At 67.6% G+C, this 52121-nt stretch carries 50 protein-coding genes (1 of these 50 running past the window's edge); 21 read left to right on the forward strand and 29 right to left on the reverse strand.

Going from position 1 to position 52121, the window contains the following annotated elements; all coding sequences use genetic code 11:
* Positions 1-170, forward strand: the 3' end of a protein-coding gene (pgi, locus tag CXY91_RS18510) for a glucose-6-phosphate isomerase (RefSeq protein WP_100962685.1). 1459 nt of this gene lie to the left of the window's left edge; the window shows 170 of its 1629 coding nt (coding positions 1460-1629); the start codon falls outside the window, past its left edge; the stop codon is at positions 168-170.
* Between the two features lie 6 nt (positions 171-176).
* Here pgi and CXY91_RS18515 read toward each other — a convergent pair whose 3' ends face one another.
* From CXY91_RS18515 to CXY91_RS18525, 3 genes are all read right to left on the reverse strand, one after another.
* Positions 177-1448 carry an NAD(P)/FAD-dependent oxidoreductase gene (locus tag CXY91_RS18515; protein WP_100962686.1) on the reverse strand — a complete coding sequence of 424 codons (1272 nt, stop codon included), beginning with the start codon at positions 1446-1448 and terminating at the stop codon, positions 177-179.
* A gap of 86 nt (positions 1449-1534) precedes the next feature.
* Complete coding sequence (locus CXY91_RS18520) at positions 1535-1915, reverse strand: cupin domain-containing protein (RefSeq protein ID WP_100962687.1); 381 nt, start codon at positions 1913-1915, stop codon at positions 1535-1537.
* Positions 1912-2949 carry a LacI family DNA-binding transcriptional regulator gene (locus tag CXY91_RS18525; protein WP_100962688.1) on the reverse strand — a complete coding sequence of 346 codons (1038 nt, stop codon included), beginning with the start codon at positions 2947-2949 and terminating at the stop codon, positions 1912-1914. Before CXY91_RS18525 ends, CXY91_RS18520 begins: the two co-directional genes overlap by 4 nt.
* 257 nt (positions 2950-3206) lie before the next feature.
* Here CXY91_RS18525 and CXY91_RS18530 point away from each other — a divergent pair, with 257 nt between their 5' ends.
* From CXY91_RS18530 to CXY91_RS18550, 5 genes are all read left to right on the forward strand, one after another.
* Entirely contained in the window at positions 3207-4484 is a 1278-nt protein-coding gene (locus CXY91_RS18530) for an ABC transporter substrate-binding protein (RefSeq protein ID WP_100962689.1), read from the forward strand.
* Between the two features lie 5 nt (positions 4485-4489).
* Positions 4490-5518, forward strand: coding sequence for a carbohydrate ABC transporter permease (locus CXY91_RS18535; RefSeq protein WP_100962690.1), 1029 nt, complete (start codon positions 4490-4492; stop codon positions 5516-5518).
* Positions 5515-6567 (forward strand): carbohydrate ABC transporter permease, encoded by a 1053-nt coding sequence (locus CXY91_RS18540; RefSeq protein ID WP_091837885.1) that lies wholly within the window; start codon positions 5515-5517, stop codon positions 6565-6567. The genes CXY91_RS18535 and CXY91_RS18540 overlap by 4 nt, the downstream gene beginning before the upstream one ends.
* A complete protein-coding gene (locus CXY91_RS18545) occupies positions 6567-7634 on the forward strand; it encodes an ABC transporter ATP-binding protein (protein ID WP_100962691.1) in 1068 nt (355 codons plus the stop codon). The genes CXY91_RS18540 and CXY91_RS18545 overlap by 1 nt, the downstream gene beginning before the upstream one ends.
* A 152-nt stretch (positions 7635-7786) precedes the next feature.
* Positions 7787-10063: a glycoside hydrolase family 31 protein gene (locus CXY91_RS18550; RefSeq protein WP_100962692.1), complete on the forward strand. Its 2277-nt coding sequence runs from the start codon at positions 7787-7789 to the stop codon at positions 10061-10063.
* Between the two features lie 60 nt (positions 10064-10123).
* On the opposite strand, the gene CXY91_RS18555 is transcribed toward CXY91_RS18550, so the two are convergent.
* The 5 genes from CXY91_RS18555 to CXY91_RS18575 are packed head-to-tail and all read right to left on the reverse strand — an operon-like array spanning position 10124 to position 15191.
* Entirely contained in the window at positions 10124-11446 is a 1323-nt protein-coding gene (locus CXY91_RS18555; RefSeq protein ID WP_100962693.1) for an MFS transporter, read from the reverse strand.
* A gap of 53 nt (positions 11447-11499) precedes the next feature.
* Positions 11500-12576 carry an Ldh family oxidoreductase gene (locus tag CXY91_RS18560; RefSeq protein WP_100962694.1) on the reverse strand — a complete coding sequence of 359 codons (1077 nt, stop codon included), beginning with the start codon at positions 12574-12576 and terminating at the stop codon, positions 11500-11502.
* Positions 12577-12619: 43 nt separating this feature from the next.
* The gene (locus tag CXY91_RS18565) at positions 12620-13351 is read right to left on the reverse strand and encodes an SDR family oxidoreductase (RefSeq protein ID WP_100962695.1); all 732 of its coding nucleotides are present in this window, start codon (positions 13349-13351) and stop codon (positions 12620-12622) included.
* A gap of 1 nt (position 13352) precedes the next feature.
* Positions 13353-14483 (reverse strand): mandelate racemase/muconate lactonizing enzyme family protein, encoded by a 1131-nt coding sequence (locus CXY91_RS18570; protein ID WP_100962696.1) that lies wholly within the window; start codon positions 14481-14483, stop codon positions 13353-13355.
* Between the two features lie 24 nt (positions 14484-14507).
* Positions 14508-15191 (reverse strand): GntR family transcriptional regulator, encoded by a 684-nt coding sequence (locus tag CXY91_RS18575; protein WP_100962697.1) that lies wholly within the window; start codon positions 15189-15191, stop codon positions 14508-14510.
* Between the two features lie 146 nt (positions 15192-15337).
* Here CXY91_RS18575 and CXY91_RS18580 point away from each other — a divergent pair, with 146 nt between their 5' ends.
* Positions 15338-16042: a GntR family transcriptional regulator gene (locus CXY91_RS18580; protein WP_100962698.1), complete on the forward strand. Its 705-nt coding sequence runs from the start codon at positions 15338-15340 to the stop codon at positions 16040-16042.
* A 176-nt stretch (positions 16043-16218) separates the two neighbouring features.
* Complete coding sequence (locus tag CXY91_RS18585; RefSeq protein WP_100962699.1) at positions 16219-17178, forward strand: dihydrodipicolinate synthase family protein; 960 nt, start codon at positions 16219-16221, stop codon at positions 17176-17178.
* A 97-nt stretch (positions 17179-17275) separates the two neighbouring features.
* Here the strand turns inward: CXY91_RS18585 and CXY91_RS18590 are convergent, their stop codons facing one another.
* Positions 17276-17737: a hypothetical protein gene (locus CXY91_RS18590; protein ID WP_100962700.1), complete on the reverse strand. Its 462-nt coding sequence runs from the start codon at positions 17735-17737 to the stop codon at positions 17276-17278.
* Positions 17738-17842: 105 nt separating this feature from the next.
* Complete coding sequence (locus tag CXY91_RS18595; protein ID WP_100962701.1) at positions 17843-18877, reverse strand: Ldh family oxidoreductase; 1035 nt, start codon at positions 18875-18877, stop codon at positions 17843-17845.
* Between the two features lie 99 nt (positions 18878-18976).
* Here CXY91_RS18595 and CXY91_RS18600 point away from each other — a divergent pair, with 99 nt between their 5' ends.
* Positions 18977-19978: a 4-hydroxyproline epimerase gene (locus CXY91_RS18600; protein WP_100962702.1), complete on the forward strand. Its 1002-nt coding sequence runs from the start codon at positions 18977-18979 to the stop codon at positions 19976-19978.
* Positions 19979-20039: 61 nt separating this feature from the next.
* Here CXY91_RS18600 and CXY91_RS18605 read toward each other — a convergent pair whose 3' ends face one another.
* The 8 genes from CXY91_RS18605 to CXY91_RS18640 all read right to left on the reverse strand — a co-directional run bounded on the left by CXY91_RS18605 (position 20040) and on the right by CXY91_RS18640 (position 30733).
* Positions 20040-20879 carry a sugar phosphate isomerase/epimerase family protein gene (locus CXY91_RS18605; protein WP_100962703.1) on the reverse strand — a complete coding sequence of 280 codons (840 nt, stop codon included), beginning with the start codon at positions 20877-20879 and terminating at the stop codon, positions 20040-20042.
* A gap of 116 nt (positions 20880-20995) precedes the next feature.
* A complete protein-coding gene (locus tag CXY91_RS18610) occupies positions 20996-21610 on the reverse strand; it encodes an NIPSNAP family protein (protein WP_100962704.1) in 615 nt (204 codons plus the stop codon).
* Positions 21611-21631: 21 nt separating this feature from the next.
* A complete protein-coding gene (locus CXY91_RS18615) occupies positions 21632-23350 on the reverse strand; it encodes an FAD-dependent oxidoreductase (RefSeq protein WP_100962705.1) in 1719 nt (572 codons plus the stop codon).
* Positions 23347-25083: an FAD-dependent oxidoreductase gene (locus tag CXY91_RS18620; protein ID WP_100962706.1), complete on the reverse strand. Its 1737-nt coding sequence runs from the start codon at positions 25081-25083 to the stop codon at positions 23347-23349. The genes CXY91_RS18615 and CXY91_RS18620 overlap by 4 nt, the downstream gene beginning before the upstream one ends.
* Before the next feature lie 9 nt (positions 25084-25092).
* Positions 25093-25899, reverse strand: a complete 807-nt coding sequence (locus CXY91_RS18625; RefSeq protein WP_100962707.1) for a shikimate dehydrogenase family protein — start codon at positions 25897-25899, stop codon at positions 25093-25095.
* An 81-nt stretch (positions 25900-25980) separates the two neighbouring features.
* Positions 25981-28503, reverse strand: a complete 2523-nt coding sequence (locus tag CXY91_RS18630) for a branched-chain amino acid ABC transporter ATP-binding protein/permease (protein ID WP_100962708.1) — start codon at positions 28501-28503, stop codon at positions 25981-25983.
* Complete coding sequence (locus CXY91_RS18635) at positions 28500-29369, reverse strand: branched-chain amino acid ABC transporter permease (protein ID WP_100962709.1); 870 nt, start codon at positions 29367-29369, stop codon at positions 28500-28502. Before CXY91_RS18635 ends, CXY91_RS18630 begins: the two co-directional genes overlap by 4 nt.
* Positions 29370-29461: 92 nt before the next feature.
* Positions 29462-30733 carry an ABC transporter substrate-binding protein gene (locus tag CXY91_RS18640; protein ID WP_100962710.1) on the reverse strand — a complete coding sequence of 424 codons (1272 nt, stop codon included), beginning with the start codon at positions 30731-30733 and terminating at the stop codon, positions 29462-29464.
* A 201-nt stretch (positions 30734-30934) separates the two neighbouring features.
* On the opposite strand from CXY91_RS18640, the gene CXY91_RS18645 reads away from it, so the two are divergent.
* The 4 genes from CXY91_RS18645 (at position 30935) to CXY91_RS30285 (ending at position 34067) form a co-directional block, all read left to right on the forward strand.
* Positions 30935-31981 carry a Gfo/Idh/MocA family protein gene (locus tag CXY91_RS18645; protein WP_100962711.1) on the forward strand — a complete coding sequence of 349 codons (1047 nt, stop codon included), beginning with the start codon at positions 30935-30937 and terminating at the stop codon, positions 31979-31981.
* A 4-nt stretch (positions 31982-31985) separates the two neighbouring features.
* Positions 31986-32843, forward strand: coding sequence for an IclR family transcriptional regulator (locus tag CXY91_RS18650; protein WP_100962712.1), 858 nt, complete (start codon positions 31986-31988; stop codon positions 32841-32843).
* A 42-nt stretch (positions 32844-32885) separates the two neighbouring features.
* The gene (locus CXY91_RS18655; protein ID WP_100962713.1) at positions 32886-33719 is read left to right on the forward strand and encodes a sugar phosphate isomerase/epimerase family protein; all 834 of its coding nucleotides are present in this window, start codon (positions 32886-32888) and stop codon (positions 33717-33719) included.
* A 174-nt stretch (positions 33720-33893) separates the two neighbouring features.
* Complete coding sequence (locus tag CXY91_RS30285; RefSeq protein WP_158673484.1) at positions 33894-34067, forward strand: hypothetical protein; 174 nt, start codon at positions 33894-33896, stop codon at positions 34065-34067.
* A 16-nt stretch (positions 34068-34083) separates the two neighbouring features.
* Here CXY91_RS30285 and CXY91_RS18660 read toward each other — a convergent pair whose 3' ends face one another.
* From CXY91_RS18660 to CXY91_RS18670, 3 genes are all read right to left on the reverse strand, one after another.
* On the reverse strand, positions 34084-34773 hold the full coding sequence (locus CXY91_RS18660) for a GntR family transcriptional regulator (protein ID WP_158673485.1): 690 nt from the start codon (positions 34771-34773) through the stop codon (positions 34084-34086).
* Between the two features lie 153 nt (positions 34774-34926).
* On the reverse strand, positions 34927-35745 hold the full coding sequence (locus tag CXY91_RS18665) for a sugar phosphate isomerase/epimerase family protein (RefSeq protein ID WP_158673486.1): 819 nt from the start codon (positions 35743-35745) through the stop codon (positions 34927-34929).
* A 10-nt stretch (positions 35746-35755) separates the two neighbouring features.
* Positions 35756-36496, reverse strand: coding sequence for an SDR family NAD(P)-dependent oxidoreductase (locus CXY91_RS18670; protein WP_100962716.1), 741 nt, complete (start codon positions 36494-36496; stop codon positions 35756-35758).
* 151 nt (positions 36497-36647) lie between these two features.
* Here CXY91_RS18670 and CXY91_RS18675 point away from each other — a divergent pair, with 151 nt between their 5' ends.
* The 8 genes from CXY91_RS18675 (at position 36648) to CXY91_RS18710 (ending at position 42709) form a co-directional block, all read left to right on the forward strand.
* Positions 36648-37376 (forward strand): hypothetical protein, encoded by a 729-nt coding sequence (locus CXY91_RS18675; RefSeq protein WP_100962717.1) that lies wholly within the window; start codon positions 36648-36650, stop codon positions 37374-37376.
* Positions 37373-38278: an NAD-dependent epimerase/dehydratase family protein gene (locus CXY91_RS18680; RefSeq protein WP_100962718.1), complete on the forward strand. Its 906-nt coding sequence runs from the start codon at positions 37373-37375 to the stop codon at positions 38276-38278. The genes CXY91_RS18675 and CXY91_RS18680 overlap by 4 nt, the downstream gene beginning before the upstream one ends.
* A gap of 126 nt (positions 38279-38404) precedes the next feature.
* Positions 38405-39235: a transporter substrate-binding domain-containing protein gene (locus CXY91_RS18685; RefSeq protein ID WP_091837806.1), complete on the forward strand. Its 831-nt coding sequence runs from the start codon at positions 38405-38407 to the stop codon at positions 39233-39235.
* Between the two features lie 89 nt (positions 39236-39324).
* Positions 39325-39759, forward strand: a complete 435-nt coding sequence (aroQ, locus tag CXY91_RS18690; protein WP_091837803.1) for a type II 3-dehydroquinate dehydratase — start codon at positions 39325-39327, stop codon at positions 39757-39759.
* Positions 39756-40586: an aldo/keto reductase gene (locus tag CXY91_RS18695; RefSeq protein ID WP_100962719.1), complete on the forward strand. Its 831-nt coding sequence runs from the start codon at positions 39756-39758 to the stop codon at positions 40584-40586. Before aroQ ends, CXY91_RS18695 begins: the two co-directional genes overlap by 4 nt.
* Positions 40587-40613: 27 nt before the next feature.
* Complete coding sequence (locus CXY91_RS18700) at positions 40614-41276, forward strand: amino acid ABC transporter permease (RefSeq protein ID WP_100962720.1); 663 nt, start codon at positions 40614-40616, stop codon at positions 41274-41276.
* A 10-nt stretch (positions 41277-41286) separates the two neighbouring features.
* The gene (locus tag CXY91_RS18705; RefSeq protein WP_100962721.1) at positions 41287-41931 is read left to right on the forward strand and encodes an amino acid ABC transporter permease; all 645 of its coding nucleotides are present in this window, start codon (positions 41287-41289) and stop codon (positions 41929-41931) included.
* 58 nt (positions 41932-41989) lie between these two features.
* Positions 41990-42709, forward strand: a complete 720-nt coding sequence (locus tag CXY91_RS18710; protein WP_282569386.1) for an amino acid ABC transporter ATP-binding protein — start codon at positions 41990-41992, stop codon at positions 42707-42709.
* 26 nt (positions 42710-42735) lie between these two features.
* On the opposite strand, the gene CXY91_RS18715 is transcribed toward CXY91_RS18710, so the two are convergent.
* From CXY91_RS18715 to CXY91_RS18750, 8 genes are all read right to left on the reverse strand, one after another.
* A complete protein-coding gene (locus CXY91_RS18715) occupies positions 42736-43005 on the reverse strand; it encodes a formate dehydrogenase subunit delta (RefSeq protein ID WP_248307546.1) in 270 nt (89 codons plus the stop codon).
* Positions 43002-43763, reverse strand: a complete 762-nt coding sequence (gene fdhD, locus CXY91_RS18720; RefSeq protein ID WP_349236600.1) for a formate dehydrogenase accessory sulfurtransferase FdhD — start codon at positions 43761-43763, stop codon at positions 43002-43004. Before fdhD ends, CXY91_RS18715 begins: the two co-directional genes overlap by 4 nt.
* Before the next feature lie 70 nt (positions 43764-43833).
* Positions 43834-46716 carry a formate dehydrogenase subunit alpha gene (gene fdhF, locus CXY91_RS18725; RefSeq protein WP_100962724.1) on the reverse strand — a complete coding sequence of 961 codons (2883 nt, stop codon included), beginning with the start codon at positions 46714-46716 and terminating at the stop codon, positions 43834-43836.
* A 10-nt stretch (positions 46717-46726) separates the two neighbouring features.
* A complete protein-coding gene (locus CXY91_RS18730) occupies positions 46727-48298 on the reverse strand; it encodes a formate dehydrogenase beta subunit (RefSeq protein ID WP_100962725.1) in 1572 nt (523 codons plus the stop codon).
* Complete coding sequence (locus CXY91_RS18735; protein WP_100962726.1) at positions 48295-48765, reverse strand: NAD(P)H-dependent oxidoreductase subunit E; 471 nt, start codon at positions 48763-48765, stop codon at positions 48295-48297. The genes CXY91_RS18730 and CXY91_RS18735 overlap by 4 nt, the downstream gene beginning before the upstream one ends.
* A gap of 226 nt (positions 48766-48991) precedes the next feature.
* Entirely contained in the window at positions 48992-49906 is a 915-nt protein-coding gene (locus tag CXY91_RS18740; protein ID WP_244543914.1) for a LysR family transcriptional regulator, read from the reverse strand.
* Positions 49907-50066: 160 nt separating this feature from the next.
* Complete coding sequence (locus CXY91_RS18745; protein ID WP_100962727.1) at positions 50067-50291, reverse strand: hypothetical protein; 225 nt, start codon at positions 50289-50291, stop codon at positions 50067-50069.
* Between the two features lie 255 nt (positions 50292-50546).
* Positions 50547-52121, reverse strand: a 1575-nt coding sequence (locus tag CXY91_RS18750; RefSeq protein ID WP_465246875.1) for an ATP-binding protein, incomplete at its 5' end; no start/stop codon positions are given.

A 52121-nucleotide genomic window follows, 5' to 3' on the forward strand; every position in this document is an offset into this window, starting at 1 on the left:
GCGTCTTCGTCGAGGCGGCGGTGTTCGACATCAACGCCTTCGACCAATGGGGCGTTGAGCTCGGCAAGGAGCTGGCGACGGCGCTGCTGCCTGTGATCGAAGGCAAGGCGCCGGCCGAGGCGCATGACGCCTCGACGGCGGGGCTGGCGCGCTATCTGACCAGGCGTTGAGCACCATCAGCCGCGTTCATCGCGCTTTACGTCGCGCTGGGTGATCAGCCTGGCGCTGCGCTGGTCTCGGGCGTGGATCCAGAGCCAGCTCAGCGCGACGCTGAGCCGGTTGCGCACGCCGATCAGGAAGTAGATGTGCGCCAGGCCCCAGAGCCACCAGGCGAGCCAGCCCTTCAGCTTGACCCGGCCGAAATCGATGATGGCGACGCGCTTGCCGACGGTCGCAAGGCTGCCGGCATGGCTGTAGGCGAAGGGTCGCGGCGCCTTGTCGCCGGCGAGCCGGCGCTTGATCGTCGCAGCGACATGGCGGCCCTGCTGCTTGGCAGCCGGCGCGATGCCGGGCACCGGCTTGCCGTCCTGGTCCATGACGCTGGCGGTGTCGCCGATCACGAAGATCTCGGGATGGCCCGGCACGCTGAGATCGGGCTCGACCTCGACGCGGCCGGCGCGGTCGGTGCGGGCACCCAGCCAGGCGCCGGCCGGCGAGGCGCGCACGCCGGCGGCCCAGATGACGGTCGCTGCCGGCAGGTGCTCCGCGCCGATCACGACGCCGTCTGGCGTGCAGGCGGTCACCCGCGCGCCGGGGCGGGCCTCGACGCCGGTGCGCTGCAATTCGCGATGCGCATAGTCTGCAAGATCGGCATCGAAGCTGGGCAGGATGCGCGGGCCGGCCTCGACCAGCACGACCCGGGTTGTGCGGGTGTCGATCCGGCGGAACTCCTCCGGCAGGGTGGCCCGCGCCAATTCGGCAATCGTGCCGGCGAGCTCGACGCCGGTCGGGCCGGCGCCGATGACGACGAAGGTCAGATGTGCCGCGCGACGTTCCGGATCGGCCTGCGCCTCGGCATGCTCGAAGGCGGTGAGGATGCGGCGGCGGATCGTCGTCGCGTCCTCGAGCGTCTTCAGGCCAGGTGCGTAGGGCTCCCAGTCGTCATGGCCGAAATAGGCATGGGTCGCGCCGGTGGCGACGACGAGCGTGTCGTAAGGCAGGATCTCGCCGGTCGAGAGCGCGACCTCGCGCCTCACGGTGTCGATGCCGGTGATCTCGGCTAGCAGCGTGGTGACGTCGTCACGGCGCCGGAACAGATGCCGGATCGGCCAGGCGATCTCGGAGGTGGCCAGCGAGGCGGTGGCGACCTGGTAGAGCAGGGGCTGGAAGAGGTGATGGTTGCGCCGGTCGACGATGGTGATGCGCACGTCGGCGCCGGCGAGACGATGCACGGTCTCCAATCCGGCGAAGCCGCCGCCGATCACCACGACATGATGCGGTCCGCTCATCGGCCATCCCTCGTTGCGGCAGGACAAGGGTTTTGTAGCATGACTGCAGGGCCGGGGCTGTAGTTGGCTCTTCGCACCTGTCCGTTTCAGGGAATCCAGCGTCGCGACTGCTCGGCGCGGTCGTCATAGCTCGCTTCGAAGATCGGGGCGGCGAGCGTGGCGCGGACCTTGAGGATGCCGCTCCCGATATTGCGGAAGCCGTGCCTGGCGCCGGCCGGGATCACGATGGACTGGTTGGCACGCAGGATCAGGCTCTCGCCGCGCAGCGTGACCTCGGCTTCGCCGTGCATCACTTCCAGCACCTCCTCGACGGCGTGGAGATGGAGGGGAGCGCCGAGACCGGGATCGCAGAACTGCTCGAAGATGCAAAGCTGGGCCGAGCGCACCAGCGCCGAGACCCGCATCAGCGTCATCACGCCCTCGCGCCATTGCTCGAGCGGCTGGGTCTCGTGGTCGAGCGGGGTCATGCCGTTGCCTTCTGTGCGAGCCCGACCATCGGCGGCTCATGCGGGATGCGGACCTCCGACGTCGGTTCACCGCTCCAGAGCGATTCCAGCTGGGCGACGACATGCCCGCCGAAGCTCTCATAGGGGATGCGGATCGAGGTCAGCCAGGGGGCGATCCAGTGGTTGAGCGCATTGCCGTCCACCCCTACCAGCATGCAGCGCTGCGGGATCTGCACATTGCTCTCGATCGCCAGCCGATAGGCGCCATAGGCGATCATGTCGCTGACGCAGAGCGCGCCTTCCGGCCAGCCGCCGTCCTCGACCAGCGCCTTCGCGGCGGCATAGCCGATCTCGATATGCGACAGGCCGGGGCCGCTGGCGCGGCGGATCGCGTTGTCCGGTATACCGTGTGCGACGAGCCGATCGATGAAGCCGGAGGCGCGCTCCTGCGTGCTCGAGACGTTCTGGGCCGCCATCAGCACGGCCGGGCGCTCGATGCCGCGCGCCAGCATGAAGTCGGCGGCATCGGCTCCTGCGGCTCGGTTGTCGATGCCGACATAGGCGCCGCCGCCGAGCGGGTTGTGGCGGGCGACGAAGACCATCGGGTCGCCGCGCCGCAGTGTCTCTTCCAGCCCGCGGCTGCGCACCGCGCTGACCATCACATAGCCGGCTACGAACTGCTCGCGCATCGCCTGGAGATAGTCGTCCTGCAATTCGGCGCGGTCATGCGTGTCGCAGAGGATCATGACGTAGCCGGCGGCGCGCAGCGCAGCCTCTGTCGAGACCGCGATCGCCGCCATGGCCGGGTTGTCGAGATTCGGCGAGAGCATCGCCACGACCCGGCTGGCGCGCTGGCGCAGCGCCCGGCCGACCGGGTTCGGCCGATAGCCCAGGCGCGCGATTGCCTCCTCGACGCGCGCCACCGTCTCGGGCGAGGCCCGCCCGCTCTCGCCGTTGACGATGCGCGACACCGTCGAGATCGAGACGCCGGTATCCTCCGCGACGGTGGTGAGGGATACCGAACCGTGATGTGCCCTGGCGGCCCTGGTCTTCATCGCGCTCCCATCCCCGCTGCTCGCCGGAGCACGCGCCAGCCAAATCGGTCGCCGATTTGGCTGGATCACGCGTTCTCCATCCCAAGTTGGGGACGGATTCACCGACCAGGCTGGAACAGCCTGGTCGGATCCGGCTCCAGCGAGTCGGCCTTCAACAGATGCCGGCTCACTTCGGGATTGACAAGCTAGGCAAACGTTTGCCTAAATGATTGTCAAGGTGCTCATCGAGGCGCCGGTTCAGCGGGGATGGAACGCTCATGCACAGCAAGCATTGGATTTCGGCACTCGCCTTGACGGCCGGCCTCGTCATCGGCGGTTTCGCGCAGGCCCAGACCACGGTGCGCATCGCCTGGTATTCCGACGGCAATGAGGGCGAGGTCATCACCGACCTGCTCAAGCGCTTCGAGGCCCAGAACAAGGACATCAAGGTCGTGCTCGACCAGGTGCCCTACAAGGCCATCACCGAGAACCTTCCCGTCCAGCTTGCCTCGGGCCAGGGCCCCGACATCGCCCGCGTCGTCGATCTCGGCGGCATCGCCCGCTATGCGCTCGACCTGCGCCCGCACCTCAAGGACGCGGCCTACTGGGAAAAGAATTTCGGGCCGTTCCTGCCCTGGATGCGCCCCGAGGGGGACACCAAGGCCATCACCGGCTTCATGACGCAGCTCACCGTCACCGGCCCCTTCGTCAACAAGACGCTGTTCGAGCAGGCCGGCATCGCCATGCCATCAGCCAAGGCGACCTGGGAGGAGTGGGGCAAGGCGGTCAAGGACGTAGCGGCCAAGGTCCAGGCGCCGTTCCCGCTGGCGATGGACCGCTCCGGCCACCGCTTCTTCTCGGTCGCGGTCTCCGAGGGCGCCAAGGTCTTCGACGCCAAGGGCGAGCCGGCTGTCATCGACGACGGTTTCAAGCGCGGCGCCAAGCTGGTCTATGACTGGCACAACAACGGCGTGATGAAGAAGGAGCTCTGGGGCTCGGTCTCCGGCACCGCCTATCGCGGCGCCAATGACGAGTTCAAGAACGCCCAGGTCGTGATGTACCAGTCGGGCTCCTGGCAGATCGCCCAGTTCGACAAGACGGTGGGCGACGCCTTCGACTGGATCGCGGTTCCCTCGCCCTGTGGCGCCGGCAATTGCTCGGGCATGCCGGGCGGGGCCGGTCTCGTCGCGATCAAGACGACCAAGAGCCCGGAAGCCGTCGCCAAGGTGATGGATTACCTCGCCAGCGAGCCGGTGCTGAGCGAGTTTTACGCCCGCTCGCTGTTCGTGCCCGGCCATCTCGGCATCGCCGCCAAGGGCCTCGACTATCAGGGCGCGAGCGCGCCGGCCAAGGCGGCGCTCAAGGTCTTCTCGGACCAGGTCGCGCAGCTTTCGCCGGTCGCCTATCAATTGCAGGGCTATACGAGCAACCGCGTCATCTTCAACGCGGTGATCAGCCGGCTCGGCCAGGCGATCTCGGGCGAGGGCAGCCTCGAAGAGGCCTATAAGCGGATGGAATCCGACATCGCCCAGCAGATCGCCGAGCGCAAGAAGTAAGGCGGATGGCCTCCGACGCTCGCATCCCCGCGGCGCAGCCGGAACGCGCCGGCGCAGCGAATCTCTTCGCCGCGCCGCTCGCGATGCTGATGCGCCTGATCGACTGGCCGATGCAGGGCCTGCAGCGGCTGATCGGCGAGCGGCGGATGGCCTATGTCTTCCTCCTGCCCAATCTCGTTTTCTTCTCCCTCTTCGTCTTCCTGCCGCTCATCATCAACTTCATCTTCTCGGTGACGGGCGGAGCGGGGCTTTTCCCCTCCGAGCGGCCTTATGTCGGGGCGCAGCAATACGCCTATCTCTTCGACTGCGGCTCGTTCCTGGATCCATCTTCCTGCCGCGAGGACCATTTCTGGCGCGGCGTCTCCAACACCGCCCGCTTCACTGTCTTCCAGGTCACGGCGATGGTGCTGTTCTCGCTGCTGACGGCGGTGGTGCTGAACATGAAGATCAAGGCGCGCGGCTTCTTCCGCGCGGTCTATTTCTTCCCGGTGCTGCTTTCGCCGGTGGTGGTGGCGCTGACCTGGAAATGGATCCTGCAGCGCGACGGCCTGCTCAACGCCGCGATCACCTCGCTCGGTGGCGAGCGCATCCTGTTCCTGGTCGATCCCAGCTGGGCGATGTTCTGGATCGTCTTCGTCTCGATCTGGGCCCATATGGGCTTCTATACGCTGATCCTGCTCGCCGGCCTGCAGGCGATCCCCGCCGATCTCTATGAGGCCGCGGAGATGGATGCGACGCCGCGCTGGCGCACGTTCTGGCGGATCACCCTGCCATTGCTCTGGCCAAACATGATCGTCGTGATCGTGCTGGCGCTGATCCGCGGCGTGCAGACCTTCGACGAGGTCTTCGTCCTGACCGGCGGCGGCCCGGGCACCGCGACGCTGATGGTGGTGCACTACATCTACGAGACCGCCTTCGCCAACCAGGTCCAGAATTTCGGCCTGGCAGCGGCGGCCTCGGTCGTGCTCGGCGTCGTGCTGTTCGCACTGACGCTGGCCCAGCTCGCGGCGAGCCGCCGCAAGGGGGCGGCATGAACAGGCTCGCCCGCATGGCGACGGCCCGGCGCAATCCCGGCCGCTGGCACTGGACCGATATCGCGGCCTACGCCTATCTCGGGCTCGGCGTCGTGCTGATGTTCGGGCCGGTGCTCTGGCTCGGGCTCTCTTCCTTCAAGACGCAGGCCGGCCTGCTCGAATTTCCGCCCTCGCTGCTGCCGATGTCGCAGAAGGAGGTCCGGGTCGAGGGCCATGCGCAGCCGCTGCCGCTCTTCGAGGTGACGATGGAGGACGGCAGCAAGCGCGTGCTGGCGCAGGTCCGCCGCATCGGCATCCAGGCGCAGATGATCGACCCGGCCAATCCCGGCCAGAGCATCCGCGTGCCGATCGACAAGCGCACGCCGGTGCGTGAGTTCAAGCTCGCGACCGAGAACTACACCGAGCCGCTGGAGCGCTTCGCCTTCACCCGCTTCTTGTGGAACTCGGTTTTCGTGACGGCAGTCGCGACGCTGATCACCCTGGTGATCAACTCGATGGCGGCCTATGCGCTCTCGATCTACGAGTTCCGCGGCAAGACGGCGGTGATGCTGATGGTGATCGGCACGCTGATGATCCCGATCACCATCATCCTGGTGCCGGTCTATCTCGTCATCACCAAGCTCGGCCTGGTCAACTCGCTCTGGGCGGTGATCCTGCCGGGCGCTGCAACGCCGACCGGCGTCTTCCTGCTGCGACAGTACATGCTGACCCTGCCGCGCGACCTGATCGAGGCAGCGCGCATGGACAAGGCTTCGGAGTGGCAGATCTACTGGCGCATCGTCATGCCGCTGGCCATGCCGGCGCTGGCCGTGCTCGCGATCTTCTCGATCATGTGGCGCTGGAACGAGTTCCTCTGGCCGCTCGCGGTGCTGACCAAGACCGAGGCCTATACGCTGCAGATCGGTCTCAACGCCTTCCAGGGCGAGTTGCAGACGCAGTGGCACTACCTGCTCGCGATGACGGTGGTGACGCTGCTGCCGGTCGCGCTGGTCTTCGTCTTCCTGCAGCGCTTCATCACCACCGGCATCGCCAATACGGGAATGAAATAATGGCGGGACTGAGCCTATCCGGCGTCCGCAAGGCCTATGGCGCGACCACGGTGCTGCACGGCATCGACCTCGACGTCACTGACGGCGAATTCGTCGTCTTCGTCGGCCCCTCCGGCTGCGGGAAGTCGACGCTGCTGCGCTCGATCGCCGGGCTGGAGACGATCACCGGCGGGTCGATCGCGATCGACGGCGCAGATGTCACCGGGCTGCCGGCCTCCGAGCGCGGGCTCGCCATGGTGTTCCAGTCCTATGCGCTCTACCCGCATATGAGCGTCTACGCGAACATGGCCTTCGCGCTGGAGAACATGGGCTTCAAGCGCGACGAGATCGACAGGCGGGTGAAGCGCGCCGCCGGCATGCTGCGCCTGACCGACTATCTCGAGCGCAAGCCCAAGGCGCTCTCCGGCGGCCAGCGCCAGCGCGTCGCCATCGGCCGCGCCATCGTGCGCGATCCAAAAATCTTCCTGTTCGACGAGCCGCTCTCGAACCTCGACGCCGAACTGCGCGTCGCCACCCGCAAGGAGCTCGCCGCGCTCCATGCCGAGATCGGCGGCACGATGATCTACGTCACCCACGACCAGGTCGAGGCGATGACGCTGGCGCACCGCATCGTCGTGCTCCATGGCGGCAAGATCGAGCAGGTCGGCACGCCGCTCGAACTCTACAACCGGCCCGACAACCTCTTCGTCGCCGGCTTCATCGGCTCGCCGCGCATGAACCTGCTGCCGGGCAAGGTGATCCGACCGGGCACCGTCGCGATCGGCGAGGCCGGGCATGAGGTCGCCTGTCAGACCGGCAGCCTTGCCGCCGGCGCTGCCGTCACGCTCGGCATTCGGCCGGAGCATCTTGCGCTGGCGGCGCAGGATGGCGGCGTGCCGCTCGCGATCGAGCTGGTCGAGCGCCTCGGAGGCGAAAGCTATCTCTACGGGGCCTCGCCCGGCCTTCCGCAGGTCACGCTCCGGCTCGACGGCCAGAGCGAGCATCAGCGCGGCGCCAGCGTCGCGCTCGCCTTCCCGCAGCAGCATCTGCACCTGTTCGATGACGCTGGCAAAGCGGTTCGGGTTTGATTGTTCGCACTGTCATCCCGGACGGAGCGAAGCGCAGATCCGGGATCCATTCCTGAGCCTCTATCGGAAAGGCTCCGGAATGGGTCCCGGGTCTCCCTTCGGTCGCCCGGGACGACGGCGTGGTTGAGATTGAGACGTTCGGAGATCAGTTGATGAAAGCCCTGACGCAAGGCCGCTATCTCGGCCGCGACGGCGAAGCCGCCTTGTTCGATGTCGGCCTCGGCGCGACGATCGCCATCCGCATCCTCGAAGGCGATATCGGCCGGGTGACGCTGAAGCCGCAGGATGGCTATCGCCTCGACCGCGGCTGGTCGATCGCGCCGGGCGGGCTCGAGCCGCCTTATGAGGGGCGCCGGCGCGATGACCTTTCCGGTTTCACCTGCCCGCAGGCGAGCGTCAGAGAAGGCGAGGGCAAGGTCACGCTCTCGGCCGGCGGCCTCTCCACCGAGGTCACGCTCTCGCCCTTCGGCATTGCCTGGCGCCGCGACGGCGAGGCCGAGCCCTTCCTGCAGGATCGCACGACACAGGCCTATCTGATCTCGCCGCGCACCGGTGCGGTGGCGCATTTCATGGCGCGCGACTATGCCGAGCGGCATTACGGGCTCGGCGACAAGGCCGGCCCGCTCGACCGCACCGGGCGGCGCTTTGCCATCGACGCGGTCGATCCCTGCGGCTTCGACGCCGAGCTCTCCGACCCGCTCTACAAGATGCTGCCCTTCTTCATCGTCGACGGGAAGGCAGGCGCCCATGGCGTGTTCTACGACAACCTTTCGACCGGCAGCGTCGATCTCGGCTGCACGCTCGACAACTATCACGGCCTGTTCCGCTCCTGGAAAGGCGATGACGGCGACCTCGACTATTACGTCATGGCCGGCCCGACCGTGCCGGATGTGGTCAAGCGCTTCTCCTGGCTGACCGGAGGCCAGGCCTTTGCGCCGCGCTGGTCCTTCGGCTTCGGCGTCACGTCGATGGCGATCGCCGATGCGCCCGACGCCGATGCAAGGATCAGCGACTTCATCGCCAAGTGCCGCAAGCACGCGATCCCTTGCGACAGCTTCCATTTCGGTTCGGGCTATACCCAGATCGGCCAGCGCCGCTACGCTTTCAACTGGAACCGCGACAAGTTCCCGGATCCGCTGGCGACGATGAAGCGGCTGAACAAAGCCGGCATGCACACGGTCGCGAATCTCAAGCCCTGCCTGCTCGACGACCATCCGCGCCTGAAGGAAGCGCTCGACCAGGGCTTCCTGGTCAAGGATGCCAAGACTGGTGAGCCGGCCGTGGCGCAGTTCTGGGACGGGCTCGGCTTCCATATCGACTACACCAACCCGAAGGGTCGGGCCTGGTGGCGCGCCGGCATCGAGAGCGCGCTGCTCGACCACGGCTTCACCACGGTCTGGAACGACAACAACGAATACGAGATCTGGGACGAGGACGCGGTCTGCGACGGCGACGGGCGTCCGTTCCGGCAGGCGCTGGCGCGCCCGGCGCAGCCGTTGCTGATGACCAAGCTCTCCTATGAGACGCAGGCTGCGCGCGAGCCGGGCAAGCGCCAGTATTCGATCACGCGCGGCGGCTGCGCCGGCATCTCGCGCTACGCGCAGACCTGGTCGGGCGACAACGAGACCGCCTGGAAGACGCTGCGCTACAACCTGACCCAGGGGCTCAATATGAGCCTGTCGGGCATGTTCTCGATCGGCCACGATGTCGGCGGCTTCCATGGGCCGACGCCCGGGCCGGAGCTGTTCGTCCGCTTCAACGAGTTCTGCGCACTCTGGCCGCGCATGGTGATGAACTCCTGGAACGATGACGGCGTGGTCAACCTGCCCTGGATGTATCCGGAGATGGTGCCGCAGGTGCGCGAGGCGATCGGCCTGCGCTACCGGCTGATGCCCTATCTCTACACCCAGATGTGGCGGGCGAGCCGCGACGGCATCCCGGCCGTGCGCCCGCTGCTCTACGATTTCCTGCAGGATGCGGCGGCGATCGCGGTCGACGACGTCTTCATGCTTGGGCCGGACGTGCTGGTCGCGCCGGTGCTGGAGGAAGGCGCGCGCGAGCGCGCTGTCTACCTGCCGCAGCACGAGGGCGGCTGGTACGACTGGCACAATGGCGAGCACTATCCCGGCGGCGTCACCGTGACGGTTCCGGCGCCGCTCGGCCGTTTGCCGCTGTTCGTGCGGGCCGGCGCGCTGATCCCGCTCGGCGATGCCAAGGGCATCAGCGATGAGCGCGAGGTGCTGGTCTGTGGCGTGGTCGAGGGCGCGTCCGGCGAGCTCTACGAGGACGATGGCGAGACCGCGGACTGGCGCGGCGCCGGCGCGACGCTGATCCGCTTCCATGTCCGCAATGGCGAGGTCGCGATCGAGCAGCGGGGCGACGCCAAGCCGCGCGTCAACAAGATCGCGATCCGGCAGATCGGGCAGTAGCTCAGCAAGGTTGGCTCTGGGCCTGCGGCATCTGCTGCAGGCCCAGTCGAGTCTCGGTCGTCATTCGCTGCCGCGCTCATAGGAGCGCGAGCGGACGGCGAGGATGGCGATCGCCGTCACGGCGCAGCACAGCATCAGATACGCGACGACATAGGTCGGCTTGCCGCCGCCGGCCGTGACCAGCGCCGCTGCGATGAAGGGCGTAGGCCCGGCGATCGCGACGCTGTTGAGTTCGCGGGTCATGGCGATGCCCGAGAAGCGGTAGCGGGTCGGGAACAGGTTTGCGAGGAAGGCGCCCTGCGCGCTGGCGAGGCCGCCGAAGCCGATGCCGTAGCCGATGCTGAGGGCGATCGTACAGAGCAGGAGGTTTCTGGTGTCGAGCAGGGCGAACATCGGGAAGGCGTAGCAGAACACGAAGATCGCGCCGAACAGGTAGACTTTTGCATGCCCGACGCGGTCGGCGATGGCGCCCATGATCGGCGTCGTGAGGATACCCGTCAGGGTCGCGATCATCACCGCGGTGAGCGAGTCGGTGCGGGTCATGCCGAGCGTGTTGGTCATGTAGCTCAGGCTGAAGGCGCTCAGGATATAGGCGTTGGCGTTGTGACCCGTCACCGACAGGAAGCCGAAGAGCAGTTCGCGCGGGCTCTTGGAGAGGAGCTCCCCGAGCGGGACCTTCGCCTCATGGCGCTGCTCGGCCGCCTTCTCCATCGCCGCGACATATTCCGGGGTCTCGTCGAGATGCTTGCGGATGTAGAGGGCGACGAGGAACAGCAGCGCCGAGACCAGGAAGGGCACGCGCCAGGCCCAGCCGAGCAGGGTCTCTTCCGGCAGATAGGATACGAGCAGGAAGCTCAGCGTCGCGAGCATGATGCCGACCACCGTCGCGGCCTGGAGATAAGCGGTGTAATAGGCCTTGCGCTCCGGCGGCACGTATTCCGCGACGAGGGTGACCGCGCCGGCATATTCGGCACCGGCGCCGAAGCCCTGCAGCAGGCGCAGGATCACGAGCAGGATCGGCGCCCAGATTCCGGCCTGGGCATAGGTCGGCAGAAGGCCCATCGCCACGGTCGAGGCACCCATCAGGGCGATGGTGAAGATCAGCGCCGGCTTGCGGCCGAAGCGGTCGCCGATATGCGAGATCACGACGCCGCCGAGCGGCCGGCTGAAGAAACCGACGGCGAAGGTCGCGAAGGCGGCGAGCACGCCGGCCGACTCCGAGAATTGCGGGAAGAACAGCTTGTTGATGATCAGGCCGGCAGCCGCGCCGTAGAGCGCGTAGTCGAACCATTCGATCACCGTGCCGATCGTCGCCGCCGTGACGGCGCGCCGGATGTTCGCTTGTTCGGCCGGTGTCGTTCCGGCCGCGATCGCCTGGGACATGGGGTTTCCTCGAAGCTTCGTTGTTTTTGGGATGACGGTCGGCGCCGTCGCGCTCAGGCGATGGCGGCCGGCAGGTGACGATCGAAGCGCGCCGCGCTCTCGGCGAGGCCGGCGACGATGCCGGCGGAGAGCTCGACGCCGTCGCGCAATTGGCGCTCGCGCCGGGCAAGCGCATGGGCGCCCGGCAGCTCGACGTGGTCGAAGCCGGGGCGGGGCTGCGCCGCATGGCAGCGTTCGGCCAGGACCGCGACCTGGCGGTCGAAATTCTCGGTGCCGCCGAAGGCGGCCGGATCCATCACCAGGATGAAGACCGCCGCGCTCCAGCCATCGCCGCCCTCGGCGCGGCCGCGCCCGGCGAGGCAGCCGGTGAGGAGCTCGACGATGAGCCCGATCGAGAAGCCCTTATGGCCGGCCTCCAGCCCGCCGAGCGGCAGGATCGTGCCGGGCGGGTCGGCGGCGATGACGTTCGGATCGGTCGAGGGCCGGCCCTGAGCGTCCATCAGGAAGGGATGCGGCAGGCTTTCGCCGCGCTGGCGGTAGGCGGCGACGCCGCCATTGGTCATCAGGGCCGTCGACATGTCGATCAGGATCGGCGCGTCCGGCGCGGGCGCGCCGAAGGCGATCGGGTTCGAGGTCAGCACCGGCGTGACGCCGCCGAAGGGCGCGACGCTGCTGTGGCCGGGATCGGTCAGCGTCAGCAGCATCAGGCAGCCGGCGTCGATCGCCGGCTGGAGATAGGCGCCGAGGCAGGCGGTGTGGTGACTTCGCTGGATGGCGACCGCCCCCAGGCCGAAGCGCCTGGCCCGGGCGATCGCCTCGGCGGTGGCGCGGCGCGCCAGCCAGGGGCCGGGCAGCTTGCGCCCGTCCCAGGTCTGGCAGGCGCCGATATCGTTGAGGATCTCGGGCTCGCCGGCGGCGGTCATGCCGCCGCTCTCGATCTCGCGCAGATAGAGCGGCAGCAAGGCAAGGCCGTGCGTCGACTTGCCGAAGAGGTCGCCCTCGACAAGGACCTCGGCCACGTCATTGGCCTTGTCCGGCGGCAGCCCGGCACGCTCCAGCAGGCTGCGCGCCAGTGTTGTGAGATCGTCGGCGCGATAGCGGGCCGTGCCGCGCGCGGAAGGCTGGCTCATGCGAAATCCTCCTGTCGCCCGCTGCCGTCAGGTCGTCGGGTCTTCAGATCGTCCAGCCACCGTCGATGATGTGGGCCTGGCCGGTGGTGTAGGTCGCGCCCGCCAGGTAGACGACGAGATCGGCGATCTCCTGCGGCGTGCCGATCCGCCCGATCGGCTGGCGGGCGACGAAGGCGGCGCGGGTCGCCTCATAGTCGCCCTGCGCACTCAGCCGCTGCTGCAGCGACGGGCTCTCGACCGTGCCGGGGCAGATCGCATTGCAGCGGATGCCCTCAGCGACATAGTCGGCGGCGATCGACTTGGTCAGGCCGAGGACAACCGCCTTGGTCACGCCATAGGCGAAGCGGTTCGGCACACCCTTCACGCTGGAGGCGACCGAGGCCATGTTGACGATGCAGCCCGTCTTGCGCTCCAGCATGCCGGGCAGCGTCGCCTTGATGGTGCGCACCATCGCCTTGACGTTGAGGTCGTAGGCGAAATCGAGATCGGCCTCGCTGGCGTCCAGCACCGTGCCGCTCTGGACGATGCCGGCGCAGTTGAAGAGCACATCGACCCGCCCGATCTCCGCGAAAACGGCGGCGACGGCGGCGGCATCGAGCACGTCGAGCCTGCGGCGCTGCAGGTTCGGCCCGGCTTCGATCGCGGCCAGCGCGTCCTCGCTGATGTCGGTTGCCCAGACGATGGCGCCGGCGCGGTCGAAGGCCTCGGCGGTGGCGCGGCCGATGCCCTGCCCGGCGGCGGTGATGACGACGATCTGTCCTGCGAGCGCGCTCATCTCAGGCTCCCGTCCTGAGGGCGGGGGCCGCGCCATGGCTCCTGCGGTGGACGATCGTTCGCTCCAGCGCCTGCCAGTCCCAGTCGATGCCGAGGCCGGGCTGGTCCGAGGGGATCGCCTTGCCGTTCTCGATGCGGATCGGCGAGGCGGTCACGAGGTCGAGCTGCGGAATGTATTCGAGCCAGCGGCTGTTGGGCACGGCGCAGCACAGGCCGAGATGGATCTCCATCAGGAAGTGCGGGCAGACCGGCACGTTGAAGGCTTCGGCCATGTGCGCGACCTTGAGCCAGGGCGTGATGCCGCCGATGCGGCCGACATCGACCTGGACGATCGAGCAGGCGCCGGCCTCGAGATAGTCCTTGAACTGCGAGAGCGAATACATGGACTCGCCGACCGCGATCGGCACCGTGGTCGATTGCGACAGGCGGCGATGGCCACCGACATCATCGGCATGGATCGGCTCCTCGAACCAGGCGACGTCGAGCTTTTCATAGTGGCGCGCGCGCCGGATCGCCTCGTCGAGCGAGAGGCCCTGATTGGCGTCGGTCATGATCTCCCAGCCGAAACCGACCTTGTCCCGCACGGCCGAGAGGCGCTTGACGTCCTCGGCGACATGCGGGCGCCCGACCTTGACCTTGGTGCCGCCGAAGCCGCGTTCCTTGGCCTTGACGGCTTCCTCGACGAGCTCGGCCTCGTCCATGTGGAGCCAGCCGCCCTCGGTGTAGTAGAGGTCGATGGCGTTCTTGGCGCCGCCGGCGAGACGGTGCAGCGGCAGGCCGGCCTTGCGGGCGCGCAGGTCCCAGAGCGCGGTATCGATCGCGGCGAGCGCGATCGAGGTGATGGCGCCGACCGTGGTGGCGTGGACGCGATAGAACAGCGTGCGCCAGAGCCCTTCGATCTCCTCGGCATCGCGGCCGATCAGCACGGGCGCGAGATGGTCGTCGATCAGCTTGCAGACCGAGGAGCCGCCGGTGCCGATGGTGTAGCTGTAGCCGGTGCCGGTGACGCCGTCGGCATCGGTGATGCGTACCAGCGGCGTCTCCTGCAGCTCGAAGCTCTGCACGGCGTCGGTGCGCTTGACCTTGGGCTTGAGGTCGGCCTGCAGCACGTCGACGGATACGATCTTGGCCATTCCGGAGGTCCTTGTCGGGGAGTGTCAGCGCGCGCCCGGCTGGTCGGCATGCCAGCTGCCGTAGCGGCGCCACGAGGTCGTCAGATGGGCGGCGACGGCAGCCTGCGCGCCGTCCTCGTCGCCGCGCTCGATCGCGTCGAGGATGGCGCGGTGCTCGTCCAGCATCGGGCCGATGTCGTGCGGGATGCGGCTGAACAGGCGGGCGTGATGCAGATGCGGATGCAGGCTGCGGACCGCCTGGGCCAGGATCTCGTTGCCGCTGGCCGCCAGGATCGCCTCATGGAAGGCCTCGTCGGCCTGGCTGGCGCCGACATAGTCCGATGTCTGCCCCTGCAGCGGGGCCGCCTCCATGGCTGCGATGCTTTCTCGCATGCGGGCGATGGCATCGGGATCGCGGCTGCGGGCGAGCTGCCTGGCGGCCCAGCCCTCGTTCAGGATGCGGAAGTCGCGCAGCTGCTCGAACCAGTCCCGCGACGGTTCGGGTGCGACGGAGAAGCCGGTGAAGGACGCTGCGGCGACGAGGCCGAGACCTGACAGGCGGGTCAGAGCCTCGCGGATCGGCGAGGAGCTGACCTCGAATTCGCGCGACAGCGCATCGATGTTGAGCTTCTCGCCGGGTGCGTAGTCGCGGTCGAGGATGCGCTCCATCAGCAGCGCCGTCACCTGATCGACCAGCGCGACGCGCGCCAGAACGGGCTTACGGATCATCCTCTGTCTCCTCCCTGACCATCACTATCGAAGATGGATCATCGATCGTCAATGACCGATCGTGCATGATCTACGAAATGGCGATGCGGCCTCGTTTGCGGCGCTCTCTGCGGAGCTGTATTCGTCATGTCGACAAGGGACCGCACATGACGGACAAGACCATGGCCGTGCCGGCCGAGCGCAAGCGGGGCGAGGGCGTCAAGCTCGTCTACGACATCCTGCGCGACGACATCATCGACCTCGTGCTGCCGCCGGGCAGCCCGATCGACGAGATCCAGCTCGCCGAGCGGCTGTCGATGTCGCGCACGCCGATCCGAGAGGCGCTGGTGCGCCTGGCGAGCGAAGGGCTGGTGACGACGCTGCCCAACCGCTCGACGGTGGTGTCGAACATCGACTTCCTCAACCTTCACACCTTTTTCGACGCGATCACGCTGATGTACCGCGTCACCACGCGGCTGGCCGCCGAGTTCCATGTGCCGGCCGATCTCGACGTCATCCGCGCCCGGCAGGCCGCCTTCGCGGCGGCTGTCGCGGCGCAGGACGCGCTCGCGATGATCGCGACCAACCGCGATTTCCATGCCGCGATCGCCGACGCTGGGCGCAATCCCTACTACACCGGGCTGTTCTGCCGCCTGCTCGACGAGGGCCGGCGCATCCTGCGGCTCTATTACTCCTCGTTCGAGGATCGCCTGCCGCAGCGCTATGTGGCGGAGCATGAAGAAATGATCGCGGCGATCGCGGCGCGCGACGTCGAGGGCGCCGACCGGCTGGCCAGAGCCCATGCCGACCAGATCGTGCAGCAGATCCAGCAACTGATCGCGCGCGACAGGCGCCAGACGCTGGCGCTGTAGCGCGCACTCCAAACCTCGCCTTTTCGCCACTCCGAAGCCGTCTGTGACGTCCCGGAACGGTGAGTTCTTGCGCCGTGACTTTTCTTGTCGACAAATAAAATACAAAGAGTATTATGACTGTAGATCAAGGCGGCGAGACAGGCCGTCCATGGAACCGCCAGCCCGAGGAGCGCGTGATGAAGGCCCAGATCTTTTCCGGCTGCATGCCGGCGCTGATGACCCCCTGCAGGGAGGATCGCAGCCCCAATTTCGAAGCGCTGGTGCGCAAGGGCAAGGAGCTGATCGCCGCCGGCATGTCCGCCGTGGTCTATTGCGGCTCGATGGGCGATTGGCCGCTTTTGACCGACGAACAGCGCATGCAGGGCGTCGAGGCCCTGGTGAAGGCCGGCCTGCCGGTGATCGTCGGCACCGGTGCGGTCAACACCGCCTCTGCCGTCGCCCATGCCGCCCACGCCCAGAAGATCGGCGCCAAGGGGCTGATGGTGATCCCGCGCGTGCTCTCGCGCGGTTCGGTCGTCGAGGCGCAGCGCCACCATTTCAAGGCGATCCTCGCCGCGGCGCCCGATCTGCCGGCGGTGATCTACAACAGCCCCTATTACGGCTTCGCCACCCGCGCCGACCTGTTCTTCGCGCTGCGGGCCGAGCATCCCAACCTGGTCGGCTTCAAGGAGTTCGGCGGCGCCGCCGACATGCGCTATGCCGCGGAAAACATCACCAGCCGCGACGATGACGTCTCGCTGATGATCGGCGTCGACACCTGCGTCTTTCACGGCTTCGTCAATTGCGGCGCGACCGGCGCGATCACCGGCATCGGCTGCGTGCTGCCCAGGGAGGTGCTGCAGCTCGTCAGCCTGAGCCAGGCGGCGGCGCAGGGCGATGTCGAAGCGCGGCGCCTCGCGCTCGAGCTGGAGGCGGCGCTCGCCGTGCTGTCCTCCTTCGACGAGGGGCCGGAGCTCGTCCTCTATTTCAAGCACATGATGGTGCTGAAGGGCGACGCCGAGTACACGCTGCACTTCAACCCGACCGACCTGCTCGGCGAGAGCCAGCGCGGCTATGTCGAGGCGCAGCTCAAGCTGTTCGACGCCTGGTATGCGCAGTGGTCGAAGCAGGCAGGTACGCTGAGGCGCGCCGCCTGAGAACTGCCGAGGATAGGCCCTCCCAACGATAGGAGGGCCTATCCATCGGGCCATGGGTGTCGAGCTGCCCGACGTGACGAGTGTCTCAGTTGGGTCGTTAGCGGACCATCGGCCCCGCCAATACGACCTCCAACATCCCATCTTTCGTCCGGACCGCTAAAGTACAGTCTTCTCCCGAAACCTTGAACTCTTCGCCCGTTTCCAGTGCTCGGACGAAACGTGTTTTGATTTCCCGAGTAGGAGAACGATCGACCATGTGACTCACGAAAATCCTGGCAAGGCTGTCCTTGTCCACCTTTTCGCCGGCAGAGGCGCTTAGCACCGCCAGATATCCGGGCACAAACCCGGGCATGGCCACCGAGCTGGTCGATAACGACCGTTCTTTCACGAGGCATTGGATGCCTTCGTCGTCGTAGCGGCACCTCGCCCGATAAGGTTCGAACAGTGCCCGAACCTCGGCAATCGCAGCTTTCGCGTCTCTAACCGCGACCTCGCACGCCGGCGAACGACTGGGGAGCAAACTCAAAGCCAACGCTGACAAGAGGCCGATCAAACGCACCGGGACGTCTCCTAAGAGCGATACAACCGATGGTATGGTGCGCACGTTTGGTCTGCAACGGGTCGTGAGCTGACAGTCCGGCCAGACCCGTGGCTTTCTCGTTGGTCACGCAACCGCGTCGAGCCCCAGCGCCTCCAGCCGGTCCAAGTGATCGATCTCGGCTACTGTCAGGGCAACGCCATCCGCCAGCGAGCCCTCGCGGGCCTTGAAACGCCGCTGCGAGGGCAGGCGCGCGCCCTGGCCGGCGATCGCCTCGAACAGGATCTCGGCGCGGGCGAAGGGATCGCCGGGACGGCCGGCGGCGAAGCGCTCGGGCGAGAACGCCAGGATCAGCTCGCCATGCTGCGGCGCCAGCGTCGTGGTGCCCAGGAAATCGAGCGCGCCCTGGCTGGTCAGGTCGCCGATCATCACGCCGGCCAGCAGTTCGATCATGGTCGAGATCGCCGAGCCCTTGTGTCCGCCAAAGGGCAGCATCGCCCCGGCGAGCGCCGCGGTCGGGTCGGTGGTCGGCTCGCCCTGCGCATCGAGCGCCCAGCCCTCGGGCAGCGGCTTGCCGGCGCGGCGGTAGAGTTCGATCTCGCCGCGCGCCGCGACGCTGGTGGCGAAGTCGAAGACGTAAGGGTACCCGCTTTGGCGTGGCCAGCCGAAGGCGAGCGGGTTGGTGCCGAGCAGGGCGCTGATTCCGCCGGACGGCGCCACCGTCGCGTAGCTCGGGCACATCGCCAGCGCGGCGACGCCCATTTCGGCGAGCACCTCGACCTCCGGCCAGAGCGCCGAGAAATGGGTGCAGTCGTTGATCACCAGAGCCGCGAGGCCGAGCTGCTTGGCTCGCTCGGCGAGGGCGGTGGCTCCGAGCTCGAAGCCGGCGCAGGAGAAGGCGCCGCCTGCGGAAACGCGCAGCACGGCCGAGCCATCGTCATGCAGGGCGGGCTCGGCGTCGGGCGAGACCTTCCCAGCCTTGATGGTGCGCAGGCAGCCTTCGACGCGGTAAACGCCATGCGACTTGCAGCCGTCGCGTTCGCCGGCCGCGATCACGTGCGCGAGCGCCGCCGCATGCCGCGACGACAACCCGCCCTTGCGGAAGATCGCCTCGATCCGGCCCGTCAGCGCCTCCATGCTGAGGATCGTCGTGTCGCTCATGGCGCGCGCTCCGCTCGTTGCAAATCTGTATACATGCTGTATTCAGAAAGCCGACATGACTTCAAGCAGGCTTTGCGCGCCTGAGGAAAGCTCTGAACCATGGCCAGCCACACCTTCTCCTGCATCGACGGCCACACCTGCGGCAATCCGGTCCGCCTGGTTTCGGGCGGCGGCCCGCGCCTCGAAGGTGCGACCATGCTGGAGAAGCGGGCACATTTCCTGCGCGAGTTCGACTGGATCCGTACCGGGCTGATGTTCGAGCCGCGCGGGCACGACATGATGTCGGGCTCGATCCTCTACCCGCCGACACGGCCCGATTGTGACGTCGCCGTGCTGTTCATCGAGACCTCGGGCTGCCTGCCGATGTGCGGCCATGGCACGATCGGCACGATCACCATGGGCATCGAGAACGGGCTGATCACGCCGCGCGAGCCCGGCAAGCTGTCGATCGATGCGCCGGCCGGCAAGGTCGACATCAGCTATCGCCAGGAGGGCCGCTTCGTCGAGGAGGTTCGCCTCACCAATGTCCCCGGCTTCCTCTATGCCGAAGGGTTGACCGCCGAGGTCGAGGGGCTTGGCGAGATCGTCGTCGACGTCGCCTATGGCGGCAATTTCTATGCGATCGTCGAGCCGCAGAAGAACTTCCTGGATATGGCCGACCACACCGCCGGCGAGCTGGTCGGCTGGTCGCCGAAGCTGCGGGCGGCGCTGAACGCGAAATACGAGTTCGTCCATCCGGAGCATCCGGAGATCCAGGGCCTCTCCCACATCCAGTGGACCGGCAAGGCGACGCAAGGTAGCGCCCATGCCCGCAACGCCGTGTTCTATGGCGAGAAGGCGATCGACCGCTCGCCCTGCGGCACCGGAACCTCGGCGCGGATGGCGCAGCTCGCCGCCAAGGGCAAGCTCGGGGTCGGCGACGAGTTCGTGCACGAATCGATCATCGGCTCGCTGTTCAAGGGCCGGGTCGAGGCGGCGACGACGGTGGCGAATCGCCCAGCGATCATCCCCTCGATCGCCGGCTGGGCCCGGATGACCGGCTACAACACCATCTTCATCGACGACCGCGACCCGTTCGCGCACGGCTTCGTGGTGAAATAGGGCGAGATGGCAGCGGTCATGCCTATGCTGGGCATGGCACTCTACTGAGCAACATCTCTGCTTACCGCCGCAGCGAAGCGCCCTTGGCCACTGCCGCATCGCGGGCGGCGAGGGTGACGCGCGCCGCTGCGAGTGCCTGGCGAGCCCATTCGCGGACGCCGAACTCAGTGGTGCGTTCGAGATGCGGGACCTCGACGCTGACCGGCAGCTCGGCCGGGAGCTGGCTGAAGATGCCGACGAGGTCGATGCCGCCCTCGCCCGGCAGCAGACGGGCCTGCCGGGCGGTGTGAATCAGGCCTTCGGTCGTGGTGGGGATCTCGGCCGGCGCGTCGCAGAGCTGGGCATAGCTCAGGCGCGCGGTCGGGATCGCGGCGATGTCGGCGAGCGTGGTGCTGGAGCGGCCAGCGTGAAGCGCATCGACCAGAACGCGGCCATTGGGCTGATCGGCGGCGGTGACGATACGCAGTGCCGTGCTGGCGTCCGGAACCTTGGTCCACGGCATGAATTCGAGGTCGCCGGTCAGGCCATACGGCGCCGCCGCGGCGCAGAAGGCGGCGAAGGAGGCGGTGAGACGCGCCTCGTCGGGATCGTCGCCGGCGACCAGCACGGCGCGGGCCTGCAGCGCGCCGCAGACATCGAGGAAGGGTCTGACGGCCTCGACGGAAAAATCGGCGCCGAGCCGGATGATCTCGACATCGAAGACCGGGACGCCGTCGGCGATGGCGCGCCGGGTTTCGGCCAGCAGCGCGGCATCCTCGATCAGCGGGCTGGTGTCGCCGCCCGGCGCTGCCGGGAGGGCGCGCAGGCCGACGGCGTCATAGCCGAGCTCGGCGGCGAGCCGGACCGCATCGGGCGGGCTCAGCGGCACGGTGGTGAGATAGGCCAGCGACATCAGCGGCATGACGGGTATCCCTGTTCGAGTGCGCCGATGCCTGGTTCAATCGTCGGCACACTCTCATCCTTTTTGCGAAGCAGGATCTTTTCGGAGAACCGGTTTCCACTTGTCCGGATCATGCTTCAGGCGAGCGGCGAGATCGCGGTCGGCAGCGCGATCGTCGAATACATCTCGCCGGTCAGCCATTCCGGCCCGCCCTTGGGCGGCCAGATGCCCTTGGCAACAGCATCGGCCCGGACGGCGGCGCGCTGATCGAGGCTGGCGAAGGGCCAGATATGGGTAAAGCGCGGCGGCCCATCGAGCGCGTACATGGCGATGACCAGCGGCGAGAGCTCGACGCGTGCCGGTACGGCGGCCTGCCAGGCCGCGATCGTCGCCGGCACGCCGCCATGCTTCAGCATATAAGTTCGGATCTCGTAGACCGCGCCGAGCTTGCCGAGCTGCACCGGCGGCAGGAAGGGGAAGGGCGCATAGCTGTCGAAGGCGAGCCTGGCGATGTCCTCGCCGGCTCCGAACGGGTTGCCGCTTGAGAGCAGGCGCTGGCGCTCCGACAAGAGCTCGGTCTCGTCGGCGAAGCTGCGCAGCAGGATGACCTGGTTGAGCGTGCCGATCTCGCTCGCCCAGCAGCCGAGCAGGCGGCCCTTCGCCTCCGGCGCCTTCAGCGCGGCGTCGACCGCGGCGACGACCGCGCCCGCCTTGCCGAGGCGGACGGTGAGGGTGGCGATGTCATAGCGCATGGCGGTTCTCCGGGCGCGGGATCAGGAACGGTTGTTGGCGAGCGGGATGCCGCCGGCATGGTGGGCGGCGACGTAGCCGAAGGTCATGGCCGGGCCGAGCGTGATGCCGCCGGCGGGATAGCGGCCGGCCATCATGCTCGACATGTCGTTTCCGACCGCATAGAGGCCCGGAATCGGCGCATCGTGGTCATCGAGCACGCGCGCCTGCGCATCCGTCTTCAGCCCGGCGAAGGTGCCCAGGCTGCCGGGCACGATCCTGACTGCATAGAACGGCCCCGGGCCGAGCGGCGCGACGCACGGGTTCGGCTGATTGTCGGCCGCGCCCTGGATGCGGTTGTAGGGCGTATCGCCGCGGCCGAATTCGGGGTCGCGGCCCTCGGCGGCGGTGGCGTTGTAGGCGTCGAGGGTGCGGGCCAGCCCGTGGGCATCGATGCCGCAGGCCGACGCAAGCTCGGCGATCGTCGCGCCGCGCTTCAGGTAACCGTTGCTGAGCCAGGGCCGGATCGGGAAGGGGCGGGGCCGTACGCGGCCGAGCCCATAGCGGCGCAGGAAGGCGTGATCGCAGATCAGCCAGGCTTGCGCCGGCTCGCCCGCGGGCGTCGCGGCGAAGAGGGCTTGCATCACGTCGTGATAGGAATCGGCCTCGTTGCAGAAGCGCCTGCCGTCCCGGCGCACCATCAGCGCGCCGGGCTTGGCCCGCTCGACCAGATGCGGGAAGCGGCCAGGCTCGCCACCCGGCTTCGGCACCAGCGAGACCGGGGCCCAGGCGCCGGCGTGCGTGAGGTCCGACCGGACATGTCCCCCGGCGGCCTCGCCGAGCCTGAGGCCGTCGCCGGTATTGCTGCAAGGCGCCGCAGACCAGTGCTCGCGGCCGGTCGGCGCATGCGGGAAGAGCGCCGACTTGCGGGCGAGATCATGCGGGAAGCCGCCGGTGGCGAGCACGACGCCGCGTGTCGCCCGGATTGTCCGGCGTGTGCCCTCGTGCTCGATAACGGCGCCGCCGATGCGCTCGCCGTCGCGCAGCAGTTCCACCGCCGCGGTCTCCTTCAGCAAGGCTATACCGAGATCATCGGCCGATTTGAGCAGGCGCGCCACAAGGGCGTTGCCGTTGACCAGAAGCAGGCCGCGGCCATGGCTGGCGCGATCAATGAAGTGGCGCGCCAGCCGGCGCAGGACATGCAGGAAAGAGGGGAGCTTACGCGTCGCATTGAGGAAATGCTGGAGGTCGGTGCCCGACGCGATGTTCATCCCGAAGGGCGCGATCTCTTCGAGCGGCGGGCGCAGGTCCTGCAGGCGCGCGCCGAGCTCGCGCCCGTCATAGGGCTTGGCGCAGAGCGAGCGGCCGCCGGTGCCTGCGCCGGGCACGTTGCCGTGGAAGTCCGGCATCAGGTTGCCGTCGATGAAGTCGACCGCGCTCTCGCGCCGGAAGAACTCGACCATGAGCGGCCCCTGCTCGATCAGCATGGTGACGAAGGCCTCGTCATAGCCTTCGCCGAGCTCGTGGCGCAGATAGGTGCGTATCGTCTCCTCGTCCTCGTCGATGCCGGCGGCGCGGGCGAGCGGGTTACGCGGCAGCCACATCCAGCCGCCCGACCAGGCGGTGGTGCCGCCGAAATGGCGCTCCTTCTCGACCAGGACGACATCGAGGCCGAGCACGGCCGCGGTGACGGCGCTCGCCAGCCCGCCGGCACCGGAGCCGATCACCAACAGGTCGCAGGAGCTGGGCAGGTCGCTGCTCATTCCGCAGCGCGCTCCGCTGGCGGGCGCAGGCCGAGTGCGTGGCGGATCGCGCACCAGGCGAAGGTGATGGCCGGACCGATGGTGATGCCGGGGCCGGGATAGGTCCCGCCCATGACCGACTGCGCCTCATTCCCGCAGGCATAAAGCCGGCCGATCGGCCGGTCGCCCTCGCCGAGCACCTGCGCGTTCTCGTCGATGACGAGGCCTGTGGCGGCGCCGATATCGCCGGGCGTCAGCTTGACCGCGTAGAAGGGGGCCGTCGCGATCGGGCCGAGCGTCGGATTGGGCAGGCCGCGCGAGGCGTCGCCGTTGACGCGGTGATAGTCGGTTGTGCCGCGGCCGAACTCGGGATCGACGCCGCTGCGGGCATGGTCGTTCATGCGGGCGATGGTGTCGCCGAGCGCAGCGGGATCGATCGAAAGCTTGCCGGCGAGTTCGGCGATGGTCGCGCCTTCGACGAGATAGCCGTCGGCGACGAAGGGTTTCAGGTCGCGCGTGCCCATCCTGACCATGCCGAGCCCGTAGCGCCTGAGACCTTCGGCGTCGGTGATGATCCAGCAGGGGATGGTCGGACGCGTCCGGTTCGCCTCGAACATGGCGCGGCTGAACAGATGATAGGAGGTGGATTCGTTGACGAAGCGCCGGCCGGTCTGGTCGACACAGACAGTGCCCGGCTTGCTGCGGTCGAGTACGAAATGCGGGAAGACCGCGGTGCTGCCATCCGGCCTTGTCCGCGTCGAGACGGGCGCCCAATAAGCGTTGTCCCGGCTGCCCTCGCCGAAGCGCGCGCCGAGCTTGAGCGCCAGGTCCTGCATCGCGCCGGTGTGGCCGGGGGCGGCCGGGCTGAGCGCCGGCGTCGGTGAGTGCAGCATGGCGCCGCGGCGCTGCGGATGGCGGTTGAAGCCGCCGGCGGCGAGCACGACGGCGAGGCCAGCCGCGATCGCGCGCGTCGCACCGCCATGCTCGACGACGACGCCGGTGACGCCGTCAGGACCTGTCTGCAATTCGGTGATCGCGGCGTTGAGCAGCACCGTGCCGCCATGCTGCTTCAGCGTCAGCAGCAGGCTGCCGATCAGGGCGTTGCCCATGACGAGGCGGGTGCCGCGCTTGCCGCGGAGGCGGTCCAAGCCGTAGCGGCCGAGGATGGCGGCTGCGTGCCTGAACGAGGCCCAGGACGTCCGGAGCTTGAGCAGGTGGCCGATATCGGTGCGGTCGATCATCATGCCGCCGAACAGCGTGAATTCCGGGATCGGCGGGCGGATACGGTGGAGATCGGCGCCGAGCTGGCGGCCATCGAAGGGAATCGGCTCGAGGGCGCGGCCGCGCAGGGTCGAGCCCTCGACATCCGACTCATAGTCGGGATGGGTCGCATAGGGGCGGAAATGCACCGCGGTGCGTTGTTCCAGCGTGGCGATCGCCTGCGGCCCGGCGCGCAGGTAGGCTTCGCGCAGCTGCGCCGAGGAATGGTTGCCGACGACGCCGTCGAGGAAACGAGCAGCTTTTTCAAATGAGTCCCCGGTCGCGACCTTTTCGGCATGGAGCGAGTTCGGAATCCAGGTGGTGGCGGCGGAGAGGGCACTGGTGCCGCCGACGTGCTCGGTGCGCTCGACGACCAGCACCGAGCGGCCCTCGATCGCTGCGAAGACGGCCGCCGCCAGTCCTGCCGCGCCGGAGCCGGCGACGATGACGTCGTAGGAGATCTGTTCCGGCAGGGCCGCCAGCGTCGTGAACATCACAGAACCTCAGCCGATGCGCTCGCCGGCGAGCAGGAAGTCGACCATGGCGCTCTGCAGCGCCTGGTACATGTCGCTGCCGGTCGAGGTCGGGCAGCCGCGCTTGCGGGCAGCCTCGATCAGCGGCGAGACCACGGGAACCGTGATGACGCAGCCGACGAAAGTCTCGGGCGCAAGCTTGTCGACCTCGACCGGCAGCGGATCACCGGGCTTCATGCCGGCCGGAGAGGCATTGGCGACGAGCTCGAATCCGGTCGGATCGGCCGAGCCGACGATGACCTTCGTGCGGCCCCGCCCGTCGAGGCGGGCGATGAGCCGGTCGCGGCGCTCGGCGTCGGCATCGTGGATGGCGAGTTCGCTGACTCCGGCATCGACGAGGGCGAGCGCGATCGCCGAGCCGGCGCCGCCGGCGCCGATCAGCAGGGCGCGCTTGCCGGCGGGCTCGCCGCCATTGGCCTTGACAGCGCCGACGAAGCCGAGCCCGTCGACGATGTCGCCATGCCAGGCGCCGTCCTTGCGCCGGCGCATGATGTTGACGGTGCCGAGGAAGTCGCCGCGCTCGGTCGCGCTGGCGCAATGGCGATGGCAGGCGAACTTGTGAGGCACGGTGACGATGATGCCGTCGCAGTTCGGCACATGGTCGAGCGCGCTCAGGAAGCCAGCGAGATGGTCTGGCGCGACGCGCACCGGCGCGACGATGCCGTCATGGCCGCGCGCGGCGAAGGCGGCGGTCATGCCGGCCGGCGACTTCACCTGTGCGATCGGCTCGCCGACGATGACATTGAGGCGGGTCGCGCCGGTGATGGTGATGCTCATGGTGATGTCCTCCGGCCGCAGCAGTTTTGAGTTGGCCCATTTTCTTCACGCGAACCGGTGTCCACTTCGCTCGAAAATGCTTTAGGCCGCACGAGTGTCCTGGGTTTCGACGACGCCGAGAAGCCGCGCCTGCAAGGCTTCGTCATGCTCCAGCTGGGCGGCCTCGCCGGCGAAGGCGACCTGGCCGTTGACCAGCACATAGGCGCGGTCGACGATCGGCAGCACGAGCTCGGCATGGTGCTCGACGATGACCATGGCGACGCGTCCGCGCAGCTTCACCAGCGCTTCCATGACCTCGTTGACCACGGCCGGGGCCAGGCCCTCGAAGGGCTCGTCGAGCAGGACGAGCTTGCTCGGCACCATCAAGGCTCGGGCGATCGCGACCATCTGGCGCTCGCCGCCCGAGAGGTTCTCCGCCTTGGCGGCCTGGCGCGTCCTGAGGCGCGGGAACAGAGCGAAGGCCTCCTCCAGCGTGATGCCGCCCGGCCGCTGCGCCAGCAAAAGGTTCTCGGTGACGGTGAGGTTGGGGAAGAGCCGGCGCCCCTCCGGCACCAGTGAGATGCCGAGCCGGTTGATCTCGAAGGGCCTGAGCTTGCGCAGGTCCGTGCCGGCGAAGCTGATCGAGCCTGCGTCGAGAGGCAGGCTGCCGGTCAGCGCGCGCAGCGTCGTGGTCTTGCCGACGCCGTTGCGGCCGAGCAGCGCGACAGCCTCGCCCTCGCGGATGGTAAGATCGACCCCGGAGAGAACGGTGCTACCGCCATAGCCGACGGCGATGCCTTTTGCATCGAGCAGGACCGGGCTCGTCGCGCCCGCACGTCGTGTCACTGCTGGGGCGGACGCCCGCTCGCCGTCCTGGGCGGCGCCGAGATAGGCGGCGATGACCTCGGGATTGCGCGCGACCTCGGCCGGCTTGCCGTCGGCGATCATCCGGCCCTGATGCAGCACCGAGATGCGGTCCGAGATGGCCAGGACCCGGTCGATGTCGTGCTCGATCAGCAGCACGGCGTGGCGTTGGGCGAGCTTGCGGATGAGGTCGGCGACGACGATGCGGTCGGCTTCGGCGAGGCCCGCCAGCGGCTCGTCGAGCAGCAGCAGCTTGGCCTCGATCGCCAGCGTCACGCCGATCTCGAGCAGGCGCTTGGCGCCATGCGGCAGATCCTGGGCAAGCTCGGCGGCCTGGTCGGCGAGACCGACGGCGTCGAGGATCGACCAGGTTCGCGCGTTGATCGCCTGATCGGCATGGGCATCGCGCAGCAGGCCGCGGGCGCCGATCCGGTGCGCCTGCACGGCGATGCGGACATTCTCGAAGACGCTGAGATTCGGGAAGATCGAGAGGATCTGGAAGGAGCGGCCCATGCCGAGCTGGGCGCGCGCATGCATCGGCAGGCGGGTGACCTCGCTGCCCTCGAAGAAGACCTGGCCGCTGGTGGGCGGCAATACGCCGGTCAGCATGTTGTAGAAGGTGGTCTTGCCGGCGCCGTTGGGGCCGATGATCGAGTGCAGCACGAAGGGCTTGACCTGAAGGTCGATCTCCTTGGCCGTCACCAGGCTGCCGAACTGCTTGGAGAGCTTGCGCGTCTCCAGGATCGGCTTGTCCGGATCCATCGCCTGCGCGGCGCTGACATAGGGCTCGATCAGCGCCGGCCGCGGCGGGATGCTGCCCCGAGTCAGGGTCCAGCGCTGCTTGCCGATGAGGCGCTGGGCCAGGCCCTGGATGCCCTCCGGCGAGAGCAGGGCGAACAGGATCAGGATCGGCGCGAAGATCAGCCACCAGTTCTCGGTGATCGCCGAGAGCCGGTTCTCCAGGATGATGAAGGTGATCGCGCCCCAGAGCGGGCCGAGGAAATGGTGGACGCCGCCGAGCACGGTCATCAGCAGCGCGTCGCCCGCATGCTGCCAGCTCAGATTATTGGCGTAGACGCCCTGCAGCAGGAAGGTCAGCAGCGCGCCGGAAAAGCCGACGAAGCCGGCCATCAGCACGAAGGAGCCGAGCCTGAGCAGGTAGACGTTGAAGCCGAGGCTGCGGGCGCGCTGCTCATTGTCGCGCACCGCCTGGAGCGCCCTGCCGAAGGGCGAATGCACCAGCCGCCAGAGCAGGCAGATGCCGGCAACGACGGCGGCCAGCACGAAGAGATGGAAGGAGAGGTCGCTGGGAAAGCTGGCGCGGGCGACGCCCTGCAGGCCGTTCTCGCCGCCGGTGACGGCCGTCCACTTGAAGGCGACCTCGAAGGCGATCTGCGAGCAGGCCAGCGTCAGCAGCGAGAAATAGAGGCCCTTGCGGCGCAGGATCAGCGCGCCGAGCCCGAATGCCAGCACGAGCGAAAACAGCACGGCGAGCACGATGCCGAAGACGTCGTTGCTGATCCGCCCGAGCACGAAGAAGGCGGCGGCATAGCTGGCGCAGCCGAAGAAGACTGAGGCACCGAACGGGACGAGCCCGGTATAGCCGACGAGCAGGTTCACGCCCATGCCGTAGAGCGTGTAGATCGCGATTTGGGTGATCAGGCCGATCGGCGCGCCGAGGCTGAGCCAGAGCAGCGTCAGGCCGGAGAGGACGAGGCTGGCCCAGAGGGCGGGATGCGCAAGGAAGCCGCGGGCGTTCATTCGAAGCGCTCCCACTTTTCACCGAAGAGGCCACGGGGACGCACGAGGAGGATCGCCGCCATCAGCACATACATCGCAGCGCCGGCCCATTCCGGCTGGAACTGGATGGTCATGGCGATGGTGACGCCGACGAGCAGCCCGGCGATGATCGCGCCGGCATAGGAGCCGAGCCCGCCGATCGTGACGATGACGAAGGCCGGCATGATCGCGCTCGCCGCCATGGTCGGCGTCACCGTCCAGAGGGGGGCTGCGAGCAGTCCAGCCAGGCCGGCGAGCAGACAGCCGATGCCGAAGACGAAGCTGAACACCACCGGCAGGTTGATACCGAGCAGGCCGACCATCTCGGCATCGCGCGAGCCGGCCCGGATGATCCGGCCGAAGGGCGTGTAGGTCAGGAAGGCCCAGAAGGCGACGAGAGCGGCGACCGTCACCAGCAGCACGAACATCCGGTATTTGGTCAGCAAGACCGGCCCGTATTCGACGAAGCCGGAGAGGAAGCGCGGCGCGCTGAACGGCAGGGGCGCCCCGCCGAAGATCATGCGCAGCACCGCCTCGAACAGCAGCGCCAGCGCGAAGGTCAGGATCAGGCCGAGCAGCGGCTCCTTGCCGTAGAGATGGCGAATCAGCACGATCTCGACCAGCATGCCGAGCGCGCCGGTGACGAAGGGCGCGAGCAGTGCCGCCCACCAGCCGAATTCGCGCGCCAGCACCAGAGCGACATAGGCGCCGACAGCGAAGAAGGCGCCATGGGCGAAGTTCACGATGCCGAGCAGCCCGAAGATGATCGAGAGCCCGACGGCGATCAGCACATAAAGGAAGCCCAACACCAGGCCGTTCACGGCCTGGGACAGGATCATATCGAGCATGGCAGGCGCTCCTCGAACGGGCGCGGCGAGGGAAGAGGAAGGGACCGGCCGGCGCGTGGCTCGGCCGGTCCTTCATCCGGCTGGACGGAGCGTCAGAGCGCGTCCATCTTGCAGGCGCTTTCGGCCTGCGAGCCGAAGGCCTTGTCGATGTCCCCTTGCGTCTTCGGCAGCTCGGCCTTGATGTCGAAATAGTCCCATTTGTCGGTGATCTTCGGCTTGATGCCGGCGATCAGCAGGCGATTGACCATCTGATGGTCGAAGTCGCGATAGTGGACATCGAGGTCGCCGCGCTTGACCTGCCATTTCTCCAGCGCGGCGACGATCGCCGCCGGCTCGGTCGACTTGGCAGCCTCGATCGCGTCGAGCAGGCTCTTCATGCCGAACCAGCCCATCCACGCCTTGTCGGCGGCGGGGCGGTTGTATTTCTTCTCATAGGCCGCCGCCATCGCCTGCTCTTCCGGCGGATTGTTCGGGTTCTTGTAGTACCAGGTCAGGGTGTAGAGCCCGTCGGCAGCCTCGGGCCCGACGCCCCAGAGGTCGGTATTGCCCACCGAGATCTCGGCGAAGGGGATACGGCCCTTCATGCCGAGCTCGTTCCACTGCTTCAGGAAGGTCGTGAGGTCGCTCGCTGCGACGCCGCCGATGACCACATCGGGCCTGGCGGCGCGGATCTTCAGGATGAAGGAGCTGTAGTCGGGCGTGCCGACCGGCACCTCGTCGGCGCCGACGATGGTGATGCCGTTCGCCTTGGCGTAGGCCTCGAAGGCCCTCTTGATGTCCTGGCCGAAGGCGTAGGCGGCGGTCAGCAGATACCACTTCTTGCCGATCTCGCCGCAATAGGGCGCGAGCGCGCGAACATGCACCTCGACCGGCGGCTGCAGGCGGAAGGTATACTTGTTGCAGGATTTTCCGGTGAGGTCGCCGGTCGCGGCGTTGGCGGCGACATAGGGGATCTTGGCCTTCTTCGCCACGGCCGAGATGCCCAATGCGAAGGAGCTCAGTGCGCCGCCGACCATGCCGACGACCTTGTGCTCGCCGACGAGGCGCTCGGCGTTCTGCTGGGCGCCCTGCGGATTGGGCTCGTCGAGCCAGACGATTTCGGCGGGGCGACCGAGCAGGGTGTTGTTGCGCTGCTCAAGCGCCAGCATGCCGCCTTGGGCGAGGTATTCCGACTGGTCGACGATGCTGCCGGTCTTGGCCCAGATCATGCCGATCTTGATCGGCTCGGCCGCGGCGGCGTGGCCGATATAGGGCATGCCGAGCCGGGCCGAGACGAGCCCGCTCGCGCCAAGCGAGCCGGCGCCGAGGAGCAGGCTCCGGCGCCTGATGGTGGAAATCCGCTGCGGCTTGTCTGAGTCGGTCACGACGTCCCTCCCTGCATTGGCGTTCCCCGGAGGCCTTGCCTGGCTCCGATTGGCTGGCTCCGCGATGCGTGCCGGCGGCGATGCTCTAGCATAAATGGAATAAAATTCCAGTCCTATTTTCAAAAATGGAATCTTGTTCCAGATAACTTGACCGATGATCCCGCCAGCGGGATAAGGAGGCGCAACGCAGGAGGCCGGGGCATGTCGCCATTCTCAATCGGGATCGTCGGGGCCGGAGCAATCGGCCGCCTCCATGCGGACGTGATCGCGGGAACGGATTTCGCCGTGGTCGCCGGCCTCGCCGATCCGACCGAGGCCGGCCGGGCCTTTTGCGAAGAGCGTGGTTTGCGCTGGTTCCCGGATCACCACTCCCTGATCGCCGCGGGTGGTTTGGAGGCGCTGATCGTCGCGACGCCGAACCAGACCCATCTGCCGATCGGGCTCGATGCGATCGCGCAGGGGATTCCCGTGCTGATCGAGAAGCCGGTCGCGGTGACGGTGGCAGAGGGCGAGGAGCTGGCGGCTGCTTCGGCCCGCGCCGGTTTGCCGGTCCTCGTCGGCCATCACCGGCGCTACAACCCGATCATCGCCACGGCGCGCGAGACGGTGCAGAGCGGCGGGCTCGGACGGCTGACCACCGCCACGGTGCTCTACACCTTCTACAAGCACGACGCCTATTTCGATCTGGCCTGGCGGCGCGAGCCCGGCGGCGGGCCGGTTCTGATCAACCTGATCCACGAGATCGACCTGATCCGCTTCATCTGCGGAGAGATCGTCGCGGTCCAGGCCGTCACCTCCGACCGCATCCGCGGCCTGCCGGTCGAGGACACCGCGGCGGTGCTGCTCGAACTCGCGAATGGCGCGCTGGTGACGGTCAGCCTGTCCGACACCGCCGTGGCGCCGTGGAGCTGGGACCTGTCCTCGGGCGAGTTGCCGAACTATCCGGCGCAGCCGGCACCGGTGACCTCGCATTTCCTGTCGGGGACGGAAGGCTCGCTGACGCTGCCCGGGCTCGATCTCTGGCGCTATGACGGCGAGAAGAGCTGGTTCGCGCCGATCTCACGGCAGACGCTGCCGATCACGCGCGAAAGCCCTTATCTGCGTCAGCTGCGTCACCTTCGCGATGTCGTGCGCGACGGCGCCAAGCCGCTGATCGACGCCGCCGATGCGACCCGCACCTTGCGGGCCACACTTGCCGTCCACGAAGCGGCACGCCAGAGACAACGCCAGGAACTCCATGATGGATAGGGCCATGGCGAAGAAGCTCGTCGCTGACACGGAAGAGGCCGAGGCCGATCAGGCTCCGAGCGGGCTGCTCGAGCGGACGCTGGGGGTGATCGAGCTCCTGGCGGCCCATGCGCACGGGCTCCCGCTCTACGAGATCGCCGAGCGGCTGAGCATCCCGCGCAGCGCGACGCATCGTGTCCTGACCAGCCTGGTCGAGCGCGGCTATGTTCGCCAGGAGCGCCATCACGGCATGTACCAGCTCACGGCCAAGATCGCCTCGCTTGCCTTCAGTTTTCTCGCCGGCAGCGGCATCACCGATCTCGCCCAGCCGGTGCTCGACCAGCTGGCGCGCGAGACCGCCGAACTGGTCCGCCTCGCTTTGATCGATGGGCGCGAGCTGATCTGGGTGGCAAAGTCGCAAGGCTCGCCCTTCGGCCTGCGCTATGACCCAGATATGGGCCAGTCGGGCCGGCTCTCCTGCTCGGCCAGCGGCCATGCCTGGCTCTCCTGCCTGCCTGAGGAGGAGGCGCTCGCGATCGTGGAGCGCCAGGGCTACGGCTCGCGCGAGGAGTTCGGCCCGAAGGCGCCGCAGACGCCGGCCGCTTTGCTCAAATATCTGCGCCAGGCCCGCAAACGCGGCTTCAGCATGGTGAGCCAGACCTATTCGCCCTGGATGAGCGCGACGGCGGCGCCGATCCGCAGCGCCCAAAGCGGCGAGGTCATCGGCGCGCTGGTGATCGCCGGGCCGCATATCCGCCTGACCGAGGAGAAGATGCTGATCTTCTCGCCGATGCTGCTCAGTGCCGCGCGGGAACTGTCGCTCGCGCTGGGGGCGAGCCCGACGCTGGTCTCGCATCAGCCGCGGGGCCCCTTCTTCGGCTGAGGCAAGGCTTCACAGGAAGATTTCGCAGGGACGCGTGAGAGAATGCAGCTGGCGGCGCATACCTTCGGTTTCGTCTGGCAGGAGGAGGCGGAGGCGGCGGTTGCGGCGCTGGCCGGCGCCGGTTTCCGCCGGATCCAGCTGATGGCTTCGCCGCCGCATTTCGATCCCTGGCGCGAGGACGAGGCCCGGACCGCGCGGCTGCGCCGGCTCGTCGAAGACCATGCCCTCGAATTGCTGGCTGCGGATCTCGCCAGCAGCGACATCAACCTCGCCAGTGCCGCGCCCGAGGTCGTCGCCTTCTCGGTCGAGGCCTATCGCCGGCTGGCGCTGCGCTGTGCCGAGCTGGGCGCGCGGCATGTCTGCGTCGGCTCCGGGCGGCGCCACGCGCTGCTCGCCAAGGCCAATGATCGGCTGATGCAGAGCTTCCGGCCGGCTTTCCGTCAGGTGGTGGAAGCAGCGCGCTGGGCTGGGGTCGGCGTCATCCTGGAGAACCATCCGCAGGGGCTGCTCGACAGCGCCGCGACGATCGCACGCTTCCTCGACGAGGAGGGCTATGACGACATCGCGGTGATCTACGACGTCGCGAACGGTTTCGCGATCGGGGAGGATCCGGCGCAGGGCCTGCGCTTGCTCGCCGGGCGCATCGGCATCGTCCATCTCTCGGACAGCCCTGCCGGCCAGTGGCGGCATGATCCGATCGGCAGCGGCGCCATCGATTTTTCCGCGATCAGGCTGGAGCTAGAGCGGCAGGGCTATGCCGGGCCGGTGGCGCTGGAGATCCTGTCGGAAGCGCCGCTCGCCGGGCTGCTCGATGGGGTGGCGCGGCTGGTGGCGCAGGGCTGGCACTTCGACGGGGAGCTGCCGAAAGCTGCCTAGCTCGGCGGTCGCGATACAGGCTGCGCGCACGGCACCATCAGCAAATTCATTTGAACGCGGGCGCGACCGCGTCCAGCCCGGCCGGGACCTTGCGACCTTCAGGATCGACCTGCCGCGTCTGCGCAGCATCGCGACGACCAACCTGCCGTCCTGCGCATCGCGCTCGGCGCGGCGATGATCGAGTTCGTGCGGGCCAAGCAGGGCGTCAGCTACATCACCTTCTACCACTGGGAGGTGCGCAACCCCGAGACGATATATGCCGGCCTCGTCGTAGTGATGGCGCTCGGCGTGCTGCTGACCTATGGCCTGCAATGGCTGCAGCGCCGGCTGATTCCCTGGCAGCGCTGAGGCCTCGGCTGGCGGCTCAATCCAGCAGCGGGCTGAACTGGTCGAGCGAGGAACTGCGGGGCGCGCGGCCGGTCGCCCTGCGGCCGGGCATCGGCTCGACATCGTAGCGCTTGGCCATCTTCAGGATATGGGTGTTGAGCGCGGCCAGGGCGCCCGGCAGGTCGTCGTTCTCCAGCTTCTCGACAATGTCGAAATGCTCGGCGCTCGCCTCGTTCTTCACCGAGGCGGTCGAGCGATGCGAGCGCAGCGCCGAGACCTTGCTGGAAATCAGGCGATAGGCGCTGATCAGATAGGGGTTGGCGCTGTTCTCGATCGCCACCAGGTGGAACTCGGTGTCGGCATTGGCGCTGCCATAGTGATCGTCGGCCAGGATCGCCTCATGCATCTTGCGGGCGGCAATCGTCATCGCGGCGAGGGTCTCGTCACGCTTGCGGGCCATCGCTAGGCTCAGCGCCTCCGCTTCGACCATGCGACGGAATTCGCAGAGATTGCCGATGTCCTCCCGCGTCGGCAGGAAGACGAAGCTGCCGCGTTGCGGCCGGATGTCGATCAGGCCCTCCTGCTCCAGCGCCGTCAGCGCCTCATGGACCGGGCTGCGGCTGACCCCGAGCCGGGAGGCGAGCTTGTCCTCCGACAGGGCGTCGCCGAGCTCGACCTCGCCGTCGAGAATGGCGCGGCGCAATCGCTCGGTGACGCGCGCCGTCAAAAGCCCTCGTGGCCTTGCATCCACTGTGATGGACCTCCTCGACCCTATCGGATGCCGGCTCGTCCCGAATAAGGCGAGGGGCATCCGCAATCCTGTGGCGTCAGTCAGAAGAGCGGTCTTCCGGCAGGTGGCTTTCTGTCAAGTTGCAAGTGGTCAAGTCGCGAGTGAATCGAGGAATGCCCGCGTCGCCTGCATTCCCCGCTTTGCCTTCTCCGTAAAGCTCAGCCCCGCGACGCTTTCATGCGGGGTCTCGACACTGATCCAGATGTCGCTCGGCAGCTGTGCCATCAGCTCCTTCAGCCAGAGATCGCCTTCCGCCGGCAGCAACCGCGCGCCGCGCGCCTCGGCGATGGCATCCGCATCGCTGGCGGGCTGCGCGGACGGTGCATCGCAGAGCTGGAGATAGAGCATCAGCTCGCGCGGCAGCGCGGCGACGCTGGCCGGGCTGCCGCCCGAGCGCGACAGGTGCAGCGTGTCCAGCAGGATACCGACATTGTCGCGACCGGAGGCTCGCGCCAGCGCGGCGGCGTCTTCGATCGTCGCAGCAGCGCGCCAGCGCATGAACTCGATTGCCATCTTGATGCCGTGCCGGGCGGCGGCATCGGCGATCTGGCCAAGATTGTCGGCGGCGCGCGATCCCTCGGGGTCTTCCGAGGTGATCTGCATGATCGGCATGCCGAACTCGGCCGCGGTCTCGATCACCGGCAGCCAGGCCTCGACATCGGTCTGCGGCAGCAAGGTGAAGACCTCGCCATCGAAGAAGCTGACGCCGAGATCGGCGGCCACGGTCTTGATCTGCCGGGTCAGGGCCTTGTCGCCGACGATCGGATGGGCGAGCTCCAGGCCATGCGGCGCGATCAGCCTCAGGCCGGCGGCGTCGTATCCGGCCGCGGCGGCGGCCTGGACATGCTCGACCGGCGGGCAGCCAAAGACAGTCAGATAGGCGAGCGACAGGGGGTAAGTCTGGTGCAAGGCGAAATCCTCAATAGGTCGCGCGGCCGCCGGAAATGTCGAAGACCGCGCCGGTCGAGAACGAGCACTCCTCCGAGGCGAGCCAGCCGACCAGCGCCGCGACCTCTTCCGCCCGGCCGAGGCGGCCCATCGGGATCTTGGCGGTGACGAAGGCCTTGAACTCCGGCGTCAGCTGGTTGAGCATCTCGGTCTCGATCGCCGCCGGCGTCACGCAGTTGACCACGATCGGCGTCGTCGCCAGCTCCTTGCCGATCGACTTGGTCAGGCCGATCACGCCGGCCTTCGAGGCGGAGTAGGCGACTGCGTTCGGATTGCCCTCCTTGCCGGCGATCGAGGCGAGGTTGACGATGCGGACATAGCCGGTCTTCAGCATCTCGCGCACCGCCGCCTGACAGCAATGGAAGACGGCATCGAGATTGAGCGCCATGACGAAGCGCCAGCCCTCGGCCGGATACTCCGCAAAGGGGGCGAGCGGGCCGTTATGGCCGGCGCAGGTGACGAGGATGCCGAGCGGGCCGAGATCGGCCACGACCTTCTCGGTGGCGGCTGCGACCGCGGCGGCATCGGTGACGTCGACCTTGTAACCCCTGGCGTTTGGCAGCTTCGCCGCGGCCTGCTCGGCGCGGCCGGCATCGATATCCCAGATCGCGACCCTGTGCCCCTTGGCTGCGAGCCGCTCGGCGATCGGAAAGCCCAACCCGCCCGCTCCCCCGGTCACGATCGCGACCCGAGCCGTTTCCGCTGCCTGCATCTCGCTTCCTCCCTGTTGGCGAGCCGGTGATTACCCACTTGACTCATCCAACATACTAACATTCTAGTAGGCTAGTTGTTGAGGAAACGATCCCGTTGTCAAGCCGCCGGTACAGGCCGGCTGATGGCGGGAGGCTCGAGAGACGGACGAGATGGGACTGAAAGGTTCAGCCTTCCTGGCGATCTGGCACGACATCGCCGAAGGCCAGCACGGCGAATACATCGAGTGGCATACCCGGGAGCACATGCCGGAGCGCCTTTCCGTGCCGGGCTTTCGGACCGGCAAGCGCCTGCATGCGCCGGACGCCGCCCGCTATGTCTTCGGCACGATCTATGCGGGCGATGATCTCGAGGTCTTCCGCTCGCCCGGCTATCTCGCCCGGCTGAACAATCCGACGCCGTGGACGGCGGCGGTGGCGCCCAGCTTCCAGAATTTCCTGCGGGTCGCCTGTGAGCGGGTCGCAAGCGCCGGCAATGGCGATGGCGGCAGCATGGCGACCATCCGCTTCGATTTCGCGCATCCCGGCAGTGAGGCTGCGTTGAGACAGGAGGCGCAGGCGCTCGTCGATGCGATCCTGGCGCTGCCCGGGGTATCCTGCGTCCATCTCGGCATCGCCCGCTCCGAGGTTTCGGGCGTCCGCACCCGAGAGACCGAATTGCGCAGCGCGATGGCGGAGAAGGCGTTTGACGCGGTGATCCTGGTCGAGGGCTCGCAGCGCGCCGGCCTCGAAGCGGCAGTGCCGGAGATCGAGCGCCTCGCCATCGCGACCGGTACGCTGACCGCGCCGGCGGTGGACCTCTACGAGACCGCCTTCAGCCTGACCAGCGAGGACATGCAAGGTCAGGCTTTGCAAGACGCGAACCGGCAGGTGCGGGCATGACGCGCATCCTCGTCACCGGTGGCGGCGGCTTCCTCGGCGCCTGGATCCTGAAGCGCCTCGCCGAGGACGGTCACGCCGTCAGGATCTTCGATCGCTCGACCGACCGGCGCGTGCTGCGCGAGATCGCCGGCGAGCTGGCCGAGCAGGCCGAATGGGTCCAGGGCGACATCACCGAAGCTGCGGCCCTGGTGCAGGCCGCGCGCGACTGCTCCGCCATCATCCATCTCGCGGCCCTGCTGACACCGGCCTGCAAGGCCGATCCGGTCCTCGGCGCGCAGGTCAACCTGATCGGAACGCTCAACGTCTTCGCTGCGGCCAAGGCGAACGGCATCGCGCAGGTCGCCTATGCCAGCAGCGGCGCCGTCTTCGGGCCTAATGACGGCGAGCGGCCGGAACCGATCACCCATTACGGCGCCTTCAAGCTGGCGACCGAAGGTTGTGCCCGCGCCTATTGGCATGACGACGGCATCGCCAGCGTCGGCCTGCGCCCGACCATCGTCTACGGGCCGGGCCGCGAGATCGGGCTGACCGCCGGGCCGACGCTCGCCTGCCGTGCCGCTGCGGCCGGGCAGCCCTTCACCATCGACTATTCCGGAGCGCAGGACCTGATCTTCGTCGACGATGTCGCCGCGGCCTTCGCGGCGGCCGCGACGAAGCCGATCACCGGCGCGCACGCCTTCTCGCTGACCGGCGGTACAGCCGACGTCGCTGAGGTCATCGCGGCCATCGAGGCGGACGTGCCGGGGGCACGGATCGGCTTCGACGGGCCGCCGGTGCCGATGGCGGCGAAGATCGCGCCGACCCCGTTCGAGGCGGTCCTGGGGGCGATCCCGCGGACATCGCTGCGCGAGGGCATCACCCGGACGCTGGCGCATTACCGCGCGCTCGCGCCGGCTGCTTGAGCGGGCGGAGGAGAGAGACGCAGGCCGATCAAAGAGATTGCCGTCGCGAAAACGGAGCTAGGCGACCACAAGACCAGCGCGACGGCAGGAACTGGTGACGACACGACAAACCGGAGGAGGAAAATCATGTTGGGCAAGTTTTCGCGCCGTGCCGCGCTCGCGATGGTCGCGGGTCTCGGCCTCATCGGCGCCGCATCCCAGGCGGACGCGCAGACGCTGGAGAAGATCAAGAAGGCTGGCGTCATCCGCATCGGCGTCATGGGCGAGCAGGCGCCCTGGGGCTCGATCGACGCCAGCGGCCAGAACATCGGCTATGACGTCGATGTCGGCCGCCTGATCGGCGAGGAGCTCGGCGTCAAGGTCGAGTTCGTGCCGAACGCGGTCGCTGCCCGTATCCCGAACCTCCTGACCAACAAGGTCGACCTGCAGATGGCGGTGATGGGGATGTATCCCGACCGGGCTAAGGCGGTGCAGTTCTCCAAGCCCTATTCCGGGCTGAAGATCATCCTGCTGTCCAGCAAGAAGAACAAGATCGAGAAGATCGAGGACGCCCGCAACCTGCGCATCGGCGTGCCGCGCGGCGCCGCCCAGGACAAGGCGATCACCACGCTGCTCGGCGACGTCCCGAACATCCGCCGCTTCGACGACGACAGCTCGACCATGCAGGCGCTCGTCTCGGGCCAGGTCGACGCGATCGGCGGCAACACCACCTACAAGATCAATCTCGACAAGGCCGCGCCCGGCAACGACTTCGAGCAGAAACTCGTCTTCAACGAACAGTGGCAGGGCGTCACCACCAAGCTCGGCGATGCCGAGATCAACGCCTGGCTGAACGCGTTCATCGACAAGGCCACGGCCGACGGCCGGCTTGAGAAGATCAGCCAGAAATGGCTGGCGCAGCCGCTGCCGACCTTCCCGGCCGCGGTCGAGGGCGTGCCCTTCACCGTCGCCAAGTAAGGGCGGCTCAGCTCCTATACGCCAGGACAGGCATGGGCGCGGCGGTTCTCGCCGCCGCGCCGGCATCACCGCTGTCGCGGAGGACGGGAATGCGGACGATCTTCATCCTGAACGGACCTAACCTCAATCTGCTGGGGCAGCGCGAGCCCGAGATCTACGGGCATACGACGCTGGACGAGATCCGCGGCTGGTGCGAGGCCGACGCGGCCGAGCTCGGCCTTGCCGTCGAGTTCCGCCAGTCGAATTTCGAGGGTGAGATCATCGAGGCCATCCACGCGGCCAGGATCAAGGCGGCCGGGATCATCATCAATCCGGCCGGCTACAGCTTCACCTCGATCGCGATCCTGGACGCGCTCAAGATGTTCGAGCGGCCGAAGATCGAGCTGCACATCTCGAATATCCACCAGCGCGAGGCGATCTACCACCATTCGCTGGTTTCGAAGACGGCAACCGCCGTCATCGCCGGGCTCGGTGCCTATGGCTACAGGCTCGCCCTGCGGGCGATGGCGGAGATGACGCGATGACGGGCTCGATGATCAAGACGATCCAGGGCGAGGCCATCCCGGCGCTGGGACTCGGCACCTTCGAACTGACCGGTCCGGCGGGCGAAGATGCGATCCGGACCGCGATCGACCTCGGCTACCGCCAGATCGACACCGCGATCCGCTATGGCAACGAGGTCGAAGTCGGCCGCGCGATCCGGGCCTCGGGCGTGGCGCGGGGCGAGCTCTTCGTCACCACCAAGATCTGGTTCAACGACCTCCAGCCCGACACAGTCCACCGCCGCGTCGACGAGAGCCTGGAGCGGCTCGGGCTCGACCAGGTCGATCTCCTGCTGATCCATTGGCCGGCAAAGGATGTGCCCCTCGGCGAGACGCTGGCGGCTTTCGCCGAGGAAAAGAGCAAGGGGCGGACCCGGCTGATCGGCGTCAGCAATTTCACGGTCGCGCTGCTCGACGAGGCGCTGGACGTGCACAAGGCGGATCTCTTCTGCAACCAGGTCGAATATCACCCCTTCCTGTCGCAGCAGACCCTGCTCGCCAGGATGCGGCGGGCCGGCATGCTGCTCAACGCCTACCAGCCGATCGCGCGCGGCAAGGTCTTCGGCAACGACGTGCTCAAGGTGCTCGGGCGCAAATACGGCAAGAGCGCCGGGCAGGTGACACTGCGCTGGCTCGTCCAGCAGGACGGGGTCGGCGCGATCCCGCGCTCGGCCCGGCCGGAGAACATGCGCGCCAACCTCGACATCTTCGACTTCGAACTGTCGCCGGACGACATGGCGGCGATCCACGGGCTCGCCAGTGGCCAGCGCTATTCGCGCTTCGACTGGGAACCGGCCTGGGACGACTAAGCAAGAACAGGGGATTGGGGAGGACCGATGACACTCGATTTCAGCGTCGTGACCGGCGCCTGGCAGTCGCTGCTCCTGGGCACAGTCGGAACGCTGTTCCTGGCCTTCTCGGGCATGGCGCTCGCGATGATCATCGGCGTTCTCGGCGTGGTCATCCTGAGGATGCAACTTCGGCTGCCCTCGCTGCTGGTCAACGCCTTCATCGAGATCGTGCGCAACACGCCGTTTCTGGTGCAGATCTTCTTCCTGTTCTTCGCCCTGCCGCTCGCCGGCATCCGCCTCAACCCGACGCTGACGGCGATCCTGGCGCTCGGGGTCAATGGCGGCGCCTATGCGATCGAGATCATCCGCGGCGGCGTCGAGAGCGTGCCCAAGGGGCAGACCGAGGCGGGTCTGGCGCTCGGCCTGCACAAGCACGAGGTCTTCCGGCTGATCGTGCTGAAACCGGCGCTGCGGGCGATCTACCCGTCATTGTCGAGCCAGTTCATCCTGCTGACGCTGACCACGGCGATCTGCACCTCGATCTCGGCCTATGAATTGACCTCGGTCGGCCAGCGCATCGAGGCGGAAACCTTCCGCAGCTTCGAGGTCTATTTCACCCTGACCGGCATCTATCTAGTGATCTCGCTGGTGACGATGTGGCTGCTCGCGGCGATCGGCCGTCGCGCCTTCAGCTATCCGTTGCGTTGAGGAGGGCGGAATGGGCATCCTCGAACTCACCTATCTCCTGCAGGGCCTTCTCTGGACCCTGCTGCTGGCCGCAATCGGCTTTACCGGCGGCATCGCATTCGGCGTCATCGTCGCGCTGATGCGGGTCTCGGCCTCGCCCTGGCTGCGGATTCCGGCGATTGGCTGGATCGGCCTGTTCCAGGGCACGCCGCTGCTGATGCAGTTGTTCGTCGCCTATTTCGGGCTGCCCCTGCTTGGTTTCGACGTCCCGGCCTGGGCCGCCGTCTCGGTGGCGCTGACGGCGCATGCCTCGGCCTTCCTCGGCGAGATCTGGCGCGGCGCGATCCAGGCGGTGCCGCGCGGCCAAAGCGAGGCCGCCGATGCGCTCGGCCTGCCCGCCCGCAGCCGCATGGTCGACGTGATCATGCCGCAGGCCTTCAAATTGTCCCTGCCGGCGACCGTCGGCTTCCTCGTGCAACTGCTCAAGGGGACTTCGCTCGCCGCGATCGTCGGCTTCATCGAGCTGACCCGGGCCGGCACGATCGTGTCCAACCAGATCTACAGGCCGTTGCTCGTCTTTGGCGTGGTCGGGGCGATGTATTTCGCGCTGTGCTGGCCGCTCTCTCTGTGGGGCCGCAAGCTCGAGCAGAAGATGGCGGCCGCGACGGCGAAATGAGGGGATGACCGTGACCGAGCCGAACAGTACCAGAAATGCCACCGCTCCGATGATCGAGATGCGGCATGTCGAGAAGTTCTATGGCCCCTTCCATGCCCTCAAGGACGTCAATCTCACCGTGGCCAAGGGCGAGAAGATCGTGCTTTGCGGTCCTTCCGGCTCGGGCAAGTCGACGCTGATCCGCTGCATCAATCACCTGGAATCGATCAAGAGCGGCGAGATTACCGTCGCCGGCCACCGGCTCAGCGACAGCCAGAAGGCGGTCGACGCGGTGCGCCGCGAGGTCGGCATGGTCTTCCAGCAGTTCAACCTGTTCCCGCACAAGACCGTGCTGGAGAACTGCATCCTGGCGCCGATGCGGGTGCGTGCTCTTTCTCGCGCCGAGGCGGAAGCGACGGCTCGGAAGTATCTGGAGCGGGTCCGGATCGGCGACCAGGCGGCGAAATTCCCGGCGCAGCTCTCAGGCGGCCAGCAGCAGCGCGTTGCGATCGCGCGGGCGCTGTGCATGGAACCGAAGGCGATGCTGTTCGACGAGCCGACCTCGGCGCTCGACCCGGAGATGGTCAAGGAGGTCCTCGACACCATGGTCTTGCTCGCCCGCGACGGCATGACCATGATCTGCGTGACCCATGAAATGGGCTTCGCCCGGCAGGTGGCGGACCGCGTGATCTTCATGGCCGACGGCGCCATCGTCGAGGAGAACGATCCCGAGAGCTTTTTCCGGGCCCCGGCGCATGCCCGCACCCGTGCCTTCCTCGGCGAGATCCTGCGTCACTGAAGAGGCCTGTGGCGTGAGTGGAAGGCTCAGGCTGCCGGCGCTGGCCTGACCTTGTCCCGCGCCTGCCGCACCAGTGGCGACAGTGCTGACGCGTCCCTTTCGAAGCCGGTGCGGAACTCCTCGCGCATGCGCTTCGTCCAGAACTGGTTGATGTGGTCGGCGATCGAAGCGATGGCCTCGGCCTCGGGATAGGACTTGAAGAAATCGCCGATCTGGTTCGCCATGAAGGCGAGCTTGGCCAAATGCTCGCTGGCGTGATCTTGGGTTATCGCCTCGTTGCTCTTCATCTCGATCATCTCGCGACGCTCTCCACGCTCTCGGCGAGGCGCCCGGCGAAGACGGTCGCGGAATCGGCCCGGGCGATGCAGACCAGGGTCAGGCCGAGCGCATTCGCCCGCTCGATCGCCAGCGAGGTCGGTGCCGAAATCGAGACCAGCGCGCCGGCCCCGAAGATCGCTGCCTTCTCGACCATCTCGAAGGAGGCGCGGCTGGTGACCAGCACGAAGCCGTCGCTGGCATCATGGCCGGCGCGCAGGCGGGCGCCGATCAGCTTGTCCAGGGCGTTGTGCCGGCCGACATCCTCGCGCACGGCCAGGATCTCGCCATCGCGGTCGCACCAGGCGGCGGCATGGACCGAGCGGGTCAGGCGGTGCAGCGGTTGCTGGCGTTCGAGTGCGCCGAGCGCCGCGCCGATCGCCGCAGGCGCGATCGGTGTCGCCGTCGCCGCGCGCGCTTCCGCCTTCGGCAGATCGGCGAGCGCCTCGACGCCGCAGAGGCCGCAGGAGGTCCGGCCCGAGAGGTTGCGGCGGCGGGCGAGGTGTTCGCGGAAGCGGCCGGGCGCCAGCTCGACGCTGACGACGATGCCGTTCTGCTGCGGGGCGACAGTAATCCCTCTGATCTCGTCGACGTTGCGAACGATGCCCTCGGTCAGGCTGAAGCCTGCGACGAAATCCTCCAGGTCGGACGGCGTCGCCATCATCACCGCATAGGGCATGGTGCCGTAGACGATGTTGACGGGCGCTTCGACCGCGACTTCCGCGCTCGCTGCAGCCACTTGATCGTCCGGGCCGAAACGCACGGTCCGGACCTGGACCGCGTGGCTGGCCGGCGGCTGGGCGGGCGGGCTATTCCGCGGCATCGGGCAAGCGCCCCGCAATCAGGCGCAGCGAGACATCCTGTTCGCGATTGCGCTCCTGCCATTCGGAGTAATAGTTCGTCCTGCGGACCTCGACCGCCGTGACCTTGTATTCCGGGCAGTTCGTCGCCCAGTCGGAATAGTCGGTGGTGATGACGTTGGCGCCGGTCGCGGCGTGGTGGAAGGTGGTGTAGACCACGCCCGGCTGCACCCGCTCGGTGATCTCTGCGCGCAGCGAGATGTCGCCGGAGCGACTGGCGAGCGCGACGAGATCGCCGTCCTTGATGCCGCGGCTCTCGGCGTCGAAGGGGTGGATCTCCAGCATGTCCTCGTCGTGCCAGGCCTGGTTCTGCGTCCGCCTGGTCTGCGCGCCGACATTGTATTGCGAGAGGATGCGCCCGGTGGTCAGGATCAGCGGATAGCGCGGGCCGGTGCGCTCCTGCGTCGGCACGTACTCCGTGATCATGAACTTGCCCTTGCCGCGCACGAAGCGGTCGACATGCATCAGGGGCGTGCCGGCCGGGGCCTTGTCGTTGCAGGGCCACTGCACCGAGCCGAGCTTCTCGAGCTTGTCGTAGCTCACCCCGGCGAAGCTCGGCGTCAGCCTGGCGATCTCGTCCATGATCTCGCTGGGGTGGCCATAGGCCATCTCGTAGCCGAGCGCCCGTGAGAGATCGATCGTCACCTGCCATTCCGATTTGCCCGACAGCGGCGCCATCACCTGGCGGACGCGGTTGATGCGGCGCTCGGCATTGGTGAAGGTGCCGTCCTTCTCCAGGAAGGAGGAGCCTGGCAGGAAGACATGGGCGTATTTCGCCGTCTCGTTCAGGAACAGATCCTGGACGACGACGCACTCCATCGCGGCGAGACCGGCGGTGACGTGCTGGGTGTTCGGGTCGGACTGGGCGATGTCCTCGCCCTGGACGTAGAGCCCTTTGAAGCTGCCGCCGACGGCCTCGTCCAACATGTTGGGAATGCGCAGGCCCTGCTCGGCGTCGAGCGGCACGCCCCACATCATCTCGAAGACCTGCCGGGTCGCATCGTCGGCGACGTGGCGATAGCCGGTGAACTCGTGCGGGAAGGAACCCATGTCGCAGGCGCCCTGGACATTGTTCTGCCCGCGCAGCGGATTGATGCCGACGCCGTCTCGGCCGATATTTCCGGTCGCCATGGCAAGGTTCGCCATTGCCATCACCGTGGTCGAGCCCTGGCTGTGCTCGGTGACTCCGAGGCCATAATAGATCGCGCCGTTGCCGCCGGTGGCGTAGAGCCGCGCCGCGGCGCGGACATCGGCCGCCGGCACGCCGGTGAACTCCTCCGTGGCCTCGGGCGAATTGCGCTCGTCGGCGACGAAACGGGCCCAGAGTTCGAAATCGGCGAGGTCGCAGCGCTCGCGGACGTATGTCTCGGCGATCAGCCCTTCGGTGACCACGACATGGGAAATCGCGTTGAGCAGCGCGACATTGGTGCCGGGCTTCAGTTGCAGGTGATGGTCGGCCTTGACGTGCGGCGACTTGACGAGGTCGATGCGGCGCGGGTCGGCGACGATCAGCCTGGCGCCCTGACGCAGGCGCTTCTTCATGCGCGAGGCGAAGACCGGGTGGCCGTCGGTCGGGTTGGCGCCGATGACGATGATGACGTCGGACTTGGCGACCGATTTGAAATCCTGCGTGCCGGCCGAGGTGCCGAGCGTGGTCTTCAGGCCATAGCCGGTCGGCGAATGGCAGACGCGGGCGCAGGTATCGACATTGTTGTTGCGCAAGGCCGCGCGCACCAGCTTCTGGACGAGGAAGACCTCTTCATTGGTGCAGCGCGAGGAGGTGATGGCGCCGACCGACTCGCGGCCGTACTTGGCCTGGATGCGCTTGAGCTCCGAGGCGGCGTAATTGATTGCCTCCTCCCATGAGACCTCGCGCCAGGGATCGGTGATCTTCTCGCGGATCATCGGCCTGGTGATGCGGTCCTTGTGGGTCGCATAGCCCCAGGCGAAGCGGCCCTTGACGCAGCTATGGCCTTCATTCGCCTGGCCGCCCTTGTACGGCACCATGCGTACGACGCGGTCGCCCTGCATCTCGGCCTTGAACGAGCAGCCGACGCCGCAATAGGCACAGGTCGTGATCTTCGAATGCTCGGGCTGGCCGAGCTCGATCACCTTGTTCTCCATCAGCGTCGCAGTCGGGCAGGCCTGCACGCAGGCGCCGCAGGAGACGCATTCGGAGCCGAGGAAGTCGGTCGGCCCCGCGGCGACGCGCGAGTCGAAGCCGCGGCCGGCGATCGTCAGCGCGAAGGTGCCCTGCACCTCGGCGCAAGCGCGCACGCAGCGATTGCAGACGATGCACTTGCTGGGATCATAGGTGAAATAGGGGTTGGAGGTGTCCTTGGGCAGCCAGTTCTCGTTGGCGTAGCCTTCGGAGGTCGCCGGCTTGACGTGGTTCTCGCCGTCATAGCCGTAGCGGACCTCGCGCAGGCCGACCGCGCCGGCCATGTCCTGCAGTTCGCAATCGCCATTGGCCGAGCAGGTCAGGCAGTCGAGCGGATGGTCGGAGATGTAGAGCTCCATCACGCCCTTGCGCAGGGAGGACAGGTTCTCTGACTGGGTGCGCACGACCATGCCGTCTTCGGCCGGGGTGGTGCAGGAGGACGGCGTGCCGCGCCGGCCCTCGATCTCGACCAGGCAGAGTCGGCATGAGCCGAAGGGTTCGAGCGAATCCGTGGCGCAGAGCTTGGGGATCTTGGTGCCCAGGCTCATCGCCGCCGCCATCACCGAGGTGCCGGCGGGGACCGTGACGCTCTGCCCGTCGATCGTCAGCGTCACCGTCGTCTCGGCGACCCGGATCGGCGTTCCGAAATCGATCTCCTTGATCAGGCTCATCGATGTTTCCTCACTCGGCCGCCATCGGCAGCTTCGGAGCCGGCGGGCGGTCGAAATCCTCGAAAAAATGGTTGAGCGCGCTCATCACCGGCATCGGAGTGAGCCCGCCCATGGCGCAGAGCGAGGCGTCGGTCATCAGCTTGTTGAGATCGCGCAGCACGGCGAGGTTCTTCGGCCGCTCGGTGCCGGCGACGATCCTGTCGACAAGTTCGACGCCGCGCGTCGCGCCGATGCGGCAGGGCGTGCACTTGCCGCAGCTTTCCTTGGCGCAGAACTCGAAGGCGAAACGGGCCTGCTTGGCCATGTCGACGCTGTCGTCGAAGACGACGATGCCGCCATGGCCGAGCATCGCCTTGATGCCGGCGAGCGCCTCATAGTCCATCGGTGTGTCGAGCTGCTTCTCGGTCAGGTACGCGCCGAGCGGGCCGCCGACCTGCACGGCGCGGATCGGCCGGCCCGACAGCGTGCCGCCGCCCATATCCTCGATGATCTCGCGCAGCGGGATGCCGAAGGCGAGCTCGATCAGTCCGCCGCGCCTGACGTTGCCGCCCAGCTGCACCGGCAGCGTGCCGCGCGAGCGGCCCATGCCGTAATCGGCATAGGCCTTGGCGCCGTGGGTCAGGATCCAGGGCACGGCGGCGAAGGAGAGCACGTTGTTGACGATGGTCGGCTGGCCGAACAGGCCCTGCAGCGCCGGGATCGGCGGCTTGGCCCGGACGATGGCGCGCTTGCCTTCCAGGCTCTCCAGCAGCGAGGTCTCCTCGCCGCAGATATAGGCGCCGGCGCCCAGTCTGACCTCGAGTTCGAAGGCCCTGCCGGAGCCGAGGACGGACGGGCCGAGCAGGCCGGCATTGCGCGCCCTCAGGATCGCCCGCTGCAGCACCTTGTGGGCGTGCGGATATTCCGAGCGCAGATAGATGTAGCCCCTGGTCGCACCGACCGCGATCGCGGCGATCGCCATGCCCTCGATCAGCAGGAAGGGATCGCCTTCCATCAGCATACGGTCGGCGAAGGTGCCGCTGTCGCCTTCATCGGCATTGCAGACAATGTATTTCTGCTCCGCCCTAGCGTCGTGGACGGTCTTCCACTTGATCCCGGTCGGGAAGCCGGCGCCGCCGCGGCCGCGAAGGCCGGACTCCCGGACTTCCTCGATGATCGCGGCGCCAGTAAGCGAGAGCGCCTTCTCCAGGCCCTTCAGCCCGTTCTGGGCGCGATAGTCGGCGAGCGAGAGCGGGTCGGTGACGCCGACCCGGGCGAAGGTCAGGCGCTGCTGGCGTTTCAGCCAGTCGAGCTCCTCCGCTGGTCCGAGGCGCAAGGCGTGCGCGCTGCCGGTCTGGAAGCCGGCCTCGAACAGGCCGATGACGTCTCTGGCCGCGACCGGGCCATAAGCGATCCGCCCCTCTGAGGTCTCGACCTCGACCATCGGCTCAAGCCAGAGCATGCCGCGCGAGCCGTTGCGGATGAGCTCGATGGCGATGCCGCGCGCCTCAGCCTCCATCGCGATAGCCTGCGCCACGCCTTCCGCACCGACCGAGAGGGCGGCAGCGTCGACCGGCACGAAGATGCGAATCGCCTCGCTCATTGCCGGGCTCCACAGAGCGCCGCGACGCGGTCGGCATCGACCCGGCCGAGCAATTCGCCCTCGACCAGGGCGGAGGGGCCGAGCGCGCAGTTGCCGAGGCAATAGACGGTCTCGACCACCGCGTCCTGGCTGCCGGCGTGAGCATCGACGACGATGCCGTGGTCGCGCGCCAGGTCCTGTACCAGCGTTTCGCAGCCGAGCGCCTGGCAGGCTTCGGCCCGGCAGAGCTTGACGATCCGGCGTGGCGGCGGGGCGGTGCGGAAGTCGTGATAGAAGGAGATGGTGCCGTGCACATCGGCCCGCGACAGGTTGAGCGCGTCAGCGATCAGCGGCACGGCCTTGGGATCGACATAGCCGAACTCGTCCTGCAGCGCATGCAGGATCGGCAAGGCCGCCCCTTCGAGATGCGAAAGCCCTGCGATGATCAGGCGAGCGCCGTCTTCGTCCCAGGCCGGGTATGCCGCCATGTCTCCTCCATGTTCAGCCCGTTCGGCTCTCGATTGGAGGAATTGGATCTTAAGCTTGGAACAGGTTCAAATCGTTTGTTCCAACCGTACGATAGTTAAAACCTATCAAAAATGATGGGCGCGTGGATGGGATCGGATGAGCATAGCGCGATCTGGCCGATAAGCATCGATTATCGTGTGTCCTTGCGATGCGCAAAAGCCTACGCTGCGCTGCGATAGGGCAGGGCTATCGTACGATCGGCCGCCTCGGGAGCGCGGCCTCGGCGACCGGGCGCGTCATCATCAGCAGGTTGCGCGCCAGCGGTGCGAAAGGCTGCCGGTCGGCGACGATGAGGCCGATCGTGCGCTGCGCCGCCGGCTCGACCAAAGGCAGCGCCTTGGTGCCGATCGGCACGCCGAAGAATTCGAGCAGCTGGATCGAGACGATGCTGGAAACGCCCTGGATGCCGGCATGGGAGCAGAGGTTGAAGATCGAATTGGTCTCGATCGCCGGCCGCGGCGCCGCCCCGACCGAGCGGAAGATGCCGTCGATGATGCGCCGGTTCTGCATGTCGGTGGTGAGCAGGCAGAGCTTGAGCTCGGCGGCTTCCGCCCAGGTGATGGTATCGCGTTGGCCGAATTCGCCGTCCTCGCGCGTCAGCAGCACGTAGGATTCCAGATAGATCGGCTTGGAGATCACCCGGTCGAGCGGTTCGTTGTCGAGATAGGTCAGGCCGACATCGAGCTCGAAATCGTCGATGCGCTGCTGGATCTCGGCCGAGGTCAGCGACAGCACCGTGAGCGACACCTCGGGATAGCGCGAGGAGAACGGCGCGGTGATGTGCGCGATCATGGGCAGGGCGGTCGGGATCGCGCCGAGCCGGATGCGGCCGCTGATGCCCTCGCGCAGCTCCGCGATCGACTCCTTCATCATGTCGGCCTCGGCGAGGATGCGCCGGGCATGGGCGAGTACCGCCTCGCCCTCCTTGGTCAGCCCTTGGAAGCGCCGGCCGCGTTCGACGATCAGCACGCCGAGCTCTTCCTCGAGCTGGACGATCGCGGCCGAGAGCGTCGGTTGCGAGACATGGCAGGCCTCGGCCGCCTTGCGGAAGTGTTTTTCACGCGCGAGCGCGTCGAGATAGACGAGCTGGCGGATGATCATGGCCGCATCTCAGGCGTTTCCGTGGACAGGCGCCGGCTCCGGCTCGACTCTCGCTCCATGTGGCGCGCTGCGCGCAGTCTTCCCAGATTTCAGGGATTTCCGATAGGCACGACGAAAAGGGGCCGCTGTTGCGGCCCCTTTCCAGTGCATGGCCCGGCGCTCAGTTGTGATGCGGCAAGACGCCGGCACCGCGGCCCGGCTGGCTTTCGACGTCCTTGAAGTGCTCGTGATAGGCGAGGTACTGCGCCTGCTCGGCGAGGGCACGCTGGTTCTGGGCCTGCTCGTGCACGATGCTCTCGGCCCCTAGCTCGGTGGCATAGGCCATCGAGCTTGCTCCCGAAAGCAGAAGCGCCGCCGCGAGGGCGACAATCTTGCGCGAAAGCATGGCAATCTCCTGTGTGATCGAGTCGCCCGTGGGATGAGCTAGTCACCGTCCGGCGGTTTCCAACGGCCCTGCGACAGGTAAGGGCTCACATTCCCGTTACGCTCTCAAAGTTGGCTTCGGGCCATGCTTGGCAGGCGCATCTCGCAGGCCACCGCCCTCGGCCTGACCTACTCCGCCGCCATCGGCGCCGCTCGCGTGGCCATGCCCTTGAAGACGGGGTCGAGCTGCGGTTCTGACGCGGCTCGTCGCCCGAGATCAATGCTCGGGCTGCCACGGCTCCATACGCAGAACGCGGCCACCCAGCCGGGCAAAGGCGCGCTGGCGACAGGAGAAGACGATGACCTGCTGGGCGCTGGCCTGGCGATGCAGCGCGTCGAACATCTTCTCGATGCGATCGTCGTCGGAATAGACCAGCGCGTCGTCGAGGATGACGGGCGTCGGCTGGCCGCCCTTGGCGAGCAGCCGGGCGAAGGCCAGCCGCGTCAGGATTGCGAGCTGTTCGCGCATGCCGCCGCTGAGGACGCCGACCTGCTCGTCGAGGCCGTTGCGTAGCACCGAGCGGGGCAGCAGCGTGTCCTCGTCGAAGGTGACGCTGGCATCGTCGAACAGCAGGCCGAGGAGCGGGCGCAACTCCTGCAGCACCGGCGCGAAATAATGGTCGCGCGCCTGCGAGCGCGCGGCTTCGAGTGCACCGCGCAGCCGGGTCAGGATAGCGACCTCGCGGGCGAGCACGGCAGTGCGCCGCTGCGCCTGCGCGAGCCTGTCGCGGGTTTCCTGCCAGGCCTCCTCGATCGCGGTCTCAGTGCGGGTCTGGATGCGGCCATCCAGGCCCGCCGCCTCCTCGCGCAGGCGGGTGATCTCCTCGCGCGCCGCGTCCATGACCGAGCGCAGGCGCAGCTGGCGGGCTTCTGCTGCCGCAAGGTCGATCCTGCGCGCCGCGAGCTCCTCGACCTGCTGATGCGCCGCCCGCCAGGCGAGGTTCGTCTCGGCATGCTCCGCGGCAAGGCGCTCCTCGCGCCCGCGCCATTGCGTCTCCGGACCCAGGCTCTCGGCGAGCGCGGCAAGGGCGGAGGACAATCCGGCGGCATGGCGTTCCGCCTCGACCAGAGCGGAGGCCGAGGTCTCGGTCCGGGCCTGCGCGGCTCGGGCCGCCTCGCGCATGGCGCCGACGCGCGCTTCGACGGTCCCAAGCTGCCGGCGTGCCGCGTCCAGATCAGCGGGCACTTCGTCCGCGCTGGCCGCTTCGGCCTCCAGGCGCGCGATCTGTTCCTGCAAGGCTGCGAGCCCGCCGGGCGCGACCAGCTGGAGGCGCCGGCGCGCCAGGTCGAGATCGGCCTTGAGGTCGCGCGCCTGCACCTCGCGCTGACGCGCTGCGGCGAGACTGTCGACCTGAAGCTCATCGAGCAGTGTTTTCCGCTTGGCCTGCGCGCGGGCGAGGCTGCGGTCGTCTTCCTCGGCTTGCGGCGCCGTCACGGTCAGGCGGCCGATCGCGGCGATCTCGATCTGCGTCGTGCCGGCAAGTGGCCGCTCCTCGGCCTGCGCCAGCACCACGCCCGCGATCGAGATCCCGCCTTTCGCACCATCGGCATAGTCGATGCGCAGATGCGGTGCCCGCGCCTCGGCCCTGGCCTGCAACTGCAGGAGCTGGCCATCGATCTCCTCCAGCTCGGCGATCTTGCCGGCAGGCAGGATGAGACTTTTGAGGGTCGCCTCCATGCGCTCGATCTGCTCGCGGGTCGCCTGCGCCTCGCGCTCGCTGTCGCGGGCCGTGGCCAGCCGGCGCGCCGCCTCCTGCGCGCGCAAGGCCCGCTCCAGGCGGGCGAGCAGGTC

It is taken from the genome of Allobosea sp. FBZP-16 (assembly GCF_002831785.1).
In the GTDB taxonomy this organism is placed as follows: Bacteria; Pseudomonadota; Alphaproteobacteria; order Rhizobiales; family Beijerinckiaceae; genus Allobosea; species Allobosea lupini.

What these genes read in the sequence shown, in the direction of transcription:
- CXY91_RS18645 (WP_100962711.1), top strand. Translation starts at nt 30,935, where the DNA reads ATGTCGCCATTCTCAATCGGGATCGTCGGGGCCGGAGCAATCGGCCGC.
- CXY91_RS18565 (WP_100962695.1), bottom strand. Translation starts at nt 13,351, where the DNA reads ATGAGCGCGCTCGCAGGACAGATCGTCGTCATCACCGCCGCCGGGCAG.
- CXY91_RS18560 (WP_100962694.1), bottom strand. Translation starts at nt 12,576, where the DNA reads ATGAGCCAGCCTTCCGCGCGCGGCACGGCCCGCTATCGCGCCGACGAT.
- CXY91_RS18620 (WP_100962706.1), bottom strand. Translation starts at nt 25,083, where the DNA reads ATGTTCACGACGCTGGCGGCCCTGCCGGAACAGATCTCCTACGACGTC.
- CXY91_RS30285 (WP_158673484.1), top strand. Translation starts at nt 33,894, where the DNA reads ATGATCGAGTTCGTGCGGGCCAAGCAGGGCGTCAGCTACATCACCTTC.
- CXY91_RS18675 (WP_100962717.1), top strand. Translation starts at nt 36,648, where the DNA reads ATGGGACTGAAAGGTTCAGCCTTCCTGGCGATCTGGCACGACATCGCC.
- CXY91_RS18540 (WP_091837885.1), top strand. Translation starts at nt 5,515, where the DNA reads ATGAACAGGCTCGCCCGCATGGCGACGGCCCGGCGCAATCCCGGCCGC.
- CXY91_RS18655 (WP_100962713.1), top strand. Translation starts at nt 32,886, where the DNA reads ATGCAGCTGGCGGCGCATACCTTCGGTTTCGTCTGGCAGGAGGAGGCG.
- CXY91_RS18550 (WP_100962692.1), top strand. Translation starts at nt 7,787, where the DNA reads ATGAAAGCCCTGACGCAAGGCCGCTATCTCGGCCGCGACGGCGAAGCC.
- CXY91_RS18555 (WP_100962693.1), bottom strand. Translation starts at nt 11,446, where the DNA reads ATGTCCCAGGCGATCGCGGCCGGAACGACACCGGCCGAACAAGCGAAC.
- CXY91_RS18580 (WP_100962698.1), top strand. Translation starts at nt 15,338, where the DNA reads ATGACGGACAAGACCATGGCCGTGCCGGCCGAGCGCAAGCGGGGCGAG.
- CXY91_RS18585 (WP_100962699.1), top strand. Translation starts at nt 16,219, where the DNA reads ATGAAGGCCCAGATCTTTTCCGGCTGCATGCCGGCGCTGATGACCCCC.
- CXY91_RS18705 (WP_100962721.1), top strand. Translation starts at nt 41,287, where the DNA reads ATGGGCATCCTCGAACTCACCTATCTCCTGCAGGGCCTTCTCTGGACC.
- aroQ (WP_091837803.1), top strand. Translation starts at nt 39,325, where the DNA reads ATGCGGACGATCTTCATCCTGAACGGACCTAACCTCAATCTGCTGGGG.
- CXY91_RS18735 (WP_100962726.1), bottom strand. Translation starts at nt 48,765, where the DNA reads ATGGCGGCATACCCGGCCTGGGACGAAGACGGCGCTCGCCTGATCATC.
- CXY91_RS18685 (WP_091837806.1), top strand. Translation starts at nt 38,405, where the DNA reads ATGTTGGGCAAGTTTTCGCGCCGTGCCGCGCTCGCGATGGTCGCGGGT.
- CXY91_RS18595 (WP_100962701.1), bottom strand. Translation starts at nt 18,877, where the DNA reads ATGAGCGACACGACGATCCTCAGCATGGAGGCGCTGACGGGCCGGATC.
- CXY91_RS18605 (WP_100962703.1), bottom strand. Translation starts at nt 20,879, where the DNA reads ATGCCGCTGATGTCGCTGGCCTATCTCACCACCGTGCCGCTGAGCCCG.
- CXY91_RS18525 (WP_100962688.1), bottom strand. Translation starts at nt 2,949, where the DNA reads ATGAAGACCAGGGCCGCCAGGGCACATCACGGTTCGGTATCCCTCACC.
- CXY91_RS18535 (WP_100962690.1), top strand. Translation starts at nt 4,490, where the DNA reads ATGGCCTCCGACGCTCGCATCCCCGCGGCGCAGCCGGAACGCGCCGGC.
- CXY91_RS18670 (WP_100962716.1), bottom strand. Translation starts at nt 36,496, where the DNA reads ATGCAGGCAGCGGAAACGGCTCGGGTCGCGATCGTGACCGGGGGAGCG.
- CXY91_RS18545 (WP_100962691.1), top strand. Translation starts at nt 6,567, where the DNA reads ATGGCGGGACTGAGCCTATCCGGCGTCCGCAAGGCCTATGGCGCGACC.
- CXY91_RS18700 (WP_100962720.1), top strand. Translation starts at nt 40,614, where the DNA reads ATGACACTCGATTTCAGCGTCGTGACCGGCGCCTGGCAGTCGCTGCTC.
- CXY91_RS18600 (WP_100962702.1), top strand. Translation starts at nt 18,977, where the DNA reads ATGGCCAGCCACACCTTCTCCTGCATCGACGGCCACACCTGCGGCAAT.
- CXY91_RS18575 (WP_100962697.1), bottom strand. Translation starts at nt 15,191, where the DNA reads ATGATCCGTAAGCCCGTTCTGGCGCGCGTCGCGCTGGTCGATCAGGTG.
- CXY91_RS18715 (WP_248307546.1), bottom strand. Translation starts at nt 43,005, where the DNA reads ATGATCGAGATGAAGAGCAACGAGGCGATAACCCAAGATCACGCCAGC.
- CXY91_RS18740 (WP_244543914.1), bottom strand. Translation starts at nt 49,906, where the DNA reads ATGATCATCCGCCAGCTCGTCTATCTCGACGCGCTCGCGCGTGAAAAA.
- CXY91_RS18745 (WP_100962727.1), bottom strand. Translation starts at nt 50,291, where the DNA reads ATGCTTTCGCGCAAGATTGTCGCCCTCGCGGCGGCGCTTCTGCTTTCG.
- CXY91_RS18610 (WP_100962704.1), bottom strand. Translation starts at nt 21,610, where the DNA reads ATGCGCTATGACATCGCCACCCTCACCGTCCGCCTCGGCAAGGCGGGC.
- CXY91_RS18635 (WP_100962709.1), bottom strand. Translation starts at nt 29,369, where the DNA reads ATGCTCGATATGATCCTGTCCCAGGCCGTGAACGGCCTGGTGTTGGGC.
- CXY91_RS18625 (WP_100962707.1), bottom strand. Translation starts at nt 25,899, where the DNA reads ATGAGCATCACCATCACCGGCGCGACCCGCCTCAATGTCATCGTCGGC.
- CXY91_RS18530 (WP_100962689.1), top strand. Translation starts at nt 3,207, where the DNA reads ATGCACAGCAAGCATTGGATTTCGGCACTCGCCTTGACGGCCGGCCTC.
- CXY91_RS18630 (WP_100962708.1), bottom strand. Translation starts at nt 28,503, where the DNA reads ATGAACGCCCGCGGCTTCCTTGCGCATCCCGCCCTCTGGGCCAGCCTC.
- CXY91_RS18650 (WP_100962712.1), top strand. Translation starts at nt 31,986, where the DNA reads ATGGCGAAGAAGCTCGTCGCTGACACGGAAGAGGCCGAGGCCGATCAG.
- CXY91_RS18515 (WP_100962686.1), bottom strand. Translation starts at nt 1,448, where the DNA reads ATGAGCGGACCGCATCATGTCGTGGTGATCGGCGGCGGCTTCGCCGGA.
- CXY91_RS18710 (WP_282569386.1), top strand. Translation starts at nt 41,990, where the DNA reads ATGCGGCATGTCGAGAAGTTCTATGGCCCCTTCCATGCCCTCAAGGAC.
- CXY91_RS18615 (WP_100962705.1), bottom strand. Translation starts at nt 23,350, where the DNA reads ATGAGCAGCGACCTGCCCAGCTCCTGCGACCTGTTGGTGATCGGCTCC.
- CXY91_RS18680 (WP_100962718.1), top strand. Translation starts at nt 37,373, where the DNA reads ATGACGCGCATCCTCGTCACCGGTGGCGGCGGCTTCCTCGGCGCCTGG.
- CXY91_RS18520 (WP_100962687.1), bottom strand. Translation starts at nt 1,915, where the DNA reads ATGACCCCGCTCGACCACGAGACCCAGCCGCTCGAGCAATGGCGCGAG.
- CXY91_RS18730 (WP_100962725.1), bottom strand. Translation starts at nt 48,298, where the DNA reads ATGAGCGAGGCGATTCGCATCTTCGTGCCGGTCGACGCTGCCGCCCTC.
- fdhF (WP_100962724.1), bottom strand. Translation starts at nt 46,716, where the DNA reads ATGAGCCTGATCAAGGAGATCGATTTCGGAACGCCGATCCGGGTCGCC.
- CXY91_RS18695 (WP_100962719.1), top strand. Translation starts at nt 39,756, where the DNA reads ATGACGGGCTCGATGATCAAGACGATCCAGGGCGAGGCCATCCCGGCG.
- CXY91_RS18570 (WP_100962696.1), bottom strand. Translation starts at nt 14,483, where the DNA reads ATGGCCAAGATCGTATCCGTCGACGTGCTGCAGGCCGACCTCAAGCCC.